61 protein-coding genes (2 of these 61 cut by a window edge) are annotated in these 53,009 nt (G+C 63.8%); 30 read left to right on the forward strand and 31 right to left on the reverse strand.

Translation table 11 applies throughout. The features are described 5' to 3' along the window. A protein-coding gene (locus ACSQ3E_RS03215; protein WP_436121596.1) for a polysaccharide deacetylase family protein crosses the window boundary here: on the forward strand, positions 1-443 show its 3' portion. It extends 337 nt beyond the left edge of the window; only the last 443 of its 780 coding nucleotides appear in the window; its start codon lies beyond the left edge, outside the window; its stop codon occupies positions 441-443. Between the two features lie 61 nt (positions 444-504). Here the strand turns inward: ACSQ3E_RS03215 and ACSQ3E_RS03220 are convergent, their stop codons facing one another. The 3 genes from ACSQ3E_RS03220 to ACSQ3E_RS03230 form a co-directional block, all read right to left on the reverse strand. Further along, on the reverse strand, positions 505-798 hold the full coding sequence (locus tag ACSQ3E_RS03220) for a GYD domain-containing protein (protein ID WP_310316277.1): 294 nt from the start codon (positions 796-798) through the stop codon (positions 505-507). A 167-nt stretch (positions 799-965) separates the two neighbouring features. After that, positions 966-1,538 (reverse strand): S-(hydroxymethyl)glutathione synthase, encoded by a 573-nt coding sequence (gene gfa, locus ACSQ3E_RS03225; RefSeq protein ID WP_436121597.1) that lies wholly within the window; start codon positions 1,536-1,538, stop codon positions 966-968. Between the two features lie 162 nt (positions 1,539-1,700). Continuing rightward, positions 1,701-2,345 carry a VOC family protein gene (locus tag ACSQ3E_RS03230; protein WP_436121598.1) on the reverse strand — a complete coding sequence of 215 codons (645 nt, stop codon included), beginning with the start codon at positions 2,343-2,345 and terminating at the stop codon, positions 1,701-1,703. Between the two features lie 445 nt (positions 2,346-2,790). Here ACSQ3E_RS03230 and ACSQ3E_RS03235 point away from each other — a divergent pair, with 445 nt between their 5' ends. After that, positions 2,791-3,252, forward strand: coding sequence for a GNAT family N-acetyltransferase (locus ACSQ3E_RS03235; RefSeq protein WP_436121599.1), 462 nt, complete (start codon positions 2,791-2,793; stop codon positions 3,250-3,252). Positions 3,253-3,382: 130 nt separating this feature from the next. On the opposite strand, the gene ACSQ3E_RS03240 is transcribed toward ACSQ3E_RS03235, so the two are convergent. From ACSQ3E_RS03240 to ACSQ3E_RS03260, 5 genes are all read right to left on the reverse strand, one after another. Further along, positions 3,383-4,108 (reverse strand): outer membrane protein, encoded by a 726-nt coding sequence (locus tag ACSQ3E_RS03240; protein WP_436121600.1) that lies wholly within the window; start codon positions 4,106-4,108, stop codon positions 3,383-3,385. Between the two features lie 121 nt (positions 4,109-4,229). After that, positions 4,230-4,976: an outer membrane protein gene (locus tag ACSQ3E_RS03245; protein ID WP_436121601.1), complete on the reverse strand. Its 747-nt coding sequence runs from the start codon at positions 4,974-4,976 to the stop codon at positions 4,230-4,232. Between the two features lie 124 nt (positions 4,977-5,100). Continuing rightward, complete coding sequence (locus tag ACSQ3E_RS03250; RefSeq protein WP_310316256.1) at positions 5,101-5,958, reverse strand: AraC family transcriptional regulator; 858 nt, start codon at positions 5,956-5,958, stop codon at positions 5,101-5,103. 294 nt (positions 5,959-6,252) lie between these two features. Next, on the reverse strand, positions 6,253-7,047 hold the full coding sequence (locus ACSQ3E_RS03255) for an aspartate/glutamate racemase family protein (protein ID WP_436121602.1): 795 nt from the start codon (positions 7,045-7,047) through the stop codon (positions 6,253-6,255). After that, positions 7,037-7,948 carry a LysR substrate-binding domain-containing protein gene (locus tag ACSQ3E_RS03260; RefSeq protein ID WP_436121603.1) on the reverse strand — a complete coding sequence of 304 codons (912 nt, stop codon included), beginning with the start codon at positions 7,946-7,948 and terminating at the stop codon, positions 7,037-7,039. The genes ACSQ3E_RS03255 and ACSQ3E_RS03260 overlap by 11 nt, the downstream gene beginning before the upstream one ends. 107 nt (positions 7,949-8,055) lie before the next feature. On the opposite strand from ACSQ3E_RS03260, the gene ACSQ3E_RS03265 reads away from it, so the two are divergent. Together ACSQ3E_RS03265 and ACSQ3E_RS03270 are read left to right on the forward strand one after the other, a co-directional pair. Beyond that, positions 8,056-8,235: a hypothetical protein gene (locus tag ACSQ3E_RS03265; RefSeq protein ID WP_310316248.1), complete on the forward strand. Its 180-nt coding sequence runs from the start codon at positions 8,056-8,058 to the stop codon at positions 8,233-8,235. Between the two features lie 142 nt (positions 8,236-8,377). Continuing rightward, positions 8,378-9,865, forward strand: a complete 1,488-nt coding sequence (locus ACSQ3E_RS03270; RefSeq protein WP_436121965.1) for a serine hydrolase domain-containing protein — start codon at positions 8,378-8,380, stop codon at positions 9,863-9,865. A gap of 27 nt (positions 9,866-9,892) precedes the next feature. Here ACSQ3E_RS03270 and ACSQ3E_RS03275 read toward each other — a convergent pair whose 3' ends face one another. Both ACSQ3E_RS03275 and ACSQ3E_RS03280 read right to left on the reverse strand, forming a co-directional pair. After that, positions 9,893-10,276, reverse strand: a complete 384-nt coding sequence (locus ACSQ3E_RS03275; protein ID WP_436121604.1) for a nuclear transport factor 2 family protein — start codon at positions 10,274-10,276, stop codon at positions 9,893-9,895. A 20-nt stretch (positions 10,277-10,296) separates the two neighbouring features. Beyond that, complete coding sequence (locus ACSQ3E_RS03280) at positions 10,297-10,935, reverse strand: glutathione S-transferase N-terminal domain-containing protein (protein ID WP_436121605.1); 639 nt, start codon at positions 10,933-10,935, stop codon at positions 10,297-10,299. Between the two features lie 107 nt (positions 10,936-11,042). Between ACSQ3E_RS03280 and ACSQ3E_RS03285 the strand changes: the two genes are divergently transcribed. Beyond that, entirely contained in the window at positions 11,043-11,675 is a 633-nt protein-coding gene (locus tag ACSQ3E_RS03285; RefSeq protein ID WP_436121966.1) for a TetR/AcrR family transcriptional regulator, read from the forward strand. A 39-nt stretch (positions 11,676-11,714) separates the two neighbouring features. Further along, complete coding sequence (locus ACSQ3E_RS03290) at positions 11,715-12,626, forward strand: agmatinase (RefSeq protein ID WP_436121606.1); 912 nt, start codon at positions 11,715-11,717, stop codon at positions 12,624-12,626. A gap of 224 nt (positions 12,627-12,850) precedes the next feature. On the opposite strand, the gene ACSQ3E_RS03295 is transcribed toward ACSQ3E_RS03290, so the two are convergent. Further along, on the reverse strand, positions 12,851-13,285 hold the full coding sequence (locus ACSQ3E_RS03295; protein WP_436121607.1) for a Kazal-type serine protease inhibitor family protein: 435 nt from the start codon (positions 13,283-13,285) through the stop codon (positions 12,851-12,853). Between the two features lie 434 nt (positions 13,286-13,719). Here ACSQ3E_RS03295 and ACSQ3E_RS03300 point away from each other — a divergent pair, with 434 nt between their 5' ends. The 4 genes from ACSQ3E_RS03300 (at position 13,720) to ACSQ3E_RS03315 (ending at position 15,589) form a co-directional block, all read left to right on the forward strand. After that, positions 13,720-13,932: a cold-shock protein gene (locus ACSQ3E_RS03300; protein WP_067959476.1), complete on the forward strand. Its 213-nt coding sequence runs from the start codon at positions 13,720-13,722 to the stop codon at positions 13,930-13,932. A 209-nt stretch (positions 13,933-14,141) separates the two neighbouring features. Continuing rightward, entirely contained in the window at positions 14,142-14,552 is a 411-nt protein-coding gene (locus tag ACSQ3E_RS03305; RefSeq protein ID WP_310316227.1) for a hypothetical protein, read from the forward strand. 181 nt (positions 14,553-14,733) lie between these two features. After that, the gene (locus tag ACSQ3E_RS03310; protein ID WP_018428999.1) at positions 14,734-14,946 is read left to right on the forward strand and encodes a cold-shock protein; all 213 of its coding nucleotides are present in this window, start codon (positions 14,734-14,736) and stop codon (positions 14,944-14,946) included. A gap of 205 nt (positions 14,947-15,151) precedes the next feature. Then, positions 15,152-15,589, forward strand: coding sequence for a BA14K family protein (locus ACSQ3E_RS03315; protein WP_436121608.1), 438 nt, complete (start codon positions 15,152-15,154; stop codon positions 15,587-15,589). 166 nt (positions 15,590-15,755) lie between these two features. Here ACSQ3E_RS03315 and ACSQ3E_RS03320 read toward each other — a convergent pair whose 3' ends face one another. From ACSQ3E_RS03320 to ACSQ3E_RS03330, 3 genes are all read right to left on the reverse strand, one after another. Beyond that, positions 15,756-16,397, reverse strand: a complete 642-nt coding sequence (locus ACSQ3E_RS03320) for an MBL fold metallo-hydrolase (protein ID WP_436121609.1) — start codon at positions 16,395-16,397, stop codon at positions 15,756-15,758. 253 nt (positions 16,398-16,650) lie between these two features. After that, positions 16,651-16,941: a hypothetical protein gene (locus ACSQ3E_RS03325; protein WP_310316215.1), complete on the reverse strand. Its 291-nt coding sequence runs from the start codon at positions 16,939-16,941 to the stop codon at positions 16,651-16,653. 151 nt (positions 16,942-17,092) lie between these two features. Beyond that, positions 17,093-17,986 (reverse strand): branched-chain amino acid aminotransferase, encoded by an 894-nt coding sequence (locus ACSQ3E_RS03330; protein ID WP_436121610.1) that lies wholly within the window; start codon positions 17,984-17,986, stop codon positions 17,093-17,095. A gap of 239 nt (positions 17,987-18,225) precedes the next feature. Here ACSQ3E_RS03330 and ACSQ3E_RS03335 point away from each other — a divergent pair, with 239 nt between their 5' ends. The 4 genes from ACSQ3E_RS03335 (at position 18,226) to ACSQ3E_RS03350 (ending at position 21,629) form a co-directional block, all read left to right on the forward strand. Continuing rightward, a complete protein-coding gene (locus ACSQ3E_RS03335; protein ID WP_436121611.1) occupies positions 18,226-18,756 on the forward strand; it encodes a MarR family winged helix-turn-helix transcriptional regulator in 531 nt (176 codons plus the stop codon). Next, on the forward strand, positions 18,746-19,465 hold the full coding sequence (locus ACSQ3E_RS03340; protein ID WP_310316209.1) for a response regulator transcription factor: 720 nt from the start codon (positions 18,746-18,748) through the stop codon (positions 19,463-19,465). Before ACSQ3E_RS03335 ends, ACSQ3E_RS03340 begins: the two co-directional genes overlap by 11 nt. A gap of 115 nt (positions 19,466-19,580) precedes the next feature. Beyond that, positions 19,581-19,820, forward strand: coding sequence for a hypothetical protein (locus tag ACSQ3E_RS03345; protein WP_436121612.1), 240 nt, complete (start codon positions 19,581-19,583; stop codon positions 19,818-19,820). A gap of 396 nt (positions 19,821-20,216) precedes the next feature. Further along, complete coding sequence (locus ACSQ3E_RS03350; RefSeq protein ID WP_436121613.1) at positions 20,217-21,629, forward strand: ATP-binding protein; 1,413 nt, start codon at positions 20,217-20,219, stop codon at positions 21,627-21,629. Between the two features lie 6 nt (positions 21,630-21,635). On the opposite strand, the gene ACSQ3E_RS03355 is transcribed toward ACSQ3E_RS03350, so the two are convergent. The 3 genes from ACSQ3E_RS03355 to ACSQ3E_RS03365 all read right to left on the reverse strand — a co-directional run bounded on the left by ACSQ3E_RS03355 (position 21,636) and on the right by ACSQ3E_RS03365 (position 24,282). Further along, the gene (locus ACSQ3E_RS03355) at positions 21,636-22,292 is read right to left on the reverse strand and encodes a methionine ABC transporter permease (RefSeq protein WP_436121614.1); all 657 of its coding nucleotides are present in this window, start codon (positions 22,290-22,292) and stop codon (positions 21,636-21,638) included. Beyond that, on the reverse strand, positions 22,273-23,358 hold the full coding sequence (locus ACSQ3E_RS03360; protein WP_436121615.1) for a methionine ABC transporter ATP-binding protein: 1,086 nt from the start codon (positions 23,356-23,358) through the stop codon (positions 22,273-22,275). The genes ACSQ3E_RS03355 and ACSQ3E_RS03360 overlap by 20 nt, the downstream gene beginning before the upstream one ends. A 75-nt stretch (positions 23,359-23,433) precedes the next feature. After that, positions 23,434-24,282, reverse strand: a complete 849-nt coding sequence (locus ACSQ3E_RS03365; protein ID WP_436121616.1) for a MetQ/NlpA family ABC transporter substrate-binding protein — start codon at positions 24,280-24,282, stop codon at positions 23,434-23,436. Positions 24,283-24,582: 300 nt separating this feature from the next. On the opposite strand from ACSQ3E_RS03365, the gene ACSQ3E_RS03370 reads away from it, so the two are divergent. Then, a complete protein-coding gene (locus ACSQ3E_RS03370; protein ID WP_436121617.1) occupies positions 24,583-25,602 on the forward strand; it encodes a glycosyltransferase family 4 protein in 1,020 nt (339 codons plus the stop codon). 225 nt (positions 25,603-25,827) lie between these two features. Here the strand turns inward: ACSQ3E_RS03370 and ACSQ3E_RS03375 are convergent, their stop codons facing one another. From ACSQ3E_RS03375 to ACSQ3E_RS03385, 3 genes are all read right to left on the reverse strand, one after another. After that, entirely contained in the window at positions 25,828-26,187 is a 360-nt protein-coding gene (locus ACSQ3E_RS03375; RefSeq protein ID WP_310316192.1) for a tRNA-binding protein, read from the reverse strand. Positions 26,188-26,196: 9 nt separating this feature from the next. Further along, on the reverse strand, positions 26,197-26,697 hold the full coding sequence (locus ACSQ3E_RS03380; RefSeq protein ID WP_067959436.1) for a YbjN domain-containing protein: 501 nt from the start codon (positions 26,695-26,697) through the stop codon (positions 26,197-26,199). A gap of 317 nt (positions 26,698-27,014) precedes the next feature. Continuing rightward, complete coding sequence (locus ACSQ3E_RS03385; RefSeq protein WP_115731157.1) at positions 27,015-27,329, reverse strand: accessory factor UbiK family protein; 315 nt, start codon at positions 27,327-27,329, stop codon at positions 27,015-27,017. 203 nt (positions 27,330-27,532) lie between these two features. On the opposite strand from ACSQ3E_RS03385, the gene lgt reads away from it, so the two are divergent. From lgt to ACSQ3E_RS03415, 6 genes are all read left to right on the forward strand, one after another. Then, positions 27,533-28,387 (forward strand): prolipoprotein diacylglyceryl transferase, encoded by an 855-nt coding sequence (gene lgt, locus ACSQ3E_RS03390; RefSeq protein ID WP_310316184.1) that lies wholly within the window; start codon positions 27,533-27,535, stop codon positions 28,385-28,387. Beyond that, complete coding sequence (locus ACSQ3E_RS03395) at positions 28,384-29,469, forward strand: class I SAM-dependent methyltransferase (RefSeq protein ID WP_436121618.1); 1,086 nt, start codon at positions 28,384-28,386, stop codon at positions 29,467-29,469. Before lgt ends, ACSQ3E_RS03395 begins: the two co-directional genes overlap by 4 nt. A gap of 105 nt (positions 29,470-29,574) precedes the next feature. Further along, complete coding sequence (gene pgeF, locus ACSQ3E_RS03400; protein WP_436121619.1) at positions 29,575-30,366, forward strand: peptidoglycan editing factor PgeF; 792 nt, start codon at positions 29,575-29,577, stop codon at positions 30,364-30,366. Between the two features lie 4 nt (positions 30,367-30,370). Further along, positions 30,371-31,522, forward strand: coding sequence for a M24 family metallopeptidase (locus tag ACSQ3E_RS03405; protein WP_436121620.1), 1,152 nt, complete (start codon positions 30,371-30,373; stop codon positions 31,520-31,522). Positions 31,523-31,565: 43 nt separating this feature from the next. Further along, positions 31,566-32,159, forward strand: a complete 594-nt coding sequence (locus ACSQ3E_RS03410) for a hypothetical protein (RefSeq protein WP_310316171.1) — start codon at positions 31,566-31,568, stop codon at positions 32,157-32,159. 113 nt (positions 32,160-32,272) lie between these two features. Beyond that, positions 32,273-33,208 (forward strand): ribose-phosphate pyrophosphokinase, encoded by a 936-nt coding sequence (locus tag ACSQ3E_RS03415; RefSeq protein ID WP_115731152.1) that lies wholly within the window; start codon positions 32,273-32,275, stop codon positions 33,206-33,208. Positions 33,209-33,293: 85 nt separating this feature from the next. Here the strand turns inward: ACSQ3E_RS03415 and chrA are convergent, their stop codons facing one another. From chrA to ACSQ3E_RS03430, 3 genes are all read right to left on the reverse strand, one after another. Then, a complete protein-coding gene (chrA, locus tag ACSQ3E_RS03420) occupies positions 33,294-34,628 on the reverse strand; it encodes a chromate efflux transporter (RefSeq protein ID WP_436121621.1) in 1,335 nt (444 codons plus the stop codon). Between the two features lies 1 nt (position 34,629). Then, positions 34,630-35,433 (reverse strand): sulfurtransferase/chromate resistance protein, encoded by an 804-nt coding sequence (locus ACSQ3E_RS03425; protein WP_310316163.1) that lies wholly within the window; start codon positions 35,431-35,433, stop codon positions 34,630-34,632. A 148-nt stretch (positions 35,434-35,581) separates the two neighbouring features. Continuing rightward, positions 35,582-36,346 carry a sulfite exporter TauE/SafE family protein gene (locus ACSQ3E_RS03430; protein ID WP_310316160.1) on the reverse strand — a complete coding sequence of 255 codons (765 nt, stop codon included), beginning with the start codon at positions 36,344-36,346 and terminating at the stop codon, positions 35,582-35,584. Between the two features lie 268 nt (positions 36,347-36,614). On the opposite strand from ACSQ3E_RS03430, the gene ACSQ3E_RS03435 reads away from it, so the two are divergent. The 9 genes from ACSQ3E_RS03435 to ACSQ3E_RS03475 all read left to right on the forward strand — a co-directional run bounded on the left by ACSQ3E_RS03435 (position 36,615) and on the right by ACSQ3E_RS03475 (position 44,345). Continuing rightward, a complete protein-coding gene (locus ACSQ3E_RS03435) occupies positions 36,615-37,226 on the forward strand; it encodes a 50S ribosomal protein L25/general stress protein Ctc (protein ID WP_115731148.1) in 612 nt (203 codons plus the stop codon). A gap of 27 nt (positions 37,227-37,253) precedes the next feature. After that, positions 37,254-37,991 (forward strand): aminoacyl-tRNA hydrolase, encoded by a 738-nt coding sequence (gene pth, locus ACSQ3E_RS03440; protein ID WP_436121622.1) that lies wholly within the window; start codon positions 37,254-37,256, stop codon positions 37,989-37,991. An 89-nt stretch (positions 37,992-38,080) separates the two neighbouring features. Next, on the forward strand, positions 38,081-38,488 hold the full coding sequence (locus ACSQ3E_RS03445; protein WP_436121623.1) for a GFA family protein: 408 nt from the start codon (positions 38,081-38,083) through the stop codon (positions 38,486-38,488). Positions 38,489-38,595: 107 nt separating this feature from the next. Next, positions 38,596-39,699 carry a redox-regulated ATPase YchF gene (gene ychF, locus ACSQ3E_RS03450; protein WP_310316149.1) on the forward strand — a complete coding sequence of 368 codons (1,104 nt, stop codon included), beginning with the start codon at positions 38,596-38,598 and terminating at the stop codon, positions 39,697-39,699. 456 nt (positions 39,700-40,155) lie between these two features. Beyond that, positions 40,156-40,950: an APH(3')-II family aminoglycoside O-phosphotransferase gene (locus ACSQ3E_RS03455; RefSeq protein ID WP_436121624.1), complete on the forward strand. Its 795-nt coding sequence runs from the start codon at positions 40,156-40,158 to the stop codon at positions 40,948-40,950. 166 nt (positions 40,951-41,116) lie between these two features. After that, positions 41,117-42,091, forward strand: a complete 975-nt coding sequence (gene corA / locus ACSQ3E_RS03460) for a magnesium/cobalt transporter CorA (protein ID WP_310316142.1) — start codon at positions 41,117-41,119, stop codon at positions 42,089-42,091. 82 nt (positions 42,092-42,173) lie between these two features. Continuing rightward, positions 42,174-42,638 (forward strand): MaoC family dehydratase, encoded by a 465-nt coding sequence (locus ACSQ3E_RS03465; RefSeq protein ID WP_436121625.1) that lies wholly within the window; start codon positions 42,174-42,176, stop codon positions 42,636-42,638. Next, positions 42,635-43,093 carry a MaoC family dehydratase gene (locus ACSQ3E_RS03470; protein WP_436121626.1) on the forward strand — a complete coding sequence of 153 codons (459 nt, stop codon included), beginning with the start codon at positions 42,635-42,637 and terminating at the stop codon, positions 43,091-43,093. The genes ACSQ3E_RS03465 and ACSQ3E_RS03470 overlap by 4 nt, the downstream gene beginning before the upstream one ends. Before the next feature lie 676 nt (positions 43,094-43,769). Continuing rightward, positions 43,770-44,345, forward strand: a complete 576-nt coding sequence (locus ACSQ3E_RS03475) for a dihydrofolate reductase family protein (RefSeq protein WP_436121627.1) — start codon at positions 43,770-43,772, stop codon at positions 44,343-44,345. 95 nt (positions 44,346-44,440) lie between these two features. Here ACSQ3E_RS03475 and ACSQ3E_RS03480 read toward each other — a convergent pair whose 3' ends face one another. From ACSQ3E_RS03480 to ACSQ3E_RS03515, 8 genes are all read right to left on the reverse strand, one after another. Further along, positions 44,441-45,823 carry an FAD-binding oxidoreductase gene (locus tag ACSQ3E_RS03480; protein ID WP_436121628.1) on the reverse strand — a complete coding sequence of 461 codons (1,383 nt, stop codon included), beginning with the start codon at positions 45,821-45,823 and terminating at the stop codon, positions 44,441-44,443. Positions 45,824-46,190: 367 nt separating this feature from the next. After that, entirely contained in the window at positions 46,191-46,736 is a 546-nt protein-coding gene (locus ACSQ3E_RS03485; protein ID WP_310316131.1) for an adenine phosphoribosyltransferase, read from the reverse strand. A gap of 180 nt (positions 46,737-46,916) precedes the next feature. Beyond that, entirely contained in the window at positions 46,917-47,780 is an 864-nt protein-coding gene (locus ACSQ3E_RS03490; RefSeq protein ID WP_310316128.1) for a cytochrome c1, read from the reverse strand. A gap of 29 nt (positions 47,781-47,809) precedes the next feature. Further along, entirely contained in the window at positions 47,810-49,111 is a 1,302-nt protein-coding gene (locus ACSQ3E_RS03495; protein WP_067959379.1) for a cytochrome b, read from the reverse strand. A 19-nt stretch (positions 49,112-49,130) separates the two neighbouring features. Further along, positions 49,131-49,694, reverse strand: a complete 564-nt coding sequence (gene petA / locus ACSQ3E_RS03500; RefSeq protein ID WP_184766821.1) for a ubiquinol-cytochrome c reductase iron-sulfur subunit — start codon at positions 49,692-49,694, stop codon at positions 49,131-49,133. Positions 49,695-50,016: 322 nt separating this feature from the next. After that, complete coding sequence (locus tag ACSQ3E_RS03505) at positions 50,017-50,328, reverse strand: DUF6665 family protein (RefSeq protein ID WP_436121629.1); 312 nt, start codon at positions 50,326-50,328, stop codon at positions 50,017-50,019. A gap of 9 nt (positions 50,329-50,337) precedes the next feature. Continuing rightward, complete coding sequence (locus ACSQ3E_RS03510) at positions 50,338-52,206, reverse strand: ABC transporter ATP-binding protein (RefSeq protein WP_436121630.1); 1,869 nt, start codon at positions 52,204-52,206, stop codon at positions 50,338-50,340. Between the two features lie 166 nt (positions 52,207-52,372). Then, positions 52,373-53,009: the 3' end of an ABC transporter ATP-binding protein gene (locus ACSQ3E_RS03515; protein ID WP_436121631.1), read on the reverse strand. 1,241 nt of this gene lie beyond the right edge of the window; 637 of the gene's 1,878 nt are visible here — the last part of the coding sequence; its start codon lies off the right edge, out of view; it ends in the stop codon at positions 52,373-52,375.

Genomic DNA, 53,009 nt, shown 5'->3' on the forward strand with positions numbered 1-53,009 from the left:
TCGTCGCCGACATGGTGCGGGCCAATGCGGTCCTCGGGCTGGAAGTGCCAACCCATGCCCGGCTGCCCGGCCGCAATGTCTTTCGCCTGCCCAACATCTCGACCAACGATCTGTCGATCGACCGCACCGAGATCGGCATCGAGCAGCCCGACTACGAGTTCGTCACCGCCACCGGCTTCTGGCTCTACGGCTGGGATCACGAATGGGTCCATGACGGCACCGGCAAACCGGTGCAAAGCGTCGCCAGGCTCGTCAGCGAGATCGACCACATGTTCAACGGCAAGGTCCGCTTCGTCAGGCCGAACAAGCTGATCCTGCTGATGCACGACGAGATGTTCCGGGACACCTTCAACGGCACGGCCAATCTCACCGCGCTCATCCAGGGGCTCAAACAGCGCGGCTACAGCTTCGGACACATCCCCGATTATGACCCGTCGAATTAAAGCGGGGCGGCAGCAGGCAGCGGTCGAATGAAAGGCTCCCGCCCCGCGACGAGCAAGGAAATCAGGCCATCTTGGCCAGGATCTTGTTCATGTCAGCGGTATCGAACGCCTTGAGCGTCTGCGTCTTGACATTGCCGAGCGCGGAAATGGACAGGCTGAGCGCCGTCGCCGTCAGGTCGTCGGGCGCCTCGATCACGGCGACCACGTCATGCTTGCCGAGTGTCCACAACAGCGTGTGAACCTTGGCGCCACCCTTGTCGGCCATTGCCCTGAACGCATCGGCCCGTTTGGTCGTCTCCCGTACCGATTTGACGCCTTGATCCGTGAAGTTCGTCAGGAAAACATAATATGCCATGCTGACCTCCCTCAGTTGAGGAGGCGTGCGGGCGCATCAGGCGTTACCGCCGTTTCTCCCGCCCACACACTAACACGGGTCACCGTGGCTGGATGCAGGCCGGAGATAGGCTTTAGGAGCTAGGACCGACCGCCGCCGGCCCTAGTTCGGTTACTCAAGGCAGCCGCTCAGGCCTTCAGCACGCCCGACTTCTTCGCCACCCAGGTGGCAATGTAGTCCATCAAGCCGGGCGACAGGCAGTCATAAGGTTCGAGCCCGAGTTCCCTCAGCCGGCCGCGCACGCCATCCATTTCGGACGGGTCGACGCCTGCCTCGATGATCGACGAGACGAAGGCGGCGAAGCCCGGCTCGGCCCAGCCCGCTTCCTGGAAGCGCTCGGGATGGATGAAGTCGAGGCCCTTGAAGGCATGGTCGCGCTCGACCGGGCCATACATGTGCACGCCGCAACCCTTGCAGGCATGGCGCAGGATCAGCGCCGACGGATCGACGACGGCAAGCTTGTCGCCATTCTCCAGCACCGTCACGTTCTCATGCGCGGTGACCGCCACGACCGAAAACTTGGCGCCTTCCGGCTTCCAGCATTTGGTGCAGCCGCAGGCGTGGTTGTGGGCGACTTGGCCCTTGATCGCCACCTTGACCGGTTTGTCGGCGCAGGCACAGACGAGCGTGCCACCGGTGAAGGCAGCACTGCCGGGTTTGACCCCGCCGTCGAGTGCCGGATGTATCGAAACTGAAGCCATGTCCTGTTCCTCCCTGTTCTGGCGTCCGGGCGGACACCGTCAAACCATATGCGGTAAAGAACTCTATGAGGCTGGTCCCATACGATACATGTCGCGGCGGCATTTGTGCATATCCGCTGTTCAGATTGCCGTGAGTTGGAGCCGATTGCTCAGTCGGCCAGCCTAGTCCGCCGGGCCGGCAAACAGGATCAGATTGCCGTCGGGATCGAGCACGACGAAATTCCTGGCGCCCCAGGGTTCCTTGCGCAGCGTCTGGTGAAAGGACACGCCCGCCGCCTGGAAATCGAGAAACAGCTGCTTGATCTCGGCAGCCGTGTCGACGGTGATACCAGCCGACAGCAAATGCTCGCGTTGGCGGATGTCGCCGGCAAATACCGGCTCGCACACCAGCCTGAGCGCAAGCTGCGCCTTGTCCCTGACAACCTGCCCGTAAAATGGCGGCTCGCCATAGACGAAGTCGACGGCAAAGCCGAGCTTTTCGGTGAAGAACGCGCACGATGCCATGACGTCGGCAACGAACAGCTGTGCTGCGGTCGAGCTGAGGATGGGACGCACGGTCTGGTTGGTTAGACTGCTCACTGCTGGGGCTCCTGATTTGAGCGCCTGCCAGCTTTCGAACCCCTGCTGCCTGGCGACAAGTTCCTGCGCGTCGGCAAGCTTGAAGGCGGCCTGCATCACCGTGCTGTCGTCGAGATGCTGGAAGCGCGGCAAAGCCGCCCTGATCTCGGCTGCAACAGGATGATAGCCTTCGCGATGCCAGCGCAGATACTGCTTGGCCTGCTTCTTGAGGTTTTCGAGGTTCGGCATGGGCGCAACTGTTGGATTTGGTCTGACAGTAGGCGGGCATTGCCCTTTCGGCCTTCACCGATGCGCCCTACGCAGCCCCGAAATCCTGCCCCGGCTGGCCGGGAATTGTCAAGAAAGGTCACGCCGGCCAGGAAAAACGGTACAGCGCATCTTAGTACAATTCTGGTGCTGGCCAGCCCAAGACGCTCGACTCTACGCGGTGCCATATCTCGGCCTCGACAACCTTGAAGGCACAGCCGCAGATGAGAATGATGATCATCGCCTCCCCTCAGCTGCAGGCCGACCAGGATCGATTTCCAACCACATGATATCCGTTCCGGAATCTCCTATAGATTCATATCCGGAGATTGTCGTAGCGGCCCTGTCACCGGTGGGACGGTGACCTTGGAATCGAAAACGGCGTGAGCCCGAGCCGACAGGGAGCGAAATGATAGCACTTAGACCGATGAGAAAAGACGAGTACTCCGGTTATCTCAGCTATTTCATTCCTGATTATGCAGCCGAGATTTCCAGGAATTTCGGTTTTTCCCAAGCGGAGGCTCTTGCCCAGGCAAAGCGGGAAATTTCAGATGATCTGCCAGACGGTCCCGACACTGCCGGGGAGGTACTGCTGGCCATCACGGAGAGCGCGTTGGGGAGCGACGTCGTCATTGGCTATTTCTGGTATCGCCCCAACGAGGCCAGCCGCTCCGCGTTCATCAGCGATTTTTACATCCTGCCCACTTACCAGGGCAACGGTTACGGAAAGAGCGCTCTCGCCACCCTGGAAGCTACGCTATGCGAGGCAGGCTTTGAACACATCCGCCTCCGCGTAGCCGCCGACAACGGGCGGGCGCATCATCTCTACGAGAGCGGCGGCTTTCGCACTACCGGCATCAATATGAGCAAGAACATCAAGCGCCGCTAACCGCACCGCGCGTCCAGCCAAGAGGTGGCCCGCTTGCCTTACGGCGCAAGCGGGCAGTTGTCGAGAAGCCCCTCGCTTCGCGACACGCCGACTCTCGGCCGCACCCTTGCAGTTGCTTGCAGCGCAAAGATCAGAACCTGTAGCTGAGACCGAAGCGGACATCATGCGACTGGAGGTCGATCGTGGCGACGGAGTTGCTGATCCCCGGCGTGGCGAAATCCTGCGAACCATAGTCCGCGTAACGATACTCCGCCCGAATGCTGACCTTATCCGTCAAGGCGTATTCCGCCCCGATTCCGCCCGTCCAGCCGATATAGGTGTCCTTGTATGCATGATAGGGATTGGCGGGATAGCCGGCGATGTTGAAGTCGCTTTCAACACCGGCTGCGGCTACGCCGGCAGTCACGTAGGGAAGCAGGCGATCGATCGCGTAGCCGAGGCGGGCGCGAGCCGAACCGGTCCATTTCACCTCGGTTTCCATCGTATAGCTGGAATGGGGAAACGCCCCTGTCGGCGTCATCTGGTACATGGCGTCGCCGCCATTTGAAGCGCTGTAGTTCAGATCGGCCTCGCCGCCGACGACAAAGCCATTGCCGAAATGCCAGTTGTAGCCGGCATGGGCGCCCAGCAGGAAGCCGTCGGGCTCCGGACCGGAGAACAGCAGCAACCCGTCTGGGGACTGATGGATCTCGTAGCCGGACGTGCCGATGCCGTAGCCGGCGTCGATGCCGACATAGAACCCGGACCAGTCATAGACGCCGGACACGACTGGCGCATCCACCATCGCCACATCGGCGGCAAGAGCCTTGTCGGACGTTCCAAGGATGAGCGCGGAGACGAGCATTAGCGTTTTCATATGTGCCTTGCCTGATAGATGTCGTGTCATCGCGCCTCGCGGACCCGCTGGCAGGTGGCTTGATCGCTCCCCGCCCTGCGCATCCCAGCGCTTCGGTGGCTAGACTGCGTCAATGTCGCGATCAAAACTTGTAGGCGAGACCCAGCCGAACATCGTGGCTTTTGAGGCTGCCCTTGATCCGCTGTTCGCCAAACCATGTCGTGCCAAATTCCTGGCTGCCATAGTCGGTGTAGCGATACTCGGTTCTGAGCAGAAACTTCTCGGTCACGGCGTATTCCAGCCCCGCGCCAAGATTCCAGCCGGTCCACGTGCCCCTTATCGGCGTATGGTCAGATCCATCCATGTGGCGCAGCGTGAACTCGTATCGCGCCGCAGACACACCGCCTGCGATGTAAGGCATGAAGCGATCCATGGAATAGCCAAGACGGGCGCGAAGCGCGCCATTCCATTTGACGTTGGAAACCAGCGCGTGATCGAGGTCCGACGTGCCGTCCGCAAAAAGGGCGTCGGCCTTTCCGTCGATTCCGGTGAAATTTATGTCGGCGTCGATGCCCAGCACGACATTGTTTTGAAGCTGCCTGTTGTAGCCGGCATAGGCACCTCCGAAAAAGCCATCGGGATCCGGGTCGGAATAAGTGCCGTACGAACGCATGAAGTGCGATTGGGACCAGGCATGTCCGGCCTGCAGGCCGACATAGCCACCGCTCCAGACAAAGCCGGCTGGCGCGATCTCGCTAACATCGGCAGCAAGCGTCTCACCCGAGCCCCAAAGGACGAGCGCTGCCGCCACAACCATCGTTTTCATCTCTGCCATGCTCCCCAACATCCCCGCGCATCCCGGCGGTGCTTTCGAGCCCCGGTGTTGCATTGTCCGCTGCGGGTGTCTTGGGCTGGGCCGCACCGGAGTTGCCGTGGAAAGCAATGCCGTGCATTTTTGGCCGGTGTGGCCATTCAGCCTCGGTCTGGGCTATGAAGCCGCCGCTGGCTGGCGCCTACCTCGCCCCGCTTGGGGTCGTACCGAAGCGACGGCGGAAGCAGCGGTTGAAATAGGAAACGTCGCTGAACCCGCTCAACAAGGCGATCTCGCTGATCCGCATCTGGTCGCAGCGCCTGTCCGAAAGCATCTTGTGGGCGCGCTGCAGGCGCAGTTCCAGAATTCGCTCGGCAAAACTGACGCCGGTTTCTTGCAAGAGATCATGGACATAGCGCACTGATAGCCGCAGCTGCTGGGCAACACCCTGGGCCGAGATGGCAGGATCGGCGAAGCTGTCCCGCATCTTGGCGAGCACGGCCTGCAGACGCGCCGCACGCAGCCCGCGCATGCCCGCCAATTCGGCACTTTCACCTTTCGCACCGATGGCAAGACCGATGAGATCGACGATGGTCTCCGTCGCATGTCCGATCAGGTCTTCCGAAACGAGGTCCGGGCCGTCCTCCAGAAAGCTGCAATAGCGCTTGAGCATCGCCAGCGCCTCATTGTCGGCCCCGATGGGCAAGGCCAGCCTGTCGTTGGCATGGGCGAATGCATTGTCGAGAAGCCCCTGCGGGACCACCACATTCATCCAGATGTTCTTGTCGCCGCCGGTCATCTTGAGCGCCTCCGAGGCGGAAACCAGGGCCGCTTCGCCCTTGCCGATGCTGTAGTCCCGGCCGACCTGGGTGCCGCTCAGCTGCGTATCGCCATTGTTGACCAGCAACAGGTAGCCATCGCGGCCATCGTCGGCGATGTTTCTGGCCTTGCGGGAGGCATGCTTGATCGTACCGGCCATCTGCCCGAGCACGAGCGGCCCGAGCGCGGCTGCCTCGATGTCGGCTTCGAACGGCAGGTCATTCGAGATGGTATATTCCACCGACCATATCTCGGCGACGTGGATGTCTTGCCACAACGCGAACCGCGCCTGCTCACTGAGGTGGGGAGGCAAGTCGTTGGATGAGAAGACGTTCTTTTTCAAAGAATAATCGCCCTTTTCCGCGCGCCCGTCTTCTTTGGAAAAGCAGCCTATTTGACCAATTCACCTCTTGTCCAGCGCCGGCAATATCGGTGCCGCCAAGGTCAATTCGATTGCTGTACAGGACAAGAATTCGGCCTGTCTTGGACGCTTTTGGCGCGAGCTTGCTCGATCGCCGGCAGAATCAGGCAGCTCTCACGCCAGCGCCAACTCCACCGCCGCGTCGGCGTGGATGCCGGTGGTGTCGAACAGCGGCACCGCACTGTCCTCCGGCCCGACCAGCAGCATGATCTCGGTGCAGCCGAGGATCACGGCTTCCGCACCGCGCGCGACGAGCCGTGCGATCACCTCGCGATAGGCCTGTCGCGAGCTTGCCTCGACCCGGCCCTGCACCAGCTCGTCATAGATGACGCGATGCACCACCGCGCGATCCTCGGCCTCAGGCACCAGCACCTCGAGCCCGTGGCGCTCGGCGAGCCGTCCCTTGTAGAAATCCTGCTCCATGGTGAAGGCGGTGCCGAGGAGCCCCACGCGGCTGAGCCCGGCGGCTCGGATGCGCTCGGCGGTCGGGTCGGCGATGTGCAGCAATGGAATGCCGATCGCCGCCTGCACCTCATCAGCCATGCGGTGCATGGTGTTGGAGCAGATGACGACGAGGTCGGCGCCGCCGCGCTCCAGCCGCCGCGCCGCATCGATCATCTCCAGCGTCGCCTCCTGCCAGCGGTCGGCACTCTGCAGCGCCTCGATCCCAGCGAAGTCGAACGACCACATCAGCAGGCGCGCAGAATGCAGCCCGCCCTGCAGCGCGCGTACCCGCTCGTTGATGATGCGGTAATATTCCGCCGAGCTTTCCCAGCTCAGCCCCCGATCAGACCAATGACCTTCTGCGCCATGCGGCACTTCCTTTTCACATCCAGCCAGCCGCTCTAGCCCCTGGCCAAGCCAGAGGGCAAGCGGCCAGCCATCCTCAAACAGCAGCTCAGCGCCCACCTCTCCCCAGCGTGCGCTCGACCTCGGCCAGGATCCATTCGCGAAAAACCTTGATCTTGGGCACGTTGCGGCGCTCCTCGGGATAGACCAGCCAGAAGCCGGAGCCGTCGGAGCCGACATGCTCGAACGGCTGGATCAGCGTGCCGTTGGCGAGCTCGTCGCGATAGAAGACCGGCGTCAGCATTGCCACGCCATGGCCGGCGATTGCCGCGATCGCCTCATAGGCCTGCGAGCCCATCTTCGGCGCCTGGCGCTGCGGCAGCATGTCGGCGGGCAAGCCGGCGCCCACGAACCACTCGCCCCACCACAGGTCACCGGGGTCGATCTGCGGCAGCCTGAGCAAGTCGGCCGGCTCCTTCACCCCGCCGATCGTCGCCGCGAGCTTCGGGCTCAGCATCGGCGCGAAATCGGTCGGCACGATCAGGTGCCCGGCCAGTCCCGGCGGCAGCTTTCCGTCATCCCTGCGGATGACGACATCGACCTGCTCGGTCCTGAAGTCGGTGTTGCGGGTCGTCGTCTCGAGCCGCACCGCAAGATCGGGCTGCACCATCTGGAAGGCGCCGAGATGGCGCGCCAGCCAGCTCGCGGCGAAGGTCGGAAGCGTCGAGACGACAAGCACGCCGCGCGCTCCGCCGCGCGTTTCGCCCCAGGCCTCGCCCAGCATCTCGAAGGCGGCACTGACCTTCGGCGCCAGCGCCCGGCCCGCTTCGGTCAGTTCGGTCTGCTTGGGCCGCCGCAGAAACAGCGACGTGCCGGCGCGTTCCTCCAGAAGCTTGATCTGGTAACTCACCGCAGCTTGCGTCGTGCCGAGCTCTTCCGCTGCCCGGGTGAAATTGCCGAGCCGTGCCGCTGCCTCGAAGGCGCGGATCGCTGTCAGTGGCGGCAGCTGGTTGGTCGTCATAAGTTTTCCTTATGTGCTCATTCCGACGTTCAGTTGGATTCATAGCAAAAACAGGAGGAAAGAGGAGGCACTTCCTTAACAGAATTTGACCTTGGAAAGCCAAGCCCATGCCCCACTCGACCCTGGCCGCCACTCTCGGCCCGCTCCAGACTTGGCTGACGCAGCTTGCAACGAGCAGCCGCCATGGCCGCCGCCGCGCCAGGTTCGACCCGCGCGAGCTGTCGCTCCATCTCAATCGCGACCTCGGCTTCCTCGACGGCCGCGACCCGGCCGGCACGATCAGATAGCGCCCCCACGCTTGGCTTCCTTTGCGGCAGGCTGTAGCCTCAAGGCAGGCCATAATGCAGGGGGTGCCGGCGCATGCTGCTGTCCGCAAGGTCGATCGTCCGCCGCCTGGCGTGGCTCCTCCCCGCCATCGCCCTTGCGCCGATGCCCTCATCCGCCCAGACGGCAACCGCCGAGCAGGTCACTGCTGCACTGACACAGCTGGAGCAGCTGGCCGAGGCAGCCATATCAGACGGAAGCGTGCCGGCGCTCGCCATTGGCGTCGTCCACGATGACAAGGTCGTCTTCCTCAAGGGTTTTGGGGTGCGCGAGGCAGGCAAACCGGAAACTGTCGACGCCGACACGGTGTTCCAGATTGCATCGATGTCCAAGCCGATCTCGGCGACAGTGGTGGCGGCACTGGTCAGCGACGGCATCGTGTCCTGGGATGCGAAGATATCGGACCTCGACCCCGCCTTCCGCCTCGCTGAGCCTTATCCGACCAGCCAGCTCACCGTGCGCGACCTGTTTTCCCATCGCAGCGGGCTGCCCGGCACCGCCGGCGACGATCTCGAGGAGATCGGCTACGACCGCGCCGAAATCCTGCGGCGGCTCAGGTTCGTATCGCCCTCGTCGAGCTTCCGCGCCGGTTATTCCTACAGCAATTTCGGCCTGACGGAGGGCGCGGTAGCAGCAGCCATCCCGACGGGCAAGGCGTGGGAGGACGTCGCCGAGAAAAAGCTCTACCGTCCGCTCGGCATGGCCTCGACCAGCTCCCGCCATGCCGACTTCGTCCGTCGCGCTAACCGCGCAGCCCTCCACATCAAGGCCGACGGCGCCTGGGCCGCCAGGGTCGAGCGCCAGCCGGACGCGCAGGCACCGGCCGGCGGCGTCAGCTCGACGGCGCGCGACCTCACCCAGTGGCTGCGCCTGGAACTGGCCAACGGCAGCCATGACGGCAAGCAGCTGATCGCGGCCGCTGCCCTCGACCAGACCCATGTCCCGCTGATGACGCGCGGCAGGAACCCGGTCAGCGGCGGCCAGTCCTTTTACGGGCTCGGCTGGAATGTCGAGTTCGGCCGCCATGGCCTGAGCTGGGGCCATGCCGGTGCCTTCAGCGTCGGCGCCCGCAGCCTCGTCACCTTGTTCCCTGAACGGCAGCTCGGCATCGTCATCCTCGCCAACGCCTTCCCCACCGGCGTGCCCGAAGGCCTGTCGGACAGCTTCGCCGACCTCGTCTTCGACGGCAAGGTCGGCAAGGATTGGCTGAAAGACTGGAATGCGATCTACGCCGGCATGTTCGGCCCGGCCGTCGCAGCCGCCAAGGCGGCCTACGCCACCCCGCCTTCACCGGCCACGCCGGCACGTCCAGCCGCGGCCTATGCCGGCCGCTACGCCAACGATTTCGCCGGCGAAGCCGTCGTCGCGGCCGCTGGTGACGGCCTCGTCCTCAAGCTCGGCCCGGATGGCGCAAAATCCTATCCGCTCAGCCATTTCGACCGCGACCTGTTCCTGAGCTTCCCCTCGCCCGAACTGCCCGACATGCCCTCGGCGGTCAGCTTCGTGATCGGCCCCGACGGCAAGGCATCGACAATCACCATCGAGGTCCTCGACGCCAACGGCCTCGGCACGCTGCGGCGCACGGGTGACTGAGCATGCCGGCCGGTAGTTTTGCCGGCCTCAGGCGCCCTTGACGTAGCCCTGGGCCTCGACGATCCGCCCGTCGCGCACGCGCATCAGATTGACCCCACGCACCGAGCTTGCATGGTCGGCACCCCACACCAGCCGCCACCTGATCTCGCCGCGGTCGCCGCGGGCGATGATGCTTTCCGGTTCGAAATGCGCGCCCTGCATCGTTGCGATCCCGCGCCACAGCGCGATGCAGGCAGCCTTGCCTTCATGGCGCGAACCGTCGGGTGCCGGCTGGGTGTTTTCGATGACGCAATCGTCGGCAACGAGATCGTCCAGCGCTGCCGGATCGTGGGTCAGGAACACCTGGTTGAACCGCTCAAGGATCGTTTCGGTCTGGACGCTCTCGGCGTCGGAAAAACTTCCGCTTGTCATGATGGACTCCATTTCCTGGGTCAGGCCGCAAGGCGCGGCGCAAAGAAGATGCCGTTCGAACGCGGATGGAGACCTTCCGCCTTGAGGGCCTCAAGCACGCCCGGCCGCGCGCCGATGCCTTTCATGAAGGCTTCCAGTTGCGGCCAGCGCGACATCTCGATGCCGAGCCATTGCGACCAGTTAAGGCACACGAACAGGTAGATGTCGGCCACGCTCAGCGCGCCGCCGGTGAGATGGCCGTCCTCGAGCCGCGACGCCGCCCAGTCGAGCCGTGCTGCGACATGCTTGTGCAGCACCTCCTTCACCGGCGCGTAGGCAGGCGCAAACATCTGCCCCATCGGCTTGTGGATTTCAGTCGATATGAAATTGAGCAGCGACTGGATTTTCCGGCGCTCCAGCGCGGTCTGCGGCGCCAACCCGCCTTCCGGCTTGAGATCGGCGAGATACTGGACGATCGCCGGCCCTTCGATGACGATCTCGCCATCGTCGAGCACCAGCACCGGGACATAGCCGTTCGGATTGATTGCAAGGAAGTCCTGGCCGTCGCTGGTCCGGTGCGTGGCCCGCTCGACATGGATGATTTCGACGTCGAGCCCGAGTTCCCGGGCAACGATATGGGGCGACAGCGAACACGCCGCCTGGTGAATGTAGAGCTTCATTCTGGTCCCTCCTTCAGGTGAGCGACGAACCGCGATTGGCAGCTCGACTTTTATGCGATGTCGCATATAATATTCGGGACTGTCAATATTTTTATGCGAGGCCGCATATAATGAGCAATGCCAAACGTGGACGCCCGATCGAATACGACCGCGACCGCACCCTGCAGCGGGCGGGCGACCTTTTCTGGTCGGTCGGTTTTGCGGCAAGTTCGCTCGACGCGTTGAGCGAGGTGACCGAGATGACGCGGCCGAGCCTGTCGGGCGCCTTCGGTGACAAGGAAGCGCTCTACGTCGCAACGCTCGAGCGCTACCGGGACGCCAGCGTCGCTGCGATGAACACCATCTTGAGCGCGGCACGGCCGCTGCGGGCCGAACTGGCCGAGGTCTACGCCAAATCGACGGATGCCTATCTGGCGTCCGATGACGCTGCGCGTGGTTGCCTGCTGATTGGCACCGCCTCCGTCGAGGCCGTGCATCGCCCGGCGGTGCGCCATATCCTCCAGCAAAGCCTGGGCGCGTTCAACGCCATTCTGGAGGGGCGCCTGCGCAAGGCGATTGCCGAAGGCGAACTTGGCGCTGGCGCGGATGCCGCCGGCCTCGCTTCCGTCGCCTCAGCCGTCATGCATTCCCTGGCCGTGCGCGCCCGCGCCGGCGAGCCGCGGGCAGCACTCGACCTGCTGAGCAAAGCTGCCATCGACCTGATCTGCGGCAAGGAGCCCGCCGGCACGCAAGCAGCCTGAAACTGAAATCACCCAGCCCATCATCGGGATCATCACGACATGACCGCATCGCTCCGCTTCCTCGGCCTTCCCGATCGCCTCGACGATGGCAGCGCGCCGCGCGCAGTGATCTTCGGCGCCGGCCACGGCACCACCTATCCCGGCAAGGACAGCAGCGGCTACGCCCTGGCCGCCGGCGCCATCCGCGCGGCCAGCCAGAACGACGCCGCGCTGGTCGGGCACTGGGACTTCGATCTCGGCGGCCCGTTGTTCGACGGCAAGCCAGTCTGCTGCACGGACGCCGGCGACGTCGCGGCCACGATGCACGACAATGCCGGCAACCGCGCCAGGATCGAGGCGAAGACGCGGGAGATCCTGGCGCTGGGCGCCGTGCCGATCCTGCTCGGCGGCGACGATTCCGTGCCCATCCCTTTCCTCGCCGGCTTCGCCGGTCACGGCCCGGTCTGGATCCTGCAGATCGACGCCCATATCGACTGGCGCGACGAGGTGCTCGGCGAACGCTACGGTTATTCCAACCCGATGCGCCGGGCCAGCGAGATGCCGCATGTCCAAGGAATGGTCCAGGTTGGCCTGCGCAGCGTCGGCAGTGCCCGGCTCGCCGAGATCGAGGCGGCACAACGTTATGGCAGCCGCTTCGTCACCGCCCGCGAGATCCATGCCCATGGCGTCGAGGCAGCCCTCCGGCACATCCCCGAAGGCGCCCGGGTCGTCGTCACCCTCGATTGCGACGGCCTCGACCCGAGCATCATGCCGGGCGTCGCCGCGCGCACGCCCGGCGGCCTCACCTACACCCAGGTGATCGACCTGATTTCAGGCCTCGGCAAGCGAGCCAGCATCGCGGGCTTCGACCTCGTCGAGTTCTATCCGCCCGCCGACATAGACGGCCTGACGGCAGAGACCGCGTCTCGCCTGGTTGTCAACGCCATCGGCGCCATCGTCCGGCAGGCCTGAGACCGGGTGACAAGCCACTCAGGCGGGCCTGGGCTGCGTAAAGATAGCCTTGGCCGACCAGCCTTGTGGCGAAGCTCGAACAGCCGCGCGAAGCAATAGCGTCGTGCTCAGGCATCGCCATGTCGGCGACGACTGCAGCATTCGCGAAGTGAGAAGCTCGTCCTGACGCAACTTGAGCGAACACCTCCCGGCATTGGCTGCCGGGAGGTGCCTGTTCGAAGGGCTCAGCAGGGGCCCTGGTCATCGACGACGCGGTAGCCGGCGGAATCGGCCTCGCAGGCATTTGGGAAAGTCCTGAGCGCGCCGCCGCGGCGGCCGCAGACAGGGCGATACTCCCTGGTGCAGAACTGCTCTTCGCGGCCCCCGCCGCCACCACCGCCCCACCCATCGTCACCGCCGCCGCGGCATTCACCGCCACGGATGATGCGGTAGCCGGCAGCTTCGGCCATGCAGGAATTGGCGAAGGTCTGGCGGTCGCCGCCGCGACGGGCGCAGACCGGGTCATATTCGCGCGTGCAGAACTGCTGGCCCGGATCGGGGCGCGGCGGGCGCGGGCCGGGTCCGGGGCCATCCTCGACCACGACGCAGGAGGCCAGCATCAGCGACAGCAACGAGGCGACAGTTGCTTTTCGCGCAAAGGTCTTTGCCGAAAAAACCATGGAAATAGCTCCCTCTCGTTCCCGCCCGTGCGGGAATTGTTCCAGCCCCTGCCCCGATCCTCGCGATTCTGTCAACGAATGCAATCGGCATCAGCGAATCTGAACCCAACAGGCGCGGCAATCTGGCCAATGGTGTTTCTAGAAATGTCGTATATTTATGCGACGCTGCGTAGTGCCTTCGGCTTAGCCGCGACATCTTGCAACCTACGCGTTTCCATGCAATATCAGTCTCAGTTCGGGCGTTTGCTGACCCGGAGACTGGAACGTTTTGTACGACCCTTTCCCCGATAACTGTGAATCTCTGACGACCCCGTGACTCGGCGGGGGGTTTAATCATGCGCAAATGCATGACCGCCAAGCAAAACCACCGACGTGCCGCCGACGCCAGGCGGTCGGCATGTCCAGACCACTGAACGGGTGAAGGAGTTCTCCCAATGACCCAGACCGGTACCGTAAAGTTCTTCAACGCAACCAAAGGCTTCGGCTTCATCACGCCGGATGGCGGCGCGAAGGACGTTTTCGTCCACATTTCCGCCATCGAGGCTTCGGGCCTGCGCACGCTCGTCGACGGCCAGAAGGTCAGCTTCGACGTCGAGCCCGACCGTATGGGCAAGGGTCCTAAGGCGGTCAACCTCCGCGCCGGCTAAGCCGCGTAAGGTTTTTTTGCTTTGAAGAGGGGCGCGGTGGATTACCATCGCGCCCTTCTTCTTTGGTGGGTGGACCTGCCACTATCCCTCGCCAAATCAACGGGATAGCCGCACGCTTCCGGCCGGCGGCGGTCTGGCGAGCCACAGCCAACCATGGCATAGTCCCGCTACGGAAGCAGGATCTGCTTCCCATGCAGAGGAGGCAGACCATGAAGTTGCTAAAGTCTCTGGGCGCAATTCTCCTGGCCGCAGGGCTCGGATATGGCGGGCCGGCCGAGGCCATGCCGGCAGGCAATGCGCCACAAGCCGAAGGCGGGCTGGTGATCCAGGTCCGCGGTTGCCATGGCGACCCGCAGCGCCATTTCGTTCCGCAGTTCGGCCGCACCGAATGGCATGCCCACCGCCGCCCCGACTGCCGGCCGATCCGCGTCCGCCCGCCGATCCAGGTGCGCGACTGCCATCGCGAGGTGCGCCGCCACTTCCTGCCGCGCTACGGCAACGTGCCTCACCGCCATGTCGGCCCCAATTGCCGCGTGCGCGTATTCTCGAGGTTCGACCCGCATCGTCCGCGCCCACCGTCCTGCATCCAGATCGGCCCGATCCGCTACTGCGAATACTAAGCCGCGAAACGCTTTGCGAATGGCCACTTAGGCCCGGCATTGGCCGGGCTTGAGTGGCGTTTCGGGCGCTATCGGGCGCCAAAACTTTTGCTTGCCGATGATCCAAAAATGAACGACAAATTTCCACTTCGGGCATTTGCCGGCCCGAAGACTGAAATTGATGGGATCAGAGGAGTTTCCCATGCCGCAGACCGGCACCGTCAAGTTCTTCAATCATGCCAAAGGCTTCGGCTTCATCACGCCGGACGACGGAGCGAAGGATGTCTTCGTTCACATCTCGGCCGTGCAGGCGTCGGGTCTTCCCGGTCTTGAGGATGGGCAGAAGGTTTCTTTCGACACCGAGCCGGACAAGCGCGGCAAGGGTCCGAAAGCCGTCAATCTGACCGTCGGCTGAGAACCTTCGAGGCGGCCGGAGTTTACCGCTCCGGCCTTGCGACTGCTCTATTCGCCGCAACGCATATGGGCGTTTGTCGGCGGTAGTTTTTTTGACCCTTGGCGCCTGAAAATCCGTTCAGGCTGCGTTCAGGCTCGCTCCCCTAGACATATTGTCGACGCTAAATTCTGGCCTTGATACGGGCCGGACGGCGAAGGAGACAGACATGAACCGCATATTCAAGACCCTCGTCCTTTCGGCAGCCGTTGCCGCCACCACGCTGACCGCCCTGCCGGCGGCCGAGGCAGGCGAGCGCTGGCGCCGCCACAACCGCCACGACAACACCGGCGCGATCGTCGCAGCCGGTGCGCTCGGCCTGATCGCCGGCGCGGTGATCGCTGGCAGCAACCGCCCGCAGCCGGTCTATGACGACTATTACGACTACGAGCCGCAGCCGCGCCGCGTCTATCGTCAGGAATACCGCCAGGATTACTACCGCCCTGCCCCGGTGCAGCGCCGCGTGGTCTACCGCGAGAGCTACGCGATGGAGCCGTGGACGCCTGAATGGTACAGCTACTGCTCGGACCGCTACCGCAGCTTCAAGCCGCGCACCGGCACCTTCACCGGTTATGACGGCCTGGAGCACTTCTGCGCCGCCAACTGACCGCAGCCACGGGTGCCTGCTGAAGCGGCCTTCCCTGCCCGGCCACTGCAGCCAAGCCTGAAGCAACGAAAAAACGGCGCCAACCCCGCGGTTGGCGCCGTTTTTCATGGCAGGTAGTCTCTCGGCGGCAGCAGCACGCCCGGCGGCTGCCTCTAATCAGTTTCGATCAGACCAGATAAAGGTTGCTGCGGCGCTCGTCGCCGAAGCGACTGCCTGGGCCGTGGCCGCAGATGAAGCCGATGTCGTCACCGAGCGGCAATAGCTTGTCCTTGATCGAGCGGATCAAGGTGGCATGGTCGCCGCCATAAAGGTCAGTGCGGCCGACGGAACCCTGGAACAGCACGTCGCCGACATGGGCGAACTTCGCGTCACGGTTGTAAAAGACGACATGGCCGGGTGCATGGCCGGGGCAATGCAGCACCTCGAAGACATGCGGGCCGAAGGACACGGTCTCGCCCTCAGTCAGGAAGCGGTCCGGCACGCAATTGCGCACGGAACCGTCCATGCCGAACTTCTGGGCCTGGGTCACAAGGTTGTCGAGCAGCGGCTTGTCGGCTTCGTGCGGGCCAATGATGTCGACGCCGAGCGCTTCCTTGAGCTCCATGGCCCCGCCGGCATGGTCGATATGGCCATGCGTCAGCCAGATCGACGTGATGGTGATATCGTTTTGCTTGAGCACCGACAGGATGGTGTCGACATCACCGCCCGGATCAACCACGACGCCGGTCTTGTCGTCGGTATCGAAGAGGATCGTGCAGTTCTGCTGGAAGGGCGTAACCGGCACGATCCCGGCATTGAGCTGTCCCATGGCGGGTCCTTTCCTTGGAGCGCCGTGCGTCCGAATGGACGCACAAAGGACGCTCCAACAGTATGAATCTGCGCATCGTGCTTTCCGAAAATCGACGCCGATTTTCGGGCCGATGCGCCAAGTTGGCCACGACATAAGGACTGATCGGCTCTGCGTCCATGCACATTCTGGTGGGGTCGGTGATGAGGCCCCATCGTCCAGAAATGAAATGGGCGGCCGTAGCCGCCCAATCCGAATTCCAATCTGAAGCGGATTATTTCTTCATGGCACCCATGATCGCGCCGACGATGGCCGTCACGATGGCGCCGCCGCCAGCACCACCAACCACGTCGCCGAGAATGCCGCTGAGCGCGCCTGCCGTTGCCGGATCTGCCGCGCCGCCAAGCAGGCTGCCGAGGATCTGTCCGCCTGCGATACCGCCGACGCCACCGGCGAGCAATTTCGTCACCTGCCCCATCGCCGCCGTCTTGATCGCCGCGCCGACGGCCTGTCCACCGATAACGCCGGTTACAATTTGTATGATGATAGGAAGAAGCGATTCCATAACAATTCCCTCCAAATTGCATGCCGGCCCTCAGTATGCCGACAGCAACATCAGACCTCGAAATCGGGGAATGTCAAATTAAGCGGGGAAGACGCAAAAAGGGCGGTTCGAAAACCGCCCTTCCGCTACGTCAATATATTGATTCTGCTTGCTATTCCGCAGCAATCGCGTGCTTGGGCTGAACCGCCGCCGAATAGTCGTTCATCAGCGTCTTGGCGATTTCGCCGACCTCGAATCGGTACTGGCCGATCTCGGAAACCGGTGTCACTTCGGCCGCAGTGCCGGTCAGGAAGCACTGCTCGAAGCCCTCCAGTTCCTCGGGCATGATCACCCGCTCGACGACCTCGAGGCCACGATCCTTGGCGAGGCCGATGACCGTGCGACGGGTGATGCCGTCGAGGAAGCAGTCGGGCTTCGGCGTGTGCACCTTGCCGTCCTTGACGAAGAAGATGTTGGCGCCGGTGGCTTCGGCGACCTGGCCGCGCCAGTCGAGCATCATCGCATCGGCATAACCTTTGGCTTCGGCCGCATGCTTGGACAGCGTGCAGATCATGTAGAGGCCGGCAGCCTTGGACTTCGACGGTGCCGTACGCGGGTCGGGACGGCGCCATTCGGCGATGTCGAGGCGGATGCCCTTCAGCTTCTGCGCCGGGTCGAAATAGCTTGGCCACTGCCAGATGGCGACGGCGACATTGATGCGGTTCTTGTGGGCAGCGACGCCCATTTCCTCGCTGCCGCGCCAGGCGATCGGGCGCACATAGGCGTCCTTGAAGCCCTGCTTCTTCAGCAGTTCGCGGCAGGCATCGTCGATCACCTCGACCGAATAGGGAACAGTGAAGCCCAGGAGGCGGGCGGACTCATGCAAGCGCTCGGTGTGCTCGGTCAGCTTGAAGATCTCGCCGCCATAGGCGCGCTCGCCCTCGAACACCGCGCTTGCATAGTGCAGACCATGGGTTAGTACGTGAATCTTGGCGTCGGCCCATTGGACGAACTCGCCGTTCATCCAGATGAATCCATCGAGCTGGTCGAAAGGAACGGATGCCATGGTAAACCTTCCCGCAGGCGGGAGCCTGCCTATCGTTTCGTATCGTTCTTGATGGCCCGCAAGGGGCCTGATGGATAAAGCGTAGGCGGGCTAGAATACCAAAGCAAACTCACGATGTTTCGGAAAAAACCACCGTACCTTGCCTTTTCGTTCGCAATCCGCCGAAAAGCTTGGCAAAAATTACCATCGCACCTAATTTATGTCAACAGTGCTGACATAAATTGACGAACAGGAATTCCATGGCACAACGCAGCGGCGCAACCGCCCAACCGATCCGCACCGCCGTGACGGCAGACGAAGGCATCGATTTCTCGATCATCGAGCTGATGTATTTCGCCTATCGCGACTTCACCTCCGACCCCGACCAGATTCTCGCCGAATACGGTTTCGGCCGCGCCCATCACCGCGTGCTGCACTTCGTCAACCGCCTGCCCGGGCTGACGGTCGCCGAGCTGCTCGACGTTCTGAAGATCACCAAGCAGAGCCTGGCGCGCGTGCTCAAGCAACTGATCGACGCCGGCTACATCATCCAGGTCCAGGGGCCGCGTGACAGGCGCCAGCGCGAGCTCTATCCGACGCCCAAGGGACGTACATTGACACTGGCACTGGCGCGGCCACAGTCACGCCGCATCCATGCGGCACTGGAGGGCGCGGGAGAGACCGAGCGTGCCTGGATCGAAAGATTCCTCAAGGCGATGGTCAATCCCGAATTAAGGGCGCAGATTGATCATCTGCCCGGAAACACGCCGGGGAAAGACCATGGAGAATAACGACAAGACGGCCAGCCAGGCCACGTTGGGCGACGATGCTCCGCATCTGCTCGTCGTCGACGACGACACGCGCATCCGCAACCTGCTCAAGCAGTATCTGACCGAAAACGGCTTTCGCGTTACTGTCGCAGGCAATGCCGACGAAGCGCGGCGCAAGCTTGCCGGCCTCGACTTCGACCTTCTCATCCTCGATGTGATGATGCCGGGCGAAAACGGCATCGAGCTGACCAAGTCGCTGCGCGACCAGAAAGACGTGCCGATCCTGATGCTGACGGCATTGTCGGAGACCGACAGCCGCATCACCGGGCTCGAAGCCGGCGCCGACGACTATCTGCCCAAGCCGTTCGACCCGCGCGAACTGATCCTCCGGATCAACAACATCCTGCGCCGCGGCGGCCCGGTGGCTACGCCGAAGGTCGAGCAGCTGGTGTTCGGCCCCTACACCTTCCAGATTGCCCGCCGTGAATTGAAGCGCGGTGGCGAAGCCCTCAAGCTTACCGACCGCGAGCAGGAGATCCTCGCCATCTTTGCCGCGCGTGCCGGTGAGACCATCCCGCGCCACGAACTGGTGACAGGCGATTCCGAGGTCGGTGAACGCACCATCGACGTGCAGATCAACCGTCTTCGCCGCAAGATCGAGCGCGATCCGGCCAATCCCGTCTGGCTACAGACGGTGCGCGGCATCGGCTACCGGCTCAGCGTGGAATAGCCAGTAGAAGCAGCACTCCCGGACGGCCGGTTGTTGAAGCCGGCCGCTCCGATGTAACATGGCACGCCGGCGACAAGACTGCCGCATCAAGCGGGCCGGCGTGGGAGAAACGGCCATGTTACGCGCAGTCACGCTTGCATTTGCCCTGTCTGTCTTTCCAGCCACCGCATTCGCCCATTCCTGCCCGACCATCATGGCGGCGATAGATGCCGCCCTGCCCACGTCCACGCTCGCAGAAGCGGACATGACGAAGGTCAAGGAACTGCGCGCCAAGGGCGAACAGCTGCATGCTTCAGGCGATCACACCGGATCGGAAGCTGCCCTCAACGAGGCCAAGAAACTGCTTGGCATCTGACCCCCAGACGAGTTCGAGCTGAACTCCGCAGCTCGAACTTCCTGATCATCCTGTTCTCTCCTGCAGCGCGCTGCGGGTCATAGTTTTGCGCCCCACGATTGGCTTGCCCTGCGTTCGGCGGGCTGCGCCCTGCCCCAGGGACGTACAGTCACCCGGCCAAACCCGCTTGTCGACACAGTCTCGGCACAGTTGCAAACGATCCTGCCTGCTGGCGGCGTAATGCCTCGGAACATTTGGAATTGCGGCAAAAAGCCCTATGTTTTCAGCATCGGGCAAGACGGAGTTTGACAAGGTAAGCTGTTGAACTTCAAAGACAGTTTCAGAACGATCTGGCGTGGGCTAGGATCGAGGCGAGCCCGCCGGAAGCAATCCGGCTGGCGGCGAATGGAAGTGCGGATGGCAACCACCGACATGGAACGGCCCGGCGGAGGCGGCTTTGGCACACGCAGTTGGCGTGCGCTGACGGCCGTGCCGCGCAGCTGGAATCGTTTCTGGCGGCGGGTGGCGCTGTACATGCCGAAGCGGCTCTATGCGCGCTCGCTGCTGATCGTCATCACGCCGATGATCCTGCTGCAGTCGGTCGTCGCCTTCGTCTTCATGGAGCGGCACTGGCAGACGGTCACGGTCAGGCTGTCCCAGGCGGTGACGCGCGACATCGCCGGCATCATCGACCTGCTCGACACCTTCCCGCAGCCCGAAAGCTATGCCCAGATCATTCGCATCGCCCAGGAGCGCATGTCGCTGAAGATCGACCTCTTGCCGGCCGAGCCCCTGCCACCGCCCGGCCCGAAACCGTTCTTCTCGATCCTCGACCAGGCGCTTTCGACCGAAATCCGCAAGCAGATCAACAAGCCGTTCTGGCTCGACACCGTCGGCAACTCCAACATCGTCGAGGTGCGCGTCCAGCTCGACGACAAGGTGCTGCGCGTCTTCGTCCGCCGCAGCCAGGCCTATGCGTCGAACACCCACATCTTCCTGTTGTGGATGGTCGGCACGTCGCTGGTGCTGCTGACGATCGCCATTCCGTTCCTGCGCAACCAGATCCGCCCAATCCTGCAGCTCACAGAAGCCGCCGAGAGCTTCGGCAAGGGCCGGCCGATGCCGCCCAACTTCCGGCCGCGCGGTGCGGAGGAAGTGCGGCGCGCCGGCTTCGCCTTCATCCAGATGCGCGAACGCATCGAACGCCAGATAGACCAGCGCACGGCGATGCTGACCGGCGTCAGCCACGACCTGCGCACCATCCTGACGCGCTTCAAGCTGCAGCTCGCGCTGTCGGGCAGCAAGATTGATCGCGACGCGCTGAGCCAGGACATCGAAGACATGCAGTCGATGCTCGAGGCCTATCTCGCCTTTGCCCGTGGCGAAGCCGCCGAGGACCCGGGACGCTTCGATCTCACCAGCTATCTCGACAAGCTTGGCGAGGAAGCCAAGCTGCGCAAGCGCAAGCTGAAGGTCACGCTTGTCGGCGAGCCGGAAGTGCATGTTCGCCCGAACGCCTTCTCCCGGCTGCTGCAGAACGTCGTCGGCAACGCCTTCCGCTACGCCAAGGAGGTCGAGGTGAAGGCCGTCCACGACCGCGGCATGCTGGTGGTGATGGTCGACGACAACGGCCCGGGTATTCCGGAAGAAAAGCGCGAAGAGGTGTTCAAGCCGTTCTTCCGGCTCGACGAGGCACGCAACCTCGATTCGACCGGCACCGGCCTCGGCCTGGCCGTCGCCCGCGACATCGCCCGCAGCCACGGCGGCGACATCAAATTGAGCGACAGCCCGCTGGGCGGGCTGCGCGCGATGATCCGCGTGCCGGCCTGACCAGCCTCAGGCGCGGCGGTCGAGCCGCGTCACCAGCCTGTCGCCGATCCACTGGATGCCACAGACCAGCACGATCAGCACCGCCACGACGGCAACCATGACAGCCGTCTCGAAGCGCTGGTAGCCGTAGCGTATGGCAAGGTCACCGAGCCCGCCGGCACCGATGGCGCCCGCCATGGCCGAGGCGCCGACAAGCGTCACCAGCGTGACCGTGAAGCCGGCAACGATGCCCGGCAGCGCCTCGGGCACCAGCACCTCGCGGATGATCGCCCAGCGCCCGCCACCCATGGCCCGCACCGCCTCGATCAGGCCGCGATCGACCTCGCGCAGCGACACTTCGGCGATGCGCGCATAATAGGGCGTGGCGGCAATCGCCAGCGGCACGATCGCCGCCCAGGTGCCGATCGAGGTGCCGACGATCAGCCGCGTCACCGGGATCAGCGCCACCAAAAGGATGATAAAGGGTACCGAGCGGAAGCCATTGACGAGAGCGCCAAGGATACCGTTGATCCAGCGGTGCTCGGCGATGCCGCCGCGGTCGGTGGCGACGAGCGCGAGCCCCAGCGGCAGGCCGAAGACGAGCGATATCAGGCCCGATGCCGCCGTCATCAGCACTGTCTCCCACAGCGAGCGCAGCAGAAGTTCAAGCATTATCTGTGACATAACCAAGCACCTCTACCCGGGCATCCCGGGCATTCAGGAATTCGACGACCTCGGCGACACCGCGCGATGCGGTCTCGACGCCGAGGAACAGCGTGCCCACAGGCTCGCCCTGGATGGTGTCGATGCCGCCATGGACCAGCCGGAAGCGGCTAGGAACGGCAGTTGCAAGCTCCTGCAGCAACGGCCGCCGCGCCGCCTCGCCTGCGATATCGACGCGCAGGATCGCCTCGCGACCTGCGCCGGCGAGACGGGCGACGATTGCCTGCGGCAGCTGCGGCCTTATGCCGGCGAGCAGGCTGCGCGTCACCTCAGTGCGCGGATCGGCGAAGGTCGACCACACCGGCCCCTCCTCGACGATACGCCCGGCGTCGATGACGGCGACGCGGTCGGCAATGCTGCGGATCACCTCCATCTCGTGGGTGATCAGCAGGATTGTCAGGCCAAGTTTTTGATTGATGTCTTTCAGAAGCGCCAGGATCGAGCGGGTCGTCTCGGGATCGAGCGCCGAGGTCGCCTCGTCGGAGAGCAGCACCGCCGGCCGCGCTGCGAGCGCGCGCGCGATGCCGACACGCTGCTTCTGCCCGCCCGAAAGTGCTGCCGGATAGGCCTTGGCCTTGTCGGCGAGGCCGACGAGCTCCAGCAGTTCGGCGGCACGCTTGAGCCGCTCGGCCTTGGGCAGCCCCTCGATCTTGAGCGGCAGCGCGACATTCTCCTCGACTGTCTTGGCCGAGAGCAGGTTGAAGTGCTGGAAGATCATGCCGATACGCCGGCGCAGTGGCTGTAGTTCGCGCTCGCTGAGGCCAGTGATTTCGCGGCCCTCGACGAAGATCTGGCCGCCGTCGGGCTGTTCCAGTCCGTTCAGGCAGCGGATCAGCGTCGACTTGCCGGCGCCACTGCGGCCAATGATGCCGAGCACCTCGCCCTTGCGCACGGTGAGCGAAACGCCATCGACGGCAGGCGTCTGGCCAAACCGCCGCTTGAGGTCGACGATGCGCACCACCGTCTCCGACAGCGCGGTATCAAGAGGCCGCGACACCCCTTCGATGGTTGCAAAATGCTGGGTCATGAAATCCCCTCGGGAAAGCGGAAGGCGGCCCGCCACCGAATGGCAGGCCGCCTCAGTTGTTATCAGTCGTCTGGCTCAGTAGGCGGCGACGCCGGTGCCTTTGTAGACACGGTCGAACTCGGCCTTGACGGTCGGGTTCTGGTAGGCGGCGACGAGCTTCTTGACCCAGCCCTCGTTCTCGCTGCCGGTCTTCACCGCGATGAAGTTGCGGTACGGATTTTCGGCGACCGGCTCCTGGGCGATGCGGTTCTCGGGCGTCAGCCCGCTCTTCAGCGCCCAGTCGGTGTTGACGACAGCTGCGTCGAGGTCCTCGACCGAGCGGCCGACGATGCCGGCGTCGAGTTCCTTGATTTCGAATTTCTTCGGGTTTTCGACGACGTCGGCAACCGTCGCCAGAATGCCCGTGCCGTCCTTGAGCTTGATCAGGCCGGCATCGGCCAGCACGCGCAGCGCACGGCCCTCGTTGGACGGATCGTTGGGCACGCCGATGACCGCGGCCTCCGGCAGCGCGTCGACCTTGGCATGCTTCTTGGAATAGAGGCCGATCGGCCACAGGCCGGTGTAGCCGACGGGGGTGATGTGGTAGCCCTGCGTCTTGATCTGGTTGTCGAGATAAGGCTGGTGCTGGAAGGCGTTGGCGTCGATCTCGCCGCGCTCCAGCGCCTCGTTGGGCTGGGTGTAGTCGTTGAACACGACGGTCTCGACGGTCAGGCCCTGCTTGGCGGCCTCGGCTTTGACCACACGCCAGACATCCTCGTCCTCGCCGGAGATGATGCCGACCTTGATCGCGGTCTTTTCCTCGGCGAGCGCCTGGTGCGGGACGGTGAAGCTGATGACGGTGACGACGGAGGCCAAAAGCGCGGCAAATGCCGTGCGCCGGCTGATCGCGTTGCGGTTGGAAAGGGACTTGGTGATCTCGGTCATTTCGAATTCTCGCTGAGAGCCGTTGGGAGGATGGCTCGCCCCGCTCAATGCGAAGCTTGGCCTTATCCTCGGCAAACACCCCTCTCTCGGCAAAGGATCGGATTTCACGCCAGACCCTGCCTTGGGAAAAATCGTCACAAAGAAAATGCCGGTTCGGGCAGAACCGACCTCGCCCTTCGCAGTTGCGAACAAAGCCATCGTCATTCCAGCGTCATGCAATCCTGCTCAAAGGCGCCTCGCAACGAATGGAGGACCGCTGATTCCCGGCAGGCCGGGACGCGGACAACGGGGAAGACGCCCTTGCGCATCCTGATGGTCACCGACGCCTGGCGTCCGCAGATCAACGGCGTCGTCCACACGCTCGAACGGCTCGCCGAAACACTGACCAAATTCGGTGCCGAAGCCGACTTCCTGACGCCCAACATCTTCCGCACCTTGCCGATGCCGACCTATCCCGACATCCGGCTGGCGCTGACGACGCCCGGCAACGTCGCCCGGATCATCGAGGAGCGGCGGCCCGACCACATCCACCTCGTCACCGAGGGTCCGCTCGGCATGATGGCGCGGCGCTACTGTCTCGCGCGCAACCGCCCCTTCACCACCAGCTACCACACCCGCTTTCCCGAATATGTCAGCGCCCGCCTGCCGCTGCCGGAGAGCTGGACTTACGGGCTCTTGCGCAACTTCCACAATTCCGGCCAGGGCTGCATGGTCGCCACCCAATCGCTCGCCGACGATCTTGCCTCGCGCGGCTTCGAGAAGCTCAGGCCATGGACACGCGGCGTCGACATCAACCACTTCCACCCTGACAAGAAGGTCGAGATGGACCTGCCGCGGCCGATCTTCCTCTGCGTCGGGCGCATCGCGGTGGAGAAGAACCTGCTGGCCTTCCTCGACCTCGACCTGCCCGGCACCAAGGTGCTGGTCGGCGACGGGCCGGAGTTGGAAAGGCTGAAGGCAAAATATCCCGAAGCGCATTTCCTCGGGCGCCGGCCGAGCGACGAACTGGCCGAAATCTATGCTTCGGCCGACGTCTTCGTCTTCCCAAGCCGCACCGACACCTTTGGCAATGTCATCATCGAGGCGCTGGCCAGCGGCACGCCTGTCGCCGCCTACCCGGTGACAGGGCCGATCGACATCGTCGGCGACGGCATCGGCGGCGTGGTTTCAGAGGATCTGCGCGAGGCAGCACTCGCCGCGCTCAAGATCGATCGCACCGAGGCCCGCGAGCGCGCCATGCGATACACCTGGAATGCCTGCGCCGAGATGTTCCTGGACAATGTGAAGGCGGCTTACACCGAGGCCCCGAAGCCAGGGTAGCCCATTCAGGTCGCCCCTCTCCGCCTCGCTGCGCTCGGCACCTCTCCCCAGAGGGGCGAGGAAGCAAACTGGAGAAGCCGCAGCATTGCGTTAGTGGTTTCCTCGCCCCTTTGGGGAGAGGTGTCGAGGCGTAGCCGAGACGGAGAGGGGTTCTTCCTAACAGCCGGTCCGACGTTTCGAGCCCTACCCGGGTCTCGCTACGCTCGCCCGGGATGACGATGGACGCTAGAACAGCCTTCCGCCGTCCGGCACCTTGCGCTCGATAGCGCCGAGCACGACGTCGCCGTCCTCGTCAGGGAAGCCCAGCGTCAGCACTTCCGACATGAACGGGCCGATCTGGCGCGGCGGGAAGTTGACGACGGCAAACACCTGCCGTCCCAACAGCGTCTCGGGCGTGTAGTATTTGGTGATCTGCGCCGACGACTTCTTGACGCCGATCTCGGCGCCAAAATCGATCTTCAGCTTGAAAGCCGGCTTGCGCGCCTCCGGAAACGGCTCGACCTCGACGATCGTGCCGGTTCGGATGTCAACCTTGTCGAAGTCGGCAAAGCTGATCTCGGGCTTGCGCGCGGTGTGCGAACTCATGCGGCGGTCTCAGGCGTTGCCGTGCGTCTCGAACAGCACGCTTGCCAGCGCATCCTTGGCCGAGGTGCCCGACCAGACGACGAACTGGAACGCCTGGAAATAGCATTCGCAGGCTTCGAGCGCCGACGACAGCAGCACTTCGACCTGCTGGCTGGTCGGCTCGACGCCACCAGCGAGCAGCAGCGACTGGCGGAACATGATCGCGCCTTCGGTCTCCCAAAGGTCGAAATGCCCGAACAGCATCTGCTCGTTGATCAGCGACAAGAGCCTCAGGATCTCAAGCGTACGGCTTTCCGGAACCTTGACGTCGAAGGCACATGCCAGGTGCAGGGCCTCGAAGTCTTCCATCCAGGAAAACGAAACCTGGTATTCGGTCCAGTTGCCGACAACAGAAATCGAGATCTCGTCGTCACCGGCACGTTCGAACGCCCAGTCGTTGTTATGAGCCACCTGCTCGATGACATCCACCGGATGGATTTCGCGGGAGAACTCGAGTTCGAGAAGTTCCATAAATGCTTCCTGTCGTTCCGGGCGCGTCATCGCGCTCCGCGCGGGGGACACACACGACGAACTTTATTCTTGAACTCGGACGACCAGCGCTGCCGGACTCAATACCCCCCAGCCGGACCGCGCCATCCGGTGCACGACGCTGTTTCGAATCGTGCAGTAAATTCAGTGTATTGATCGTGACTCTCGTGAACAGCCCAATTTTTCGCAACGTCCCATTCGGATGTGGAAACAGGCTGCGGCGCAGATTCACAAAGCGCCGGTAAGCGATTCACGACAAAGCACTTTTTCGGATGGCGCTTTGTGGAAAAGTTAACGAATTATTTCTTTGTACGGGGCTTCGGCGAGGCCGCCGGTGAGGCCTTGTCGGCATCTTCGCCGGCGCGGCCGGCGAGCTGGGCCTCGAGTGCCTCGATGCGGGCGACCAGCGCCTTGTTCTCGGCGCGCGCCTTGATCGCCATGTCGCGAACCGCCTCGAACTCCTCGCGCTGCACCAGCTCGAGCGAATTCATCGCCCGCTCGGCCTGCGAACGGAACGCGGTTTCGACCTCACGCCTGACGCCCTGCGCGGCACCTGCGGCATCGGTCATCAGCTTGGCGAACTCATCCAGAATACGGTTCGGTCCGGTCGTCATGGCTAACCCTCGCGTTGTCCATTCGACGTAGTGGGGCAAGGCGGCGAATGCAAGGATATCGTGGTTCCCAATAGGTGCCAAATGCTGCGGCAAAGATGCCCGCCCGCCAGCAATGACTTCTCGGTTACTGCGGGGTTGCCTGCCTTGACCGTGCCAAAAGCCTGCCGCATGGTCCGCCGCGATTGCCTGCCCTGGAGACTGATTTGAGCGAATACCTTGCCTTGCCGCTGGCAGCCCTGCCCTTTCCGAACATCGATCCGGTGATCGTGCAGCTTGGGCCACTGGCCATTCACTGGTACGGGCTGGGCTATATCATCGGCATCCTGTTTGCCTGGTGGTACGCCAAGCGGCTTGTGACCAATACGCGCCTGTGGCCGAACGGCGTGCTGCCGATGAAGCCCGAGGCGCTCGACGATTTCCTCGTGTGGGCGGCAGCCGGCGTCGTGCTCGGCGGCCGTATCGGCTACATCCTGTTCTACGACCTCGCCCGCTACATCTCCAACCCGCTCGACATTTTCGCGGTGTGGCAGGGCGGCATGTCGTTTCATGGCGGCCTCCTCGGCGTCACGCTCGCCATGGTGCTGTTTGCCCGCAAGCACGGCATCCTCGTCTGGTCGCTGATCGACGTCGTCGCCGCCGGCGTGCCGGTCGGCCTCGGGCTGGTGCGTCTCGCCAACTTCATCAATTCGGAACTCTGGGGCCGGGTGACCAATGTGCCCTGGGCTGTCGAGTTCCCGACCGGCGGACCGTTCCTGCGCCACCCGAGCCAAATCTATGAAGCGCTGCTCGAAGGCCTTGTGTTGTTCCTCGTGCTTTATTTCCTGACCCATTCCAGGCTGAAGCTGAAGACGCCGCGTTTCATCGCCGGCGCCTTCGTCTGCGGCTATGGCCTGTCGCGCATCTTCGTCGAGTTCTTCCGCGAGCCCGACCAGCAAATCGGCTATCTCGCCGGCAATTGGCTGACCATGGGCATGGTGCTGTCGGTGCCGATGGTGCTGATCGGCGTCTGGGCGATGCTGTCGGCCAAGCCGGTCACGCAGGTCGCAAGGCCGGCATGACCGCGCTCAAGACGCGTATCGCAGGCCTGATCGCGGCATCAGGCCCGATCAGCGTCGCCGACTATATGGCGCTGTGTCTGTTCGATCCGGCTGACGGCTACTACACGACGCGCGAACCATTCGGTGCCGAGGGCGACTTCACCACCGCGCCGGAGGTCAGCCAGATGTTCGGCGAACTCGTCGCCGTGTGGCTCCATGCCGCCTGGCAGGCATCAGGGCGCCCCGCTGGCGCGATGCTGGCCGAGATCGGCCCCGGGCGCGGCACGCTGATGAAGGACGTGCTCAGGGTGCTGGCCAAGCTCGATGCGGCCTTCGTCGCCGACGCTTCCATAGCACTGGTCGAGACCAGCCCGCGGCTTCGCGAGGTGCAGAAACAGACCCTCGCCGACAACGGCATCCGGATCGAATGGCACGACACCGTGTCGACGCTACCGGATGCGCCGCTGTTCATCGTCGGCAACGAACTGTTCGACGCCATTCCGACGCGCCAATTCGCCAAGATCGGCGCCGCATGGCACGAACGTGCCGTGGGCCTCAATGACGCAGGCGAACTTGCCTTCGTCGCCGGTCCGGCAACCATCGAGCCCTCCCTGCTGCCAGCTGATGCTGCGACCGCGGCCGATGGCGCGATCTTCGAATTCGCGCCGGCGCGCAGCGGGACCATGGAGGCGATCTCAGAGCACATCGCGGCTTCCGGCGGCGCCGGGCTGTTCTTCGACTATGGCCATCTCGAACCAGGCATCGGCGACACGCTGCAGGCTCTGCGCAAGCACCAGTATGATGACGTGCTCGCCTATCCCGGCGAGGCCGACCTGACCTCGCATGTCGATTTCGCAGCCCTTGCCATGGCTGCCCGGACGAATGGGCTGGATACTCATCTGGCAACGCAAGGCGAGTTCCTGCTCGCCATGGGGCTGCTCGAACGTGCTGGCAAGCTCGGCACCAACGCGGACGCCGCCGGGCGCGAAAAGATCAGCGGTGAGGTCGAGCGGCTGGCCGGCCCTGACGCCATGGGAACGTTATTCAAGGTGCTTGCGGTTGCCCCGCGTGGCACAAGAATTCCCTTCCCAACCGTCAGTTGACAGCACGCTCGCGCCTGCCCCACTGTCCGGCCTCGAAATGGCGAGGCGACCTGTGGCGGCTGGCCCGGCCTTGACGAAATCGCGGACGAGGATGACAAGGCGGCAATGCTGAACGACTCGAAACCGGATCCGATCCGGTCCAACTTGCTCGCCAGCGCGGAGGCCAACGGCATCCGCCACGGTTACTTCACCCGCACCGGCGGGGTCTCAGAAGGCATCTACCAGGGCCTCAACATCGGCGTCGGCTCCGACGACGACCAGTCGCGCGTCGCCGAGAATCGCCGCCGCGTCGCAAGCTGGATGGGCGTGCCCGCCGACCACCTGCTCAGCCTCTACCAGGTCCACTCGCCCGACGTGGTCGTCGCCACCGGCCCCTTTGCCGGCGGCCGCCCCAAGGCCGACGCGCTGGTGACCGACAGGCCCGGCATCGCGCTGGGCGCCTCGTCGGCCGATTGCGGCCCGGTGCTGTTTGCCGACCCGGAGGCGCGCATCATCGGTGCTGCCCATGCCGGCTGGAAAGGCGCCTTCACGGGCGTGCTCGAAAACACCGTAACCGCGATGGAAGGCCTCGGCGCCAGGCGCGAGCGCATCCTCGCCGTGCTCGGCCCCTCGATCAGCGCCGCCAATTATGAGGTCGGTCCGGAGTTCGTCGCCCGCTTCGTCGAGGGCGATGGCGACAACATCAGGTACTTCGCGCCTTCGGCGAATGCCGGCCATCACATGTTCGACCTCAACCTCTACACGGTCGACCGGCTGCGCAAGGCAGGCGTGAAGGCCGAGGCCCTGAACCGCTGCACCTATGCGGAAGAGGAGCTCTTTTATTCCTACCGGCGCACCACGCACCGCAAGGAAGCTGATTACGGGCGGCAGATTTCGGCAATTGCATTGGAGGACTGACAGCATGGCGCTGCATTTCGAACGAACCGAATTCGACGCCCGGCGCGACCGGCTGATGATCGAGATGGCCGAAAAGAAGCTCGATGCCGTTGTCCTGTTCGCGCAGGAGAGCATGTACTGGCTGACCGGCTACGACACGTTCGGCTTCTGCTTCTTCCAGTCGCTGGTGGTGATGGCCGACGGCTCGATGACGCTGTTGACCCGTTCGGCCGACCTGCGCCAGGCGCGCCACACCTCGATCATCGAAAACATCGTGCTGTGGACCGACCGCGACAACGCCAACCCGACGCTCGACCTGCGCAACCTGCTCAACGATCTCGGCCTGCTCGGCGCACGTGTCGGCGTCGAATACGACACCCATGGCCTGACCGCCTTCAACGGCCGCCGCCTCGACGAGCAGCTGCAGACCTTCGGCCAGATCGTCGATGCCTCCGGAATCGTCGGGCGCCTGCGCTTGTTCAAGAGCCCGGCCGAGATCGAGAAGGCGGAAAAGGCGGCGAGCCTTGCCGACGACGCGCTCGACGCGGCACTGCCGCTGATCAAGCAGGGCGGCGACGAAGCCAAGATCCTGGCCGCCATGCAGGGCGCGATCTTCACCGGCGGCGGCGACTATCCTGCTAACGAGTTCATCATCGGTTCCGGTGCGGATGCCCTGCTCTGCCGCTACAAGTCCGGCCGGCGCAAGCTCAACAAGAACGACCAGCTGACGCTCGAATGGGCCGGCGTCTTCAACCATTACCATGCGCCGATGATGCGCACCGTGTTGACCGGCAAGGCCTCCAGGCGCCACCAGGAGCTCTACGACGCTTCGCTGGCCGCCCTGCTGGCGGTCGAAAAGGCGATGACGCCGGGCAATACCTTCGGCGACGTCTTCGACGCGCATGCCCGAACGCTGGAAGCACATGACCTGACCAAGCACCGGCTCAATGCTTGCGGTTACTCGGTCGGCGCCCGCTTCACCCCATCCTGGATGGACATGCCGATGTTCTACCAGGGCAACCCTGAGCCGATTGCCCCCAACATGACCTTGTTCGCCCACATGATCATCATGGATTCGGAAACCGAGACCGCGATGACGTTGGGTCGTACCTATCTGACCACTGAATCCGCACCCAAGCCGCTTTCCCGCCATGATCTCGACTTGATCGTACGATGATTGCGCAGAGTGCTGAGGGGCGTTTGCCAGGGAGTTCGGGCAAATGAGACGTTGGATTTTTGCGGCAGCCTGTCTGTCCGCCTCTGCCGCCCTGTCCGCTTGCAACAGCGCCAAGGACGTTCTCGAACCATCGGCGGTCGCACCCACCGAGCAGTCGGCAGCACTTGCCAAGTCCGAAGGCACCGATGTCGCAGCGCCCGCGGTGGCGGGTGCCGCGACCGCCGCGGCAGCGGCCGTCCCGGCACAGGCGGCAGCTGCAGTCAGCAAGGCGCGCGTGCAGTTCGCCCCAATCGTCGGTGCAACCGTCGAGGCGGCGACGCCGCTGACCCAGCGCCTCGGCGCCAGGGCCCGCGAGCGCGGCATCACGCTTGCCGGCAGCACCGACACCACGCCGCCCGGCATCATCATGCGCGGCTACTTCTCGGCGATGACCGAAGGCAAGGACACGACTGTCGTTTATGTCTGGGACGTCTACGATCCGGCAGGCACGAGGCTGCACCGGATCAATGGCCAGCAGACGGCGGCATCGGCCGGCAGCGGCGAAGGCTGGCCGGCGGTAGCGCCCGCCACCATGCAGTCGATAGCCGACAGCACCATCGATCAATTGGCCACCTGGCTCGCCGCAAAACCCGGTTAGACCGCGACATTCCGTTCCACAATGTCGCTTTTTTGGGATTCAGTGGCGAGTCCGCTTGCAATAGCGGCAAGGACCGCTAAAAGCCCGCTCATAATCTCTACCAGGATCGGTACATGAAACTCTTCGCGGGCAATTCCAATCGGGTGCTAGCAGAAGCGGTCGCGCGCTATCTCAACATCCCCCTGGGCAAGGCCAGCGTCAGGCGCTTCGCTGACCAGGAAATCTTCGTCGAGATCCAGGAGAACGTGCGCGGCGAGGACGTCTTCATCCTCCAGTCGACCGCCTACCCGACCAACGATCACCTGATGGAACTGCTCATCATGATCGACGCCTTCATGCGTTCGTCGGCACGGCGCATCACGGCGGTCATTCCTTACTTCGGCTACGCACGGCAGGATCGCCGCGCTTCGGGCCGCACGCCGATCTCGGCCAAGCTCGTCGCCAACATGATCGCCCGCGCCGGCGCCAACCGCGTGCTGACGCTCGACCTGCATGCCGGCCAGATCCAGGGCTTCTTCGACATCCCGACCGACAACCTGTTTTCGGTTCCGGTCATGGCCCGCGACGTCAAGGCCAAGTACAAGCAGCTGAACAACGTCATGGTGGTTTCGCCCGATGTCGGCGGCGTGGTTCGCGCCCGTGCGCTGGCCAAGCGCATCGATGCCCAGCTCGCCATCGTCGACAAGCGCCGCGAACGCCCCGGTGAATCCGAGGTGATGAACGTCATCGGCGAAGTCCACGGCAAGGACTGCCTGCTGATCGACGACATCGTCGATTCTGGCGGCACGCTGTGCAACGCGGCTGACGCGCTGCTGGCCAAGGGCGCCACCTCAGTCACCGCCTACATCACCCACGGCGTGCTTTCGGGCGGTGCTGCCGCCCGTATCGCCGGCTCGCAGTTGCAGGAACTTGTCATCACCGACTCGATCCAGCCAACCCAGGCGGTGATGGACGCCCACAACATCCGCGTCGTCTCGATCGGCGACCTGATCGGCGAAGCGATCTCGCGCACGGCAACCGAAGAATCGGTGTCGAGCCTGTTCGACTAAGCTTTCTGCTTTAGCAGACCGTTCAAAGCCCCGCCCGGTGATCCGCGGCGGGGCTTTTTCGTTCCGGCAAGGCGTCAGCAATGTTTCAGGACAACTGCCAGACCATGCCGGCAAGTGCCGAGATTGCCAGCACGACGATCATGTTGGCGTGGAACCGGATCAGCGCCACGCCCGCGGCAAGGGCGATAGTTGCCGCGGCCCAGTCGAAACTGCTGAAATCCAGCACCGGCAGTGCGAACGGCCCCCAGGTCACCTCCCCGACATTGCCGAACAGCACGTGCAGCCCAAACCACACGGCCAAGTTGGCGATGATGCCGACGACGGCAGCGGTGACCGCAGACAATGCGCTTGCCAGCCAGCGCACGTTGCGCACCGTCTCGACATAGGGCGCGCCGACGAAGATCCACAAGAAGCACGGCACGAAGGTGAACCACAGCGTCACCACAGCCCCCGCGACGCCGCCGGCCAATGGTGCCAGCGCCGAAAGTCGCGCCCCACCGAGGAAACCGACGAACACCAGCACCAGGATCAGCGGCCCCGGCGTCGTCTCCGCGAGGCCGAGGCCGGTCAGCATCTCGTCCGGCTTCAGCCAGCCATGCACCTCGACCGCCTGCTGCGCAACATAGGCGAGCACCGCATAGGCCCCGCCGAAGGTTACTGCTGCCATCTTGGAGAAAAACGTCGCCTCTGTCGTAAACACATGCGTCGGGCCGAGCGCCTGCCACAAGACGATCAGCGGCACGAACCAGATCGCCAGCCAGACGGCGAGCGTGGAGAAGAACCGCCGCGCGCTCGGCTGCGTCCATTCCGGCATGGCATAGGCGATTTCCGGCTCGGCTTCCGCCGACGCCCTGCTGCCGTTGGTCCCGAATAGATGCATCAGCGCGCCGATGATTGCCGCGGCCGCAATGATCAGCGGGAACGGCAGCTTGAGGAAGGCGATGGCGACGAAGGCCGCTATGGCGAGGATGACCATGCTGCCGTTCTTCAACGCGCGTTTGGACACCTTGATCAGCGCCTCGAGCACGACGGCGAGCACGGCTGCCTTGAGTCCGAAAAGCAGCCCCTGCACCAGCGTGACGTGACCGACGGTCAGGTAGATCGCAGACAGTGCGGTGATGACGAAAGCACCTGGCAGAACGAACAGCAGCCCGGCGACCAGCCCGCCCCTGATGCCGTGCATGAGCCAGCCGGCATAGGTCGCAAGCTGCATTGCCTCGGGCCCCGGCAGCAACATGCAGTAGTTGAGCGCATGCAGGAAACGCGGCTCGTCGAGCCAGCGCTTCTCGTCGACGAGGATCTTGTGCATCAGCGCGATCTGGCCTGCCGGCCCGCCGAACGACAGCAGGCCGATCTTGGCGAAGGTCCGCGTCGCCTCTCCGAATGAAGGAGGCGCGGCCCTCAATGGCGTCGTATCCATGTCAGATCGCCTTTGCCGGCCAGTTGTGGGTTTCCGAGGTAGCGTAACGGCACCAGCCATACAACGCGTCGTAGATCGTCATGCCCTTTTCCAGTTGCGCGAGGTCGTCGTCCTCGATCGCCGACAGGCCGAGCGATATCGCGAGCAAGCCCGCCGCCTGCGGCTCCATGTCGAGCTGGGCTGTATCAGCGCCGCGCACGATGCGGGCAAGATGCATCAGGGCGGGATTAGTCAGCCCGAACTCCGATATCAGCGTGTCGAAGGTGCACTCCTCGCCGCGATGCGAATAATGCACGTCCTTGATGTCATAGGGGATGGCGCCGGTCTCGTCGGCGACGTCCTTGACCCATTCGGCCGAGACGAAGTGGAACACCGCAAGCGGGTCGATGAACCGCCGGATGAGCCAAGGGCAAGCGATGCGGTCGATCTTCGGCCGCGACCGCGTCACCCACACGCTCGGCTGTGGCAATCCGGGCTCAAGTCCGGGCGCTTCGCGGGCAACGAGCAGCCCACCCGCCGCAATCCAAGCGTCGATGCCGCCTTCGAGCATCGAAACGGAGGCGCCTGCAGCGGTCAGGCGAGCTGCGGCGATCTCGCTGACATTGTGACCGTGGGCGCAATAGACGACCAGTTCGCGTCCGGCCGGCAATTGCGGCAACCAGTCGTCGGTCTTCATGTGATGGCGCCAGAACGCGCCGGCGATACGCGTCGGCGACGCCGCAAAGGCTTCGGCCCTGCGCACGTCGATGATCAGCGGGCAACGATCGGTGCCGATCAGTGGCAGTAGATTTTGGGATGAAATCATCCGAGGCATGGTTTTTCCTCCGCATAGCTAGCGAAGGCGGAACTTGGGCTCACGCCTCACGGGGAGTCCACCATGCCCCCGATATGTGAAGTCTATTTGAAAGCGGCCCGATCTTCAACAACGAAGGTCCGGCGGGCGCCTTCCCCAGTCATCGCAGCACACCGTCGAGTGCCGGCAAGCCGATGATCGCAGCTGTGGCAATCAGCCCGTAGCAGATGCGGCGGAAGGTCGCCTCGTTGGCCCGGCTGAACAGCCGCGAGCCGATGTAGAGACCGATCGCGAAGGTCGGCCCGATCGTCAGTGACAGCCCGACCGTCTCCCAGGTCAGCAGTCCGGCGACCAGGTAGCTGGTGATCGACAGCACGCTCGAAATGGCGAAATAGAGCACGATGTTGGCCCGCACCGTCAGTGGCGGGATCGCGCCACCGAGCCAATAGGCGACGACAGGCGGACCGCCGACCTGGGCGGCCCCCGAAAACAGCCCCGAGGTCATGCCGACGGCTGCCGTCAGGCTGGCATGCGGACGGCCATGGTAGCGCCAGCCCGACATCAGCAGTGCCAACAGCCCGGCGACTATGGCGACGATCGCCCAGCGGATCATGACGCCATCGACATGGGTGAGCAGGTAGGTGCCGGTCGGCACGCCGATGACCGCCCCCAGCGCCATGACACCGACATTGCCGCGATCGGCGCTGCGCCACGCCTTGGGAATCAGCCCCGGCGTCAGCACCAAGTCGACGATGAGTAGCAGCGGCACGGCAAGCTTGGCGCCGATCAGCGCGCTTGCCACCGGCACGAAGATCAGCGCCCCGCCAAAACCCGAGAAGCCGCGCGCGCAGCCGGCGACGAAGGCGGCAACGACCAGCACCACGATGGTTGCAGTCGAAAGGTTGAGGGGGAGGATTTCGTACATATCTGGCTTGTCGGCTTCATTAGTTGAGCCCGGCCTGATACAGGCTCGGCTGGAGAAGCGCGAGCAGCCACAGCTGCATCAACGGGGAGCCAGCCCAAAAACGGCGCGGCGGTTGCACTTTTTGCCACCTTCCGATATAGAGCCGCCACCCGCGTAGACACCCTTGGAGGCAACGCGGCGGAAGGCCGCCTCACCCGGCGGCTTTCGACGTTTACGGATCAGGCTTCATGCCCGCCGTAGGCGCTCCATACAACCGAAAGGAAATGCCATGAGCGAAACATACGAGCTCAAGGCCGAAGCACGCGAACTGGTCGGTAAGGGGTCCGCCCGTGAAGTTCGTCGCAACGGTAAAGTGCCTGCAGTTATTTACGGCGACAAGCAGCCTCCCCTGGCCATCGCCCTGTCCTACAAGGACATCTTCTACAAGATCCATGGCGGCGGCTTCCTGACCACCGTGGCGACGATCGACGTCGGCGGCAAGAAGATCCAGGTCCTGCCGAAGGACTACCAGCTCGATCCGGTCCGTGACTTCCCGATGCACGTAGACTTCCTGCGCGTTGGCGCAAACACCGAAGTCAACGTCCAGGTTCCGGTTCACTTCATCAATGAAGAGAAGTCGCCCGGCATCAAGCGCGGCGGCACGCTGAATATCGTCCGTCACGAGGTCGAGTTCCACTGCCCGGCCAACGCGATCCCCGAGTTCATCACCGTCGACCTCGACGGCACCGACATCGGCGATTCGATCCACATCTCGGCCGTCAAGCTGCCGAAGGGCGTAAAGCCCGTCATCTCTGACCGCGATTTCACCATCGCAACGATCGCCGGCACCTCGGCATCGAAGTCGGAAGAAGGCGCAACCGAGGCTGCCCCAGAGGCATAATCGGCGCATACTCGGAGGCCCCGAAACATGCTGCTCTTTGCAGGTCTCGGCAATCCGGGTACGCAATACCAGAACAACCGGCACAATGTCGGCTTCATGGCGGCGGACGCAATTGCCCGCCGCCATTCGTTTTCGCCCTGGACGAAGAAGTTCAAGGGCCTGATCGCCGAAGGCAGCATTGCCGGCGAAAAGATCATCCTGATCAAGCCGCAGACCTTCATGAACCTGTCCGGCCAGTCGGTCGGCGAGGCCATGCGTTTCTACAAGCTCGCCCCCGCCGATCTCATCGTCTTTTATGACGAGCTCGACCTCGTCGCCGGCAAGGTGCGGGTCAAGGTTGGCGGCGGCGCTGGCGGCCACAACGGCATCCGCTCGATCGACCAGCATATCGCCAAGGATTATCGCCGCGTCCGCATCGGCATCGGCCACCCCGGCGTCAAGGAAATGGTCCACGGCCACGTGCTTGGCGATTTTGCCAAGGCCGACAAGGAGTGGCTCAACGTCCTCCTCGACCTCCTCGCCGACAGCGCCGATCTGCTGACCAAGGGCGACGACAACGGCTTCATGAACAAGGTCACCGTCGGGCTGCGCGGCAAGCTGCAGCCGACGAGCGCGGGCGACGCTCCACCGCCGAAGGCAGCCAAGCCGCAGGCGCCGAAGGCCCAGAGTCACATCCGCCAAGCCCGCCCGAACCAGCCTGCCATCAAAGTTCCGGAGACCGGCCCGATGGCCGCGATGTTGAAGAAGCTGCTCGGCAAGGACTGAGCGCCCCGCAAAGACATTCGCCTTCGTTCATGCGATAAGGGCGCGCAATTGCCCTTTGGTCCGACGCATCCGTCCGGCGAGGTGTCACCATGCAATTCAAAACCGCATCCTGCTCCTGCGGGAAGCTGAGCATCGAGGTCAGTGGCACACTGCTCGGTGTCGGCGTCTGCCATTGCCTGGCCTGCCAGCGCCGCACCGGCAGCGTCTTTGCGGCCCTTGCCGCCTTCGCCCCGCCCTATACGGTCACGGGCACGGCGACGGAGTACCTGCGTGTCGGCGACAGGGGGTCCCGCTACACCTTCCGCTTCTGCCCGGTCTGCGGCACCAACCTGTTCCACACCGAAGTCGGCGCCGAAAGCGCGTTCGTGGCGGTCGCTGTCGGCGGCTTCGCCGACCCGGATTTTCCCCCTCCGGAGGATTCTGTCTACGACTGCCGCCGCCATTCATGGGTCGTCCTGCCACCGGGAACCAAGGCCTACGACAAGAATCCCGACTGACGGATGCCGTGCGCGGGACCGTGTGCGACGCTGAAAGACTTGACGATCTTAGGCCCTATCGCCCATAGCCCTGTTCAAATTCCGATTTCCCGATAGGACCGATCACCATGGGTTTCAAATGCGGCATCGTTGGCCTGCCCAACGTTGGCAAATCGACGCTTTTCAACGCGCTGACGCGCACCGCCGCGGCACAGGCCGCCAACTATCCGTTCTGCACCATCGAGCCGAACACCGGCGAGGTCGCGGTACCGGATCCGCGTCTCAAGCAGCTGGCCAACATCGCCAAGTCGAAGGAGATCATTCCGACCCGCATCTCCTTCGTCGACATCGCCGGCTTGGTGCGCGGCGCCTCGAAGGGTGAAGGCCTGGGCAACCAGTTCCTCGCCAACATCCGCGAGGTCGACGCCATCGTGCATGTGCTGCGCTGCTTTGAAGATGACGACATCACCCATGTCGAAGGCCGCATCGACCCCGTCGCCGACGCCGAAACGGTCGAAACCGAGCTGATGCTCGCCGACCTCGAGAGCCTCGAGCGCCGCATCGTTCAGTTCCGCAAGCGCGCTGCCAGCAAGGACAAGGAAGCGACGACAATCCTGCCGATGATGGAGCAGGCCCTGGCGCTGCTGCAGGACGGCAAGCCAGCCCGGCTGCTGCTCAAGGGCATCGCTGCCGAGGATCTCGAGATCCTGCAGGGCCTGAACCTGCTTACCTCGCATCCGGTGCTCTATGTCTGCAACGTCGCCGAAAGCGAAGCTGCCACCGGCAACGAGCACACCCAAGCCGTCCAGAAGATGGCCGAGGCGCAGGGCGCCGGCGTCGTCGTCATTTCAGCCGCGATCGAAGCCGAAGTGGCGCAGTTGCCCGACGAAGAGGCGCAGGAATTCCTCGCCGATCTTGGCCTCGATGAGCCGGGCCTCGATAAGCTCATCCGCGCCGGCTACGAGCTTCTGCACCTCATCACCTACTTCACCGTGGGTCCGAAGGAGACGCGTGCCTGGACCGTGCACAAGGGCGCCAAGGCACCGCAGGCGGCCGGTGTCATCCACACCGACTTCGAGCGCGGCTTCATCCGCGCCCAGACAATCGCCTTCAACGACTTCGTAACGCTTGGCGGCGAAGTCCCGGCCAAGGAAGCCGGCAAGGCGCGCGACGAAGGCAAGGAATATGTCGTCCAGGACGGCGACGTGATGCTGTTCAAGTTCAACACCTGATCCTGGCCGCCGCGTACGCATAAGAAAGCCCCGCATCGCGGGGCTTTTCTTTTGGCGCGGCGCAATAGAATGCGCTCGGCCTTTGCAAGTCCGGCTCTCGGTCTGCTCCCGTTAACCTTTTGCTAACCAAGCCTGGCTACGGTCGCCTGGAGATTTGCAGATCGTCTCCACCTTTGACCACGGATGTACTGGCACTGGATGTTGAGACGCTAGAGAAAGGTCGGGGTCACCCCGGCCTTTTTTGTTTGTCTAGGACGGCAACGTCATGCGGCCAAATCTAGCACCCAGATCGGGCTCGATACTTAAGCATTGGGTACGTCATCACGAAACGTAGGCCGCCTTACGCACAACCGACCGAATTGTTCTCGACGGCCCAATTTCGAATACCTATCTGGCCCAGACGCAGGCGACGGCAGCGATGCTATCCCGCGCTGCAAGCGACGCTTTGAGGGACCGATGACGCAGCACGCACATTTCGAGATGGATCTTCCCGCGTCGCTGCGTGAAGCGCTGGCCGGCTATGGCTGGCAGCAGCAAACCATCGGCCATTCGGACGCCGGCGTGTTCAAGCTGGTGGCCGACGGCAAGCCGACGCTGTTCCTCAAGACCGAGGCGTCAGGCCAGTTCGCCGAACTGCCCGACGAGGTGGCCCGGCTTTGGTGGCTGGGTGGCCAGGGCATTCCCTGCCCCGAAGTCATCGTCTTCGAAACCCATGCCGGCCATAACTGGCTTTTGATGAGCGCGGTTGCCGGGCGGGATCTCGTTTCGCAAGAAACAGTCCCTGCCGAAGCCATCGCCATCATGGCCGATGCGTTGCGCCGGCTGCATGCGCTCGACGTCGCCGCCTGCCCGTTCGATCACAGCCTTACGCAACGCATCGCCGTGGCCAAGGCCCGCACTGACGCCGGTGAGGTCGATGAAGACGATTTCGACGACGAATGGCTGGGGCAGAGCGCGCAGCAGGTGTTCGAGGAGCTTCTGGCGCGGCGGCCGGCGTCCGAGACACTTGTCGTGACACATGGCGACGCCTCCATGCCGAATTTCATGGCCGATGGCGGCCGCTTCACCGGCTTCATCGACTGCAGCCGGCTCGGCGTCGCCGACCTGCACCAGGACCTCGCGCTCGCCTGCTGGAGCATCCACTTCAATCTCGGCGAAGAGTGGATAGCGCCCTTCCTCGCGCTCTACGGCCTGCCCGACGCCGATGCGGCCAAGCTGTCCTACTACCAGTTGCTCGACGAGTTCTTCTGAGCGGCGGCCGGCTCGGCATCACCTTACCGATTTGCAACTTGACGTCGCAGCCGACCGGGTCTATCGCGCCTAGGCGCCGACCCGGTTACTCACGCACCCCGCTGGCGCAATCCTTAACCCCGCCCAAGATCGGGCACTATATCAGCTCCAGTATGGGAGACCGGCGATGATCAAGGCATTCGTCGTGGAAAACGATCGTCTGCGCCTTGCAGACTCCATTGCGGCCGAAAAGGACAGCATTGTCTGGGCCGACCTGTTCAATCCGACCAAGCAGGAAGAGGCCGAAGTCGAGCAATGGCTCGGCGTGGGTGTTCCGACGCGCGAGGAAATGGAGGAGATCGAGATCTCGTCCCGCCTCTATGTCGAGGACGGCGCCTACTTCATGACCGCCACCTTGCCCTCGCAGGCCGACAGCGACGATCCTGTGATGTCGCCGGTGACCTTCGTGTTGCGTCGCAACCTGCTGGTCACCATACGCTATCACGAGCCGAAGGCGTTCCTGGCGTTTCCGCTGCGCGCCGAGAAGGCAGCGATCGGCTGCACGTCGGGCGAGACGATCCTCGTCGGGCTGCTGGAGGCGCTCGTCGACCGCCTTGCAGACGTGCTCGAGCGGGTGTCGCGCGACATCGAACTGTTGTCGAAGGACATCTTCAACCCGACCGGAACCAAGGCCTCGAGCCGCGACCGGGGCTTCCAGCAGATCCTCAAGGACCTCGGCCGCAAGGAGTCGCTGACATCCAACATCCGCGACAGCCTGACCTCGCTGCAGCGCCTGTCCGGCTTCCTCGCCAATGCACTCGCCCAGGGCAAGAACGGCAAGGACGCCAAGGCGCGGGTCAAGACGCTGTCGCGCGACGTGCTGTCGCTCACCGACCACGCCTCGTTCCTGTCGCAGAAGATCACCTTCCTGCTCGATGCCACGCTCGGCATGATCAACATCGAGCAGAACGGCATCATCAAGATCGTCTCGGTCGCCGCTGTGGTGTTCCTGCCGCCGACGCTGGTTGCCTCGATCTACGGCATGAACTTCGACCTGATGCCGGAGCTGAAGTGGATGCTCGGCTATCCCATGGCGATCGGCCTGATGGTGGTTTCGGCCATCCTGCCGTTCTGGTGGTTCCGCCGCCGCGGCTGGCTCTGAGCCAACGATTGCCTTGCGGCCGGCCTTGCGTGACCCGCAGGGCCGGTCCAAGATTATCGTACAAGCTTGAACAGGATTGCCGATGAGCACCAGCAAGACATGGGCATATGAGGACCTTGGTGAGGGCGTGATCATCGACCTCGGCACCAAGACCGTTGTCGCGGAGGAGATCATCGAGTTCGCCTCGGAGTTCGACGCCCAGCCCTTCCACCTCGACGAGGAGGCCGGCAAGGCGAGCATTCTCGGCGGGCTGTCGGCGTCGGGCTGGCACACCTGCTCGATGTTCATGCGCATGCTGTGCGACGCGCTTCTGCTCCAATCGACCTCGCAAGGTGCGCCCGGCATCGACTACGCCAAGTGGAAAAAGCCGGTGCTGGCCGGCGACAGGCTTGGCGGCAAACTGACCATCCTGTCGAGCCGCCTGTCGAAGTCGAAGCCCGGTCTCGGTTTCGTCACCTGGCGCGCCGAACTGGCCAACCAGAAGGGCGAACCGGTCTTCGAACTGGTCAACACCTGCATGTTCCTGACCCGCGAGGCGGCTCGATGACCCTCGACGAGTATCTCGGCATCGGTGTCACCATCACGCTCGGCAGCCATCACTTCAGCGCCGAGGCGATCAAGGATTTCGCCCGCAAATACGACCCCCAGCCTTTCCACACCGACGAGGAAGCAGCGAAGAAGAGCGTCTTCGGCGGCCTCTGCGCCTCCGGCTGGCACACCACGGCAGCCTGGATGAAGCTCAACCTCGCCCATCGTGGCCGCGTCTGGGACGGCCCCGGCCCGAAGCCCGAATTCGGCCCCTCGCCCGGCTTCAAGAACCTGAAATGGCTGAAGCCTGTGTTTGCCGGCGAGACGGTCACCTTCACCCGCCGCGGCATCGACCACCGCCCCCTCGCCACGCGCCCCGGCTGGCGCATGATGACGCTGCACTCCGAAGGGTTCGACTCGACCGGCGACAAGGTCATCGAGTTCGACAGCGCCGTGCTGGTGAAGGTGGGATAGCGGTTCTTCCTTCTCCCCTGTGGGAAAAGATGCCCCGGAGGGGCGGATGAGGGGTGTTGGACGGAGTGCGGCATTTCCGAATGTGCGCCACTCAGCACTTCTTTCTGCGGCCTCTCATTCCTTCCAACACCCCTCATCCGACCTCGCTTCGCTCGGTCATCTTCTCCCACTTGGGGAGAAGGTGACGCGCTCCGTCTCCGCCACGCCCCGTTTCCGGTCTGGCCATTGCTTGTGAAAACTTCGGGAAGCGGGGCGCGAGGCCGTGCCTTCCGATAGTATGTTAGTGGCGCGACGTTCGCGCCCCGCTCGGTGTTCTTGCCCCGCTCAGTCGCCTCGGCTTTCACCGCCAGCCGCCGCAAGGCCCGGGCTTGGGGGCTCATCACCCAGCAGGAGATCCGACCTCCTGCCAGCCCGGCACCGGCGCTTCCCCCCGCTGCCCGGTGCGCGCCGGGGTCCCGTGGAAGATCGCGAGGTGAATTGTACGGGAGGTGGCGAGGGCGTGGAAAAACGGAGGCGGCTATCCACGCACTCTGCTGACAGCTGGCGACTCAAACATTATACCATTTGGTTGACTATTTTTTGGCAGCCCCTACATTCAACCATATGGCTGAATGTTCACATGACGTGTCTCAGCCTTGATACCGTCGAAACCTGACGGAACGCAGTGGAGGCTGAAATGCGCAAGCTGATTGCTGGAATGAAGATCTCCGTCGATGGCAAGATGGAGGGACCGGAAGGCACCGCGGACTGGGTCGAGGCTTGGTCGGAGGATTACGGCCTGACGCCGCAGATCGATGCCTGCCTGCTCGGTGGAGGCATGTATCCCGGCTATGAAGGGTACTGGACGGCGATTCAGAATGAACCGGGCACTCCCGCCTGGATCACCGGCAACGCGCCGACAAAGGCGGAGCTGGAATGGGCCAGCTTCATCAAGAAAACCCCACACTATGTGCTTTCGAACACGTTGACAGCGGCACAGTGGCCAACAACGAGCTTCCTCAGGGGGCCCGAACAGATTGCTGCCCTCAAGCAGCAACCCGGCAAGGACATTTATCTGGTTGGAGGTGCCCGGACCACGACGAGCCTTATCGATGCCGGTCTTGTCGATGAACTGCGTGTCATCGTCTATCCGCTGATTGCCGGCGAAGGAAAGGCGCTTTTTGCAACGATAGCGCGCCGCCATCAGCTCGAACTGCGCAAGGTCGGGCAACTTGGCAACGGACGCATGAACCTGACTTACGGGCTCAGCTGACAGGCCTCGCCAAACAAAGGCGCCGCAGTTCCGGCAACATGCCGGGGCGTGGAGAAATTCTCCCCGCCCCGGCAGTACCTTCGCGGGCTTTCGGCTTATGGCCGGATGTTGTGGTTGACGCGGAAGAGGTTGGCCGGGTCGTAGCGGCGCTTGACGGCGACCAGGCGCTGGTAGTTGCCACCATAGGCGGCACGCACGCGTGCTTCGCCCTCATCGTCCATCATGAAGTTGATGTAGGCGCCGCCATGCGGATTGTGCTTGTGCACCGCGGCCCAGTAGGCGCTGGCCCATTGCTTCAGCATCGGCGCCTTCACCGGGTCGGGGTCGATGCCGGCGATGACCATCGACCAGCGGGCGCGCCGTGCACCCCATGCGGTGGCATCAGGCGCCACGTCGTGGACCGCGCCGTCAATGGGGTAGAGATGCATCAGCGACAGCTCGCTCGGGCTTTTCGAGCCATGCTCGACATGGGCGGCGATGGCCGCGTCGGACAGCTCGTCGACATAGTCGCCCTTCCAGTACCAGTGCAGCCCCTTGGGCAGCAGCGGGTCAAACAGCCCTTGCAGGGCGGCGAAGGGGATCTTCATCATGCCGTCCATCAGCGGCTTGGGGAGCGCATCACGCATCGGCTGCATCGCCCGCATGCCGTCCGCCTCGGTGCCGTTGTAGCAGCTGATCAGGGCGCAGATGCGCCGTCCCCAGATCTCGCGCGGGAACGGGTCGCAGGAGGGCACCGTCTTCATGCCGAAGAACATGCCGAGTTCGCGCGGGGCGCCGGGCAGGAAGTCGCGGTACCAGCGCATGATCTCGGCGGCATGGGCGATGTCGTAGAAGATTGGCCCGGCATAGACCTCCTTGGCCGGATGCGCCTGGAAGGTGAAGTGGGTGACGACGCCGAAATTGCCGCCGCCGCCGCGCAGTGCCCAGAACAGCTCGGTATGCTCTTGGGCATTTGCAGTGACGACGCTGCCATCGGCGAGCACGACCTCGGCCGCGAGCAGGTTGTCGATGGTGAGGCCGTACTTGCGGGTGAGATAGCCGGTGCCACCGCCGAGCGTCAGCCCGGCGATGCCGGTGCTCGAGACGATGCCGGCCGGCACCGCCAGCCCATGCGCGCTGGTCGCCAGATCGACATCACCCTGGGTGCAACCGGCTTCGACACGGACGGTGCGGGTGATCGGGTCGATGTCGATGCGTTTCATCGGCGACATGTCGATGACCATGCCGCCATCGCAGCTGCCCAGGCCCGGGCCGTTGTGGCCGCCGCCGCGAATGGCGACGAGCAGTTGCCGGTCGCGGGCATGGTTGACGGCAGCAACGACATCGCCGACGTCGGCGCAGGGCACGATCCAGCGCGGCCGCTTGTCGATCATGGCGTTGTAAAGGCTGCGCGCCGCCTCATAGCCGGGGTCATCCTGGCCAATGAGGCGGGCGCGCAGCCGTTTGGGAAACTCGTGCGAAGCAGTTGACTTCAGCATTGTCGAACACTCGTGTTGGGGAGCAAGACGCGCCTCTGCCGCGATCTTGGGTTCGGGCAATGGAGGGCGCGCCTGGCCGGTTGAACCTGCCGCACTCGCGGCACGTCCAGTCCTACGCCGGCCCGATTTCAGCTGTTTTTCTGAAGCGGCACGGGAGTGTTTCGATTGTTTCAGCGGCACACCGCCGTGAAGCCGGAAGTGGCGCAGGGAACCCGTAGGCAGCGTCGCGCTTCGACTGCCGGCAAGACACGCAGCAGAATCGGGCTAAGCAGCCTCAGGGCCGCGTCTCAGCAGCCAGGTAATGCGTAGAGGGCGGACGGGAAATGTGCAGAGGCGTCGAGATACTCTCAACGCCTCAAGGGACCCCTCAATGCCCGTCGAAGGCGATCAGGGTGCGGACGTCGACGCCGAGCGCCTCGAGCTTCTTGCGGCCGCCGAGTTCGGGCAGGTCGACGATGAAGCAAGCGGCGACGATGTCGGCCCCGATCTGGCGCAAAAGCTTGACCGCGGCCTCCGCCGTGCCGCCGGTAGCGATCAGGTCGTCGACGAGGATGACCTTCTCGCCCTCCTTGACCGCGTCCTTGTGCATCTCCATCTCGTCGAGCCCGTATTCGAGGCTGTAGGCGATGCGCACGGTCTCGTGCGGCAGCTTGCCCTTCTTGCGGATCGGCACGAAGCCGGCCGACATCTGGTGGGCGATGGCGCCGCCGAGGATGAAGCCGCGCGCCTCGATGCCGGCAACCTGGTCAATCTTGGCACCCGCATAGGGATGGACCAGCTCGTCGATGGTGCGGCGGAAGGCGCGCGCATTGCCGAGCAGCGTGGTGATGTCGCGGAACATCACGCCGGGGCGCGGATAGTCGGGGATCGTCCTGATGGCGCCAAGCAGCGTCTGTTCGAGCGAGGTGTTCATCGGCGGGGGCTCCGTTGCCGGCGGCGCCGCGGGGGCCTCCCCGCACTCAACGCCCTGGCGCTGTGGTTCGCGCATCGTCCCGGTTCGGCACCGGAGGATGCAGCGGAAGTTGTGACTGGTTGGACGGCAAAAGAAAAGGGCGCCTTGCGAGCGCCCTTCTCTATCAATCTGCGGTGCGGCTTAGTGGGCGACGTTTGCCCAGACCTTGCGCTTGGTGGCGTAGACCAGGCCGGCAAACAGCACCAGGAAGATCATGACCGCGAAACCGGTCTGCTTGCGCGCCTCGAGATGCGGCTCGGCAGCCCACATCAGGAAGGCAGCGACGTCGCGCGAATACTGCTCGACGGTCTCGGGCGAACCATCCTCGTAGGTCACCTGGCCGTCCGAAAGCGGCTTGGCCATGGCCAGCGACTTGCCGGCGATGAAGTACGGGTTGTAGTGCGTGCCCTCGGCGATCTCCATGCCGGCCGGCGGCTGCTCGTCATAGCCGGTCAGCAGCGCGTGGATGTAGTCTGGGCCGTTCGACGCATACATCGTGAAGATGTCGAAGACGAAGGTCGGGAAGCCGCGTTCGACGCCGCGCGCCTTGGCGATCAGCGAGAAGTCGGGCGGAGCAGCGCCACCGTTGGCAGCAGCAGCAGCAGCCGTGTTCGGGAAGGGCGACGGGAAGTGATCGCCCGGCAGTGCCTTGCGGGTGAACATCTCGCCTTCGCCGTTCGGGCCGTCCTGCACTTCGTACTCGGCGGCGAATGCCTTGACCTGGGCTTCGGAGTAGCCGAGGTCCTCGAGCGTGCGGAACGCCACCAGGTTCATCGAGTGGCAGGCCGAGCAGACTTCCTTGTAGATCTTCAGACCGCGCTGGAGCTGGCCCTTGTCGAAGGTGCCGAACGGGCCGGCGAAGGTCCAGTCCATTTCCTTCGGCTTGTGGATCGGGAAGTGCGTCGGCTCGGCAGCGTGGTTCGCTTCCTCGGCGGCGACCGCCACGCCGGCGGAGCCGACGAGGAGGAAGCCGATGGCCGCCAGACCGTTGAGAATCTTTTTCATTCCAAAATCCCTTTCAGATTCTCGTTGGTTCAGCCGCGGGTTTCGGGCGCAGCGTTTGCACCGGCCGGATGAGCCGAGCCGCCCTTGTTCTTCTCGAGCACCGCTTCGGTGATCGAGTTGGGCAAGCGGCGCGGGGTCTCGATCAGGCCAAGAACCGGCATGATGACCAGGAAGAATGCGAAGTAGTAGAGCGTGGCCAGCTGCGACATGATCACGTAGGCACCTTCAGCGGGGCGCGAACCGAGCCAGCCGAGGAAGATCGCATTGATGACGAAGAGCCAGAAGAACAGCTTGTACCACGGACGGTAGACGGCCGAACGAACCTTCGAGGTATCGAGCCACGGCACGACGAACAGCACGGCGATCGAACCGAACATGGCGAGCACGCCACCAAGCTTGGAGTCGATCGGCCCGATGTTGAAGGTGACGGCGCGCAGGATCGCGTAGAACGGCAGGTAGTACCATTCCGGAACGATGTGCGCCGGGGTCTTCAGCGAGTCGGCCTGGATGTAGTTGTCAGGGTGGCCGAGGAAGTTCGGGATGTAGAAGATGAAGTAGGCGAACACGGCCAGGAACACGACCATGGCGAAACCATCCTTGATGGTCGCATAGGGCGTGAAGGCAACGGTGTCGGTCTTCGACTTCACTTCGATACCGGTCGGGTTGGTCTGGCCGGTGACATGCAGGGCCCAGACGTGCAGCACCACGACGCCGGCGATCATGAACGGCAGCAGGTAGTGCAGCGCAAAGAAGCGGTTCAACGTCGGATTGTCGACGGCGAAGCCACCGAGCAGCAGCTGCTGGACCCACTCGCCGACCAATGGAATGGCGGTGAAGAAGCCGGTGATGACAGTCGCGCCCCAGAAGGACATCTGACCCCAGGGCAGAACGTAGCCCATGAAGCCGGTCGCCATCATCAGGAGGTAGATGATGCAGCCAAGGATCCACAGCAGCTCACGCGGCGCCTTGTAGGAGCCGTAGTAGAGACCGCGCATGATGTGGATGTAGACGGCGATGAAGAAGAACGACGCACCGTTGGAGTGCATGTAGCGCAGCAGCCAACCGGAGTTGACGTCGCGCATGATCTTTTCGACCGACTGGAAGGCCAGCGTCGTGTCGTTGGCGTAGTGCATCGCCAGAACGACGCCGGTGAGGATCTGCGCCACCAGCATGATCGAGAGGATGCCGCCGAAGGTGTAGGCGTAGTTCAGGTTGCGCGGAACCGGGTAGGAGACGAACGAGTCGTGCACCAGCCGCGGCAGCGGCATGCGTGCATCGATCCAGCGGCCGATGCCGGTTTTGGGCGAATAGGTCGAGTGTCCACCGCTCATGGAATTATGTCCCCCTGCCTCAGCCTATCCGGATCGTCGTGTCGGAAAGAAACTGGAAATTCGGTATGTGAAGGTTTTCCGGCGCCGGTCCTTTGCGGATGCGGCCCGCCGTGTCGTAGTGGGAGCCGTGGCACGGGCAGAACCAGCCACCGAAATCACCCTGCTGGCCGAGCGGCACGCAGCCCAGATGGGTGCAGACGCCAACCATGACCAGCCAGTTTTCCTTGCCTTCGCCGGCGGTGCGATCGATGTCGGTCGCCTGGGCGTCGCTCGAAATGTTGGCGTTGCGCGCGACCGGATCCTTGAGATCGGCCATCGGCACTTCTTTTGCCGCCTTGATCTCTTCGGGAGTGCGGTTGCGGATGAACACCGGCTTGCCGCGCCACTTGACGGTCAGCGACATGCCCGGCGTGAGCGACGAGACGTCAACCTCGACCGACGACGCGGCGAGCGTCGAGGCGTCCGGGCGCATCTGGTCGATGAAGGGCCAAGCCACTGCGGCGGCGCCGACTGCACCGGCCATGCCGGTTGCGACATAGAGAAAATCGCGGCGATTTGGCTCGCTCGTATCGGTTGCGCTCACGGGACTGATCCTTTTGCCTCAATTCCAACCAGAGGCTGAGCAATTGTCCCCGCTCAACGATGCAAGCCCGACAGCGCATGGCAACCAGGCTAGCGAATTCCTCCGGCATTTGGATTTCGGTTTAGGCGTGAAGGCCCTTTTTGTCCAGACGGCATACGGCACATGGGCAGATTGTCGCGGGGGCGATACAAAGCAGTGGAAAAACCCCTGCAAAGTGCCCGTCGCAGCGGGTTTGCGGGTTCTTCAGCAGCCGCTGAGATGAGCGCGGTTTGGCGTCGGCTGCGGCAGGCTGCCCTTGCACCGGAAAAGCACTGCCAAAGGCTCAGCTCGCGCCGAGTCGCACCAGCACCTCGCGCGGGATGGCATAGTCGCGGATGGCGTCGTCATGCTTGCGCAGGCCGCACAGCTCGCGCTGGATGAAATAGGCATAGACCGCGTCCGCCGCAGCCTTGACGAGCACGCGGCGTTCTTCGGCATCGCCCTGATGCGCGGTGAGCTTGGCCATGGCTTCGCCCACACGATCACCGGAGCGGCCGAGAGCTGCGGCCTTTTCGGCCAGCAGCTCGTATTCGAGCACGTTGAGCGTCTGCTCGGAGCGGTTGGACAGGATAGAGGGCGGGCGAACGGAGGACATGGCGCGATCCTACTCCGCCGCGAGCCGGTCGGCCAGGAAACCGCCGGACTGGCGTTTCCACAATTGCGCGTAGAGCCCGCCCTTGGCGATCAGCGCGTCGTGACTGCCCTCCTCGACGATGCGACCCTCGTCAAGCACGATCAGCCGGTCGAGCGCTGCGATGGTCGACAGGCGGTGGGCTATGGCTATGACGGTCTTGCCCTCCATCAGCCTGTCGAGATTGTCCTGGATCGCTGCCTCGACCTCACTGTCGAGCGCCGAGGTCGCCTCGTCCAGGATCAGGATCGGCGCGTCCTTGAGCATCATGCGTGCAATCGCCACGCGCTGGCGCTGGCCACCTGACAGCTTGACGCCACGCTCACCGACATGGGCATCGTAGCCGCGCCGGCCGCGCGGGTCGGCAACGTCGACGATGAAGTCGTGAGCGGCGGCGCGGCGGGCGGCATCGACGATCTCGGCTTGCGACGCCCCTGCCCGGCCATAGCCGATATTGTCGGAGATCGAGCGGTGCATCAGCATGGCATCCTGGCTGACGACGCCGAACTGGGCGCGCAGCGAGGCCTGGGTGATGTCGCGCACGTCGCGGCCGTCGATCATGATGCGGCCCTGCTCGACGTCGAACAGGCGCAGCGCGAGGTTGACGATGGTGGTCTTGCCGGCGCCGGATGGGCCGACGAGCGCCACGCGCTCGCCGGGGCGGATGTGCAGGTTGAGGTTTTCGATGACGCCGCTGCCCTTGCCGTAGTGGAAGGAGACGTTGTCGAACAGGATGTCGCCGCTGGCGCGTGGCAGGACAGTGGCATTCTCGGCGTCGCGGATCGCCGGGCGCACCGAGATGGTGCGGGTGGCATCCTGTATGGTGGCGTAGTTGCGGACGAGGCCGTTGATGTTGAACATCATCCAGCCCGACATCTGGTTGAGCCGGAAGACGAGGCCGAGGGCCGCGGCAATGGCGCCGGTGGAGATCTCGCCGCGCGACCAGCTGAAGATGCAGATGGCGGCGACGGCGGACATCATCACGCCGTTGATGAGCGCAACCGCCGAACGCACTGTCGTAATCGAGCGTGTCAGCCGGAAGACGGCGCCGAGATAGCTTTCGAGCCCGTCGCGGACATAGGCGTGCTCGCGGCGGCCGCTGTCGAACAGCTTGACCGCCATTATGTTGGTGAAGGCATCAACGAGGCGACCGTTGAAGATTGAGCGCTGGTCGGCGGTGGCGCGGCCGGCCCGGCGCATCTCGGGCAGCAGGAAGTAGACGATCGCGGCATAGCCGGCGAACCAGGCGAGCACCACCGCCCCCATCAGCGGGTCGAGCGAGACCAGGATGGTCAGCGATAGCAGCACGAAGGTGAGGAAGGCCCACATCGTCTGGAGCACGTTGACGATGAAGTCGCCGACAGCCTCGCCGCCCTGCACGATCTTTGTGGCGATGCGGCCGGCGAAGTCGTTCTGGTAGAAATCATAGGGCTGCTCGATGACCCGCCGGAACGCCTGCCAGCGGACCATGGAGAAGAAGCCGGGCACCACGACCTGCTGCTCGACGATCGCCGAGCCGATGATGATGACGGCGCGGACGACGAGGATCAGCACCAGCAGGCCGGCAAGCTCGGGCCAGTGGTCGGCGAACAGCCGCTGCGGGGTGGTGGAATCGAGCAGGTCGATGAGCCAGCCGACCGACCAGTAGAGTGCCGCGTCGATGGCACCGGCAAGGAAGCCGCTGATCAAAAGCAGCGTGAACGGCCCCTTCGCCTGGCGGGCGAAGTAGAGGATGAAGGCCCAAGCACTTTCCGGCAGGACCTCGCGATCGGTGTCCTGGAACGGGTCGATGGCGGCCTCGAAGCGGCGCCAGAGTTTTTCGCGGAAGGGGTCGGGGGTCATTGTGGCGCCCCCGAATTGAGATGGCTGCACTGCCCCTCACCCTTACCCTCTCCCCGTGAAGGACGGGGAGAGGGAGGCGTCGACGGCGCCGCTTGTCCCTTCTCCCCGTCCTTCACGGGGAGAAGGTGCCGGCAGGCGGATGAGGGGCAGATTGCGGAACGCGCCATCATGCCGGCCTCGATTCATCAAGCACGCCGTCCTCGTTGAACAGGAAGCCGCCGGACTGGCGCTTCCACAGGCGGGCGTAGAGGCCGTCGAGCGCGAGCAGCTCGTCATGCGTGCCCTGTTCGGCGATGCCGCCCTTGTCGAGCACGACCAGCCGGTCGAGGGCTGCGATCGTCGACAGCCGGTGGGCGATGGCGAGCACGGTCTTGTTTTGCATCAGCGCGTGCAGGTTCTCCTGGATCGCCGCCTCGATGTCGCTGTCGAGTGCCGAAGTCGCCTCGTCGAGGATCAGGATCGGCGCATCCTTGAGGAAGACGCGCGCGATCGCCACGCGCTGGCGCTGGCCGCCCGACAGCTTGACGCCGCGCTCGCCGACGAAGGCATCGTAGCCCTCGCGGCCGCGATTGTCGGCGAGTGTCTGGATGAAGTCGTGCGCTTCGGCCTTGCGCGCGGCGGCAACGACCTCTTCATCCGATGCATCGGGCTTGCCGAGCTTGATGTTGTCGCGCAGCGAGCGATGGAACAGCGCCGTGTCCTGGCTGACGACGCCGATCTGGCCACGCAGCGAATTCTGCGTGACAGTGGCGATGTCCTGGCCATCGATCAGGATGCGTCCGCCCTCGAGGTCGTAGAGGCGC

Source organism: Aminobacter sp. LjRoot7 (genome assembly GCF_964252895.1).
GTDB classification, from domain to species: Bacteria; Pseudomonadota; Alphaproteobacteria; order Rhizobiales; family Rhizobiaceae; genus Aminobacter; species Aminobacter aminovorans_B.

What these genes read in the sequence shown, in the direction of transcription:
- ACSQ3E_RS03220 (WP_310316277.1), bottom strand. Translation starts at nt 798, where the DNA reads ATGGCATATTATGTTTTCCTGACGAACTTCACGGATCAAGGCGTCAAA.
- gfa (WP_436121597.1), bottom strand. Translation starts at nt 1,538, where the DNA reads ATGGCTTCAGTTTCGATACATCCGGCACTCGACGGCGGGGTCAAACCC.
- ACSQ3E_RS03230 (WP_436121598.1), bottom strand. Translation starts at nt 2,345, where the DNA reads ATGCCGAACCTCGAAAACCTCAAGAAGCAGGCCAAGCAGTATCTGCGC.
- ACSQ3E_RS03235 (WP_436121599.1), top strand. Translation starts at nt 2,791, where the DNA reads ATGAGAAAAGACGAGTACTCCGGTTATCTCAGCTATTTCATTCCTGAT.
- ACSQ3E_RS03240 (WP_436121600.1), bottom strand. Translation starts at nt 4,108, where the DNA reads ATGAAAACGCTAATGCTCGTCTCCGCGCTCATCCTTGGAACGTCCGAC.
- ACSQ3E_RS03245 (WP_436121601.1), bottom strand. Translation starts at nt 4,976, where the DNA reads ATGCAACACCGGGGCTCGAAAGCACCGCCGGGATGCGCGGGGATGTTG.
- ACSQ3E_RS03260 (WP_436121603.1), bottom strand. Translation starts at nt 7,948, where the DNA reads ATGACGACCAACCAGCTGCCGCCACTGACAGCGATCCGCGCCTTCGAG.
- ACSQ3E_RS03265 (WP_310316248.1), top strand. Translation starts at nt 8,056, where the DNA reads ATGCCCCACTCGACCCTGGCCGCCACTCTCGGCCCGCTCCAGACTTGG.
- ACSQ3E_RS03270 (WP_436121965.1), top strand. Translation starts at nt 8,378, where the DNA reads ATGCCCTCATCCGCCCAGACGGCAACCGCCGAGCAGGTCACTGCTGCA.
- ACSQ3E_RS03275 (WP_436121604.1), bottom strand. Translation starts at nt 10,276, where the DNA reads ATGACAAGCGGAAGTTTTTCCGACGCCGAGAGCGTCCAGACCGAAACG.
- ACSQ3E_RS03280 (WP_436121605.1), bottom strand. Translation starts at nt 10,935, where the DNA reads ATGAAGCTCTACATTCACCAGGCGGCGTGTTCGCTGTCGCCCCATATC.
- ACSQ3E_RS03290 (WP_436121606.1), top strand. Translation starts at nt 11,715, where the DNA reads ATGACCGCATCGCTCCGCTTCCTCGGCCTTCCCGATCGCCTCGACGAT.
- ACSQ3E_RS03295 (WP_436121607.1), bottom strand. Translation starts at nt 13,285, where the DNA reads ATGGTTTTTTCGGCAAAGACCTTTGCGCGAAAAGCAACTGTCGCCTCG.
- ACSQ3E_RS03300 (WP_067959476.1), top strand. Translation starts at nt 13,720, where the DNA reads ATGACCCAGACCGGTACCGTAAAGTTCTTCAACGCAACCAAAGGCTTC.
- ACSQ3E_RS03305 (WP_310316227.1), top strand. Translation starts at nt 14,142, where the DNA reads ATGAAGTTGCTAAAGTCTCTGGGCGCAATTCTCCTGGCCGCAGGGCTC.
- ACSQ3E_RS03310 (WP_018428999.1), top strand. Translation starts at nt 14,734, where the DNA reads ATGCCGCAGACCGGCACCGTCAAGTTCTTCAATCATGCCAAAGGCTTC.
- ACSQ3E_RS03315 (WP_436121608.1), top strand. Translation starts at nt 15,152, where the DNA reads ATGAACCGCATATTCAAGACCCTCGTCCTTTCGGCAGCCGTTGCCGCC.
- ACSQ3E_RS03320 (WP_436121609.1), bottom strand. Translation starts at nt 16,397, where the DNA reads ATGGGACAGCTCAATGCCGGGATCGTGCCGGTTACGCCCTTCCAGCAG.
- ACSQ3E_RS03325 (WP_310316215.1), bottom strand. Translation starts at nt 16,941, where the DNA reads ATGGAATCGCTTCTTCCTATCATCATACAAATTGTAACCGGCGTTATC.
- ACSQ3E_RS03330 (WP_436121610.1), bottom strand. Translation starts at nt 17,986, where the DNA reads ATGGCATCCGTTCCTTTCGACCAGCTCGATGGATTCATCTGGATGAAC.
- ACSQ3E_RS03335 (WP_436121611.1), top strand. Translation starts at nt 18,226, where the DNA reads ATGGCACAACGCAGCGGCGCAACCGCCCAACCGATCCGCACCGCCGTG.
- ACSQ3E_RS03340 (WP_310316209.1), top strand. Translation starts at nt 18,746, where the DNA reads ATGGAGAATAACGACAAGACGGCCAGCCAGGCCACGTTGGGCGACGAT.
- ACSQ3E_RS03345 (WP_436121612.1), top strand. Translation starts at nt 19,581, where the DNA reads ATGTTACGCGCAGTCACGCTTGCATTTGCCCTGTCTGTCTTTCCAGCC.
- ACSQ3E_RS03350 (WP_436121613.1), top strand. Translation starts at nt 20,217, where the DNA reads ATGGCAACCACCGACATGGAACGGCCCGGCGGAGGCGGCTTTGGCACA.
- ACSQ3E_RS03355 (WP_436121614.1), bottom strand. Translation starts at nt 22,292, where the DNA reads ATGTCACAGATAATGCTTGAACTTCTGCTGCGCTCGCTGTGGGAGACA.
- ACSQ3E_RS03360 (WP_436121615.1), bottom strand. Translation starts at nt 23,358, where the DNA reads ATGACCCAGCATTTTGCAACCATCGAAGGGGTGTCGCGGCCTCTTGAT.
- ACSQ3E_RS03365 (WP_436121616.1), bottom strand. Translation starts at nt 24,282, where the DNA reads ATGACCGAGATCACCAAGTCCCTTTCCAACCGCAACGCGATCAGCCGG.
- ACSQ3E_RS03375 (WP_310316192.1), bottom strand. Translation starts at nt 26,187, where the DNA reads ATGAGTTCGCACACCGCGCGCAAGCCCGAGATCAGCTTTGCCGACTTC.
- ACSQ3E_RS03380 (WP_067959436.1), bottom strand. Translation starts at nt 26,697, where the DNA reads ATGGAACTTCTCGAACTCGAGTTCTCCCGCGAAATCCATCCGGTGGAT.
- ACSQ3E_RS03385 (WP_115731157.1), bottom strand. Translation starts at nt 27,329, where the DNA reads ATGACGACCGGACCGAACCGTATTCTGGATGAGTTCGCCAAGCTGATG.
- ACSQ3E_RS03395 (WP_436121618.1), top strand. Translation starts at nt 28,384, where the DNA reads ATGACCGCGCTCAAGACGCGTATCGCAGGCCTGATCGCGGCATCAGGC.
- pgeF (WP_436121619.1), top strand. Translation starts at nt 29,575, where the DNA reads ATGCTGAACGACTCGAAACCGGATCCGATCCGGTCCAACTTGCTCGCC.
- ACSQ3E_RS03405 (WP_436121620.1), top strand. Translation starts at nt 30,371, where the DNA reads ATGGCGCTGCATTTCGAACGAACCGAATTCGACGCCCGGCGCGACCGG.
- ACSQ3E_RS03410 (WP_310316171.1), top strand. Translation starts at nt 31,566, where the DNA reads ATGAGACGTTGGATTTTTGCGGCAGCCTGTCTGTCCGCCTCTGCCGCC.
- ACSQ3E_RS03415 (WP_115731152.1), top strand. Translation starts at nt 32,273, where the DNA reads ATGAAACTCTTCGCGGGCAATTCCAATCGGGTGCTAGCAGAAGCGGTC.
- chrA (WP_436121621.1), bottom strand. Translation starts at nt 34,628, where the DNA reads ATGGATACGACGCCATTGAGGGCCGCGCCTCCTTCATTCGGAGAGGCG.
- ACSQ3E_RS03425 (WP_310316163.1), bottom strand. Translation starts at nt 35,433, where the DNA reads ATGATTTCATCCCAAAATCTACTGCCACTGATCGGCACCGATCGTTGC.
- ACSQ3E_RS03430 (WP_310316160.1), bottom strand. Translation starts at nt 36,346, where the DNA reads ATGTACGAAATCCTCCCCCTCAACCTTTCGACTGCAACCATCGTGGTG.
- ACSQ3E_RS03435 (WP_115731148.1), top strand. Translation starts at nt 36,615, where the DNA reads ATGAGCGAAACATACGAGCTCAAGGCCGAAGCACGCGAACTGGTCGGT.
- pth (WP_436121622.1), top strand. Translation starts at nt 37,254, where the DNA reads ATGCTGCTCTTTGCAGGTCTCGGCAATCCGGGTACGCAATACCAGAAC.
- ACSQ3E_RS03445 (WP_436121623.1), top strand. Translation starts at nt 38,081, where the DNA reads ATGCAATTCAAAACCGCATCCTGCTCCTGCGGGAAGCTGAGCATCGAG.
- ychF (WP_310316149.1), top strand. Translation starts at nt 38,596, where the DNA reads ATGGGTTTCAAATGCGGCATCGTTGGCCTGCCCAACGTTGGCAAATCG.
- ACSQ3E_RS03455 (WP_436121624.1), top strand. Translation starts at nt 40,156, where the DNA reads ATGACGCAGCACGCACATTTCGAGATGGATCTTCCCGCGTCGCTGCGT.
- corA (WP_310316142.1), top strand. Translation starts at nt 41,117, where the DNA reads ATGATCAAGGCATTCGTCGTGGAAAACGATCGTCTGCGCCTTGCAGAC.
- ACSQ3E_RS03465 (WP_436121625.1), top strand. Translation starts at nt 42,174, where the DNA reads ATGAGCACCAGCAAGACATGGGCATATGAGGACCTTGGTGAGGGCGTG.
- ACSQ3E_RS03470 (WP_436121626.1), top strand. Translation starts at nt 42,635, where the DNA reads ATGACCCTCGACGAGTATCTCGGCATCGGTGTCACCATCACGCTCGGC.
- ACSQ3E_RS03475 (WP_436121627.1), top strand. Translation starts at nt 43,770, where the DNA reads ATGCGCAAGCTGATTGCTGGAATGAAGATCTCCGTCGATGGCAAGATG.
- ACSQ3E_RS03480 (WP_436121628.1), bottom strand. Translation starts at nt 45,823, where the DNA reads ATGCTGAAGTCAACTGCTTCGCACGAGTTTCCCAAACGGCTGCGCGCC.
- ACSQ3E_RS03485 (WP_310316131.1), bottom strand. Translation starts at nt 46,736, where the DNA reads ATGAACACCTCGCTCGAACAGACGCTGCTTGGCGCCATCAGGACGATC.
- ACSQ3E_RS03490 (WP_310316128.1), bottom strand. Translation starts at nt 47,780, where the DNA reads ATGAAAAAGATTCTCAACGGTCTGGCGGCCATCGGCTTCCTCCTCGTC.
- ACSQ3E_RS03495 (WP_067959379.1), bottom strand. Translation starts at nt 49,111, where the DNA reads ATGAGCGGTGGACACTCGACCTATTCGCCCAAAACCGGCATCGGCCGC.
- ACSQ3E_RS03505 (WP_436121629.1), bottom strand. Translation starts at nt 50,328, where the DNA reads ATGTCCTCCGTTCGCCCGCCCTCTATCCTGTCCAACCGCTCCGAGCAG.
- ACSQ3E_RS03510 (WP_436121630.1), bottom strand. Translation starts at nt 52,206, where the DNA reads ATGACCCCCGACCCCTTCCGCGAAAAACTCTGGCGCCGCTTCGAGGCC.